Annotated in this window: 54 protein-coding genes and 1 pseudogene (1 of these 55 running past the window's edge); 44 read left to right on the top strand and 11 right to left on the bottom strand. The window is 70.1% G+C overall.

Translation table 11 applies throughout. The annotated features are described in order from the left end of the window. The coding region annotated (locus tag QMK30_RS25480) for a RelA/SpoT family protein (protein WP_283520654.1) crosses the window boundary (this coding region is incomplete at its 5' end): on the top strand, positions 1-1,389 show 1,389 of its 2,202 nt. 813 nt of the annotated region lie to the left of the window's left edge. Positions 1,390-1,618: 229 nt separating this feature from the next. Here the strand turns inward: QMK30_RS25480 and QMK30_RS25475 are convergent. Both QMK30_RS25475 and QMK30_RS25470 read right to left on the bottom strand, forming a co-directional pair. After that, complete coding sequence (locus QMK30_RS25475) at positions 1,619-2,848, bottom strand: DUF349 domain-containing protein (RefSeq protein ID WP_283520653.1); 1,230 nt, start codon at positions 2,846-2,848, stop codon at positions 1,619-1,621. A gap of 144 nt (positions 2,849-2,992) precedes the next feature. Next, positions 2,993-3,811 carry a peptidylprolyl isomerase gene (locus QMK30_RS25470; RefSeq protein ID WP_283520699.1) on the bottom strand — a complete coding sequence of 273 codons (819 nt, stop codon included), beginning with the start codon at positions 3,809-3,811 and terminating at the stop codon, positions 2,993-2,995. 159 nt (positions 3,812-3,970) lie between these two features. Here QMK30_RS25470 and QMK30_RS25465 point away from each other — a divergent pair, with 159 nt between their 5' ends. From QMK30_RS25465 to QMK30_RS25445, 5 genes are all read left to right on the top strand, one after another. Continuing rightward, the gene (locus tag QMK30_RS25465; protein WP_283520652.1) at positions 3,971-4,678 is read left to right on the top strand and encodes an MBL fold metallo-hydrolase; all 708 of its coding nucleotides are present in this window, start codon (positions 3,971-3,973) and stop codon (positions 4,676-4,678) included. Between the two features lie 11 nt (positions 4,679-4,689). Continuing rightward, on the top strand, positions 4,690-5,952 hold the full coding sequence (gene hisS, locus QMK30_RS25460; RefSeq protein WP_283520651.1) for a histidine--tRNA ligase: 1,263 nt from the start codon (positions 4,690-4,692) through the stop codon (positions 5,950-5,952). 285 nt (positions 5,953-6,237) lie between these two features. After that, on the top strand, positions 6,238-6,867 hold the full coding sequence (locus QMK30_RS25455; protein ID WP_283520650.1) for a vitamin K epoxide reductase family protein: 630 nt from the start codon (positions 6,238-6,240) through the stop codon (positions 6,865-6,867). Between the two features lie 63 nt (positions 6,868-6,930). Further along, the gene (locus QMK30_RS25450; RefSeq protein WP_283520649.1) at positions 6,931-8,286 is read left to right on the top strand and encodes a replication-associated recombination protein A; all 1,356 of its coding nucleotides are present in this window, start codon (positions 6,931-6,933) and stop codon (positions 8,284-8,286) included. A gap of 79 nt (positions 8,287-8,365) precedes the next feature. Next, entirely contained in the window at positions 8,366-9,073 is a 708-nt protein-coding gene (locus tag QMK30_RS25445; protein ID WP_283520648.1) for an HNH endonuclease family protein, read from the top strand. 70 nt (positions 9,074-9,143) lie between these two features. On the opposite strand, the gene QMK30_RS25440 is transcribed toward QMK30_RS25445, so the two are convergent. Continuing rightward, the gene (locus tag QMK30_RS25440) at positions 9,144-9,842 is read right to left on the bottom strand and encodes a DUF2470 domain-containing protein (RefSeq protein WP_283520698.1); all 699 of its coding nucleotides are present in this window, start codon (positions 9,840-9,842) and stop codon (positions 9,144-9,146) included. Between the two features lie 185 nt (positions 9,843-10,027). Between QMK30_RS25440 and rpsD the strand changes: the two genes are divergently transcribed. Beyond that, the gene (gene rpsD / locus QMK30_RS25435) at positions 10,028-10,642 is read left to right on the top strand and encodes a 30S ribosomal protein S4 (protein WP_283520647.1); all 615 of its coding nucleotides are present in this window, start codon (positions 10,028-10,030) and stop codon (positions 10,640-10,642) included. A gap of 29 nt (positions 10,643-10,671) precedes the next feature. On the opposite strand, the gene QMK30_RS25430 is transcribed toward rpsD, so the two are convergent. After that, on the bottom strand, positions 10,672-11,685 hold the full coding sequence (locus QMK30_RS25430; protein ID WP_502963223.1) for a hypothetical protein: 1,014 nt from the start codon (positions 11,683-11,685) through the stop codon (positions 10,672-10,674). A 220-nt stretch (positions 11,686-11,905) separates the two neighbouring features. Here QMK30_RS25430 and QMK30_RS25425 point away from each other — a divergent pair, with 220 nt between their 5' ends. From QMK30_RS25425 to nusB, 15 genes are all read left to right on the top strand, one after another. Further along, complete coding sequence (locus QMK30_RS25425) at positions 11,906-12,334, top strand: DUF948 domain-containing protein (protein WP_283520645.1); 429 nt, start codon at positions 11,906-11,908, stop codon at positions 12,332-12,334. A gap of 7 nt (positions 12,335-12,341) precedes the next feature. Next, positions 12,342-12,653, top strand: coding sequence for a DUF6167 family protein (locus QMK30_RS25420; RefSeq protein ID WP_283520644.1), 312 nt, complete (start codon positions 12,342-12,344; stop codon positions 12,651-12,653). Continuing rightward, positions 12,653-15,322, top strand: coding sequence for an alanine--tRNA ligase (alaS, locus tag QMK30_RS25415; RefSeq protein WP_283520642.1), 2,670 nt, complete (start codon positions 12,653-12,655; stop codon positions 15,320-15,322). Before QMK30_RS25420 ends, alaS begins: the two co-directional genes overlap by 1 nt. A 6-nt stretch (positions 15,323-15,328) precedes the next feature. Then, positions 15,329-15,793 (top strand): Holliday junction resolvase RuvX, encoded by a 465-nt coding sequence (gene ruvX, locus QMK30_RS25410; protein ID WP_283520641.1) that lies wholly within the window; start codon positions 15,329-15,331, stop codon positions 15,791-15,793. A gap of 126 nt (positions 15,794-15,919) precedes the next feature. Then, on the top strand, positions 15,920-17,644 hold the full coding sequence (gene mltG / locus QMK30_RS25405) for an endolytic transglycosylase MltG (RefSeq protein WP_283520640.1): 1,725 nt from the start codon (positions 15,920-15,922) through the stop codon (positions 17,642-17,644). Next, on the top strand, positions 17,622-18,488 hold the full coding sequence (locus QMK30_RS25400) for a shikimate dehydrogenase (RefSeq protein ID WP_283520639.1): 867 nt from the start codon (positions 17,622-17,624) through the stop codon (positions 18,486-18,488). Before mltG ends, QMK30_RS25400 begins: the two co-directional genes overlap by 23 nt. Before the next feature lie 14 nt (positions 18,489-18,502). Beyond that, positions 18,503-18,778, top strand: coding sequence for a hypothetical protein (locus QMK30_RS25395; protein WP_283520638.1), 276 nt, complete (start codon positions 18,503-18,505; stop codon positions 18,776-18,778). Positions 18,779-18,903: 125 nt separating this feature from the next. Then, entirely contained in the window at positions 18,904-20,088 is a 1,185-nt protein-coding gene (aroC, locus tag QMK30_RS25390; RefSeq protein ID WP_283520637.1) for a chorismate synthase, read from the top strand. Continuing rightward, entirely contained in the window at positions 20,085-20,600 is a 516-nt protein-coding gene (locus QMK30_RS25385; RefSeq protein ID WP_283520636.1) for a shikimate kinase, read from the top strand. Before aroC ends, QMK30_RS25385 begins: the two co-directional genes overlap by 4 nt. Next, positions 20,597-21,694: a 3-dehydroquinate synthase gene (gene aroB / locus QMK30_RS25380; protein ID WP_283520635.1), complete on the top strand. Its 1,098-nt coding sequence runs from the start codon at positions 20,597-20,599 to the stop codon at positions 21,692-21,694. The genes QMK30_RS25385 and aroB overlap by 4 nt, the downstream gene beginning before the upstream one ends. Then, positions 21,691-22,140, top strand: a complete 450-nt coding sequence (gene aroQ / locus QMK30_RS25375; RefSeq protein WP_283520634.1) for a type II 3-dehydroquinate dehydratase — start codon at positions 21,691-21,693, stop codon at positions 22,138-22,140. The genes aroB and aroQ overlap by 4 nt, the downstream gene beginning before the upstream one ends. A gap of 120 nt (positions 22,141-22,260) precedes the next feature. Further along, positions 22,261-23,091 carry a Pro-rich N-terminal domain-containing protein gene (locus tag QMK30_RS25370; protein ID WP_283520633.1) on the top strand — a complete coding sequence of 277 codons (831 nt, stop codon included), beginning with the start codon at positions 22,261-22,263 and terminating at the stop codon, positions 23,089-23,091. A gap of 109 nt (positions 23,092-23,200) precedes the next feature. After that, positions 23,201-24,313, top strand: a complete 1,113-nt coding sequence (locus tag QMK30_RS25365) for a M24 family metallopeptidase (RefSeq protein ID WP_283520632.1) — start codon at positions 23,201-23,203, stop codon at positions 24,311-24,313. A 61-nt stretch (positions 24,314-24,374) separates the two neighbouring features. Next, complete coding sequence (gene efp / locus QMK30_RS25360) at positions 24,375-24,941, top strand: elongation factor P (RefSeq protein ID WP_283520631.1); 567 nt, start codon at positions 24,375-24,377, stop codon at positions 24,939-24,941. A 2-nt stretch (positions 24,942-24,943) separates the two neighbouring features. Next, positions 24,944-25,381, top strand: coding sequence for a transcription antitermination factor NusB (gene nusB, locus QMK30_RS25355; protein ID WP_283520630.1), 438 nt, complete (start codon positions 24,944-24,946; stop codon positions 25,379-25,381). 201 nt (positions 25,382-25,582) lie between these two features. Here nusB and bldD read toward each other — a convergent pair whose 3' ends face one another. After that, positions 25,583-26,083 (bottom strand): transcriptional regulator BldD, encoded by a 501-nt coding sequence (bldD, locus tag QMK30_RS25350; RefSeq protein WP_283520629.1) that lies wholly within the window; start codon positions 26,081-26,083, stop codon positions 25,583-25,585. 196 nt (positions 26,084-26,279) lie between these two features. On the opposite strand from bldD, the gene pyrR reads away from it, so the two are divergent. From pyrR to QMK30_RS25280, 14 genes are all read left to right on the top strand, one after another. After that, a complete protein-coding gene (gene pyrR, locus QMK30_RS25345; protein WP_283520628.1) occupies positions 26,280-26,855 on the top strand; it encodes a bifunctional pyr operon transcriptional regulator/uracil phosphoribosyltransferase PyrR in 576 nt (191 codons plus the stop codon). 94 nt (positions 26,856-26,949) lie between these two features. Beyond that, a complete protein-coding gene (locus QMK30_RS25340) occupies positions 26,950-27,933 on the top strand; it encodes an aspartate carbamoyltransferase catalytic subunit (protein ID WP_283520627.1) in 984 nt (327 codons plus the stop codon). A gap of 2 nt (positions 27,934-27,935) precedes the next feature. Further along, positions 27,936-29,222, top strand: a complete 1,287-nt coding sequence (locus QMK30_RS25335) for a dihydroorotase (RefSeq protein ID WP_283520626.1) — start codon at positions 27,936-27,938, stop codon at positions 29,220-29,222. Next, positions 29,219-29,809 (top strand): PH-like domain-containing protein, encoded by a 591-nt coding sequence (locus tag QMK30_RS25330; RefSeq protein ID WP_283520625.1) that lies wholly within the window; start codon positions 29,219-29,221, stop codon positions 29,807-29,809. The genes QMK30_RS25335 and QMK30_RS25330 overlap by 4 nt, the downstream gene beginning before the upstream one ends. Beyond that, the gene (gene carA / locus QMK30_RS25325; protein ID WP_283520624.1) at positions 29,806-30,942 is read left to right on the top strand and encodes a glutamine-hydrolyzing carbamoyl-phosphate synthase small subunit; all 1,137 of its coding nucleotides are present in this window, start codon (positions 29,806-29,808) and stop codon (positions 30,940-30,942) included. Before QMK30_RS25330 ends, carA begins: the two co-directional genes overlap by 4 nt. After that, positions 30,935-34,246, top strand: coding sequence for a carbamoyl-phosphate synthase large subunit (gene carB, locus QMK30_RS25320; RefSeq protein ID WP_283520623.1), 3,312 nt, complete (start codon positions 30,935-30,937; stop codon positions 34,244-34,246). The genes carA and carB overlap by 8 nt, the downstream gene beginning before the upstream one ends. 108 nt (positions 34,247-34,354) lie before the next feature. Further along, positions 34,355-35,464: a quinone-dependent dihydroorotate dehydrogenase gene (locus QMK30_RS25315; RefSeq protein ID WP_283520622.1), complete on the top strand. Its 1,110-nt coding sequence runs from the start codon at positions 34,355-34,357 to the stop codon at positions 35,462-35,464. Beyond that, a complete protein-coding gene (pyrF, locus tag QMK30_RS25310; protein WP_283520621.1) occupies positions 35,461-36,336 on the top strand; it encodes an orotidine-5'-phosphate decarboxylase in 876 nt (291 codons plus the stop codon). The genes QMK30_RS25315 and pyrF overlap by 4 nt, the downstream gene beginning before the upstream one ends. Before the next feature lie 291 nt (positions 36,337-36,627). After that, entirely contained in the window at positions 36,628-36,951 is a 324-nt protein-coding gene (locus QMK30_RS25305) for an integration host factor (protein ID WP_015607350.1), read from the top strand. Between the two features lie 39 nt (positions 36,952-36,990). Further along, a complete protein-coding gene (gene gmk, locus QMK30_RS25300; RefSeq protein WP_283520620.1) occupies positions 36,991-37,584 on the top strand; it encodes a guanylate kinase in 594 nt (197 codons plus the stop codon). 29 nt (positions 37,585-37,613) lie between these two features. Further along, on the top strand, positions 37,614-37,886 hold the full coding sequence (gene rpoZ / locus QMK30_RS25295; protein ID WP_028814064.1) for a DNA-directed RNA polymerase subunit omega: 273 nt from the start codon (positions 37,614-37,616) through the stop codon (positions 37,884-37,886). 137 nt (positions 37,887-38,023) lie between these two features. Next, complete coding sequence (coaBC, locus tag QMK30_RS25290) at positions 38,024-39,226, top strand: bifunctional phosphopantothenoylcysteine decarboxylase/phosphopantothenate--cysteine ligase CoaBC (RefSeq protein ID WP_283520619.1); 1,203 nt, start codon at positions 38,024-38,026, stop codon at positions 39,224-39,226. Positions 39,227-39,484: 258 nt separating this feature from the next. After that, a complete protein-coding gene (gene metK, locus QMK30_RS25285; RefSeq protein ID WP_283520618.1) occupies positions 39,485-40,693 on the top strand; it encodes a methionine adenosyltransferase in 1,209 nt (402 codons plus the stop codon). 113 nt (positions 40,694-40,806) lie between these two features. After that, positions 40,807-42,951 carry a primosomal protein N' gene (locus QMK30_RS25280; protein WP_283520617.1) on the top strand — a complete coding sequence of 715 codons (2,145 nt, stop codon included), beginning with the start codon at positions 40,807-40,809 and terminating at the stop codon, positions 42,949-42,951. A 421-nt stretch (positions 42,952-43,372) separates the two neighbouring features. On the opposite strand, the gene QMK30_RS25275 is transcribed toward QMK30_RS25280, so the two are convergent. Further along, positions 43,373-43,918, bottom strand: a complete 546-nt coding sequence (locus tag QMK30_RS25275) for a hypothetical protein (protein ID WP_283520616.1) — start codon at positions 43,916-43,918, stop codon at positions 43,373-43,375. Between the two features lie 283 nt (positions 43,919-44,201). Between QMK30_RS25275 and fmt the strand changes: the two genes are divergently transcribed. Both fmt and QMK30_RS25265 read left to right on the top strand, forming a co-directional pair. Next, the gene (fmt, locus tag QMK30_RS25270) at positions 44,202-45,146 is read left to right on the top strand and encodes a methionyl-tRNA formyltransferase (protein WP_283520615.1); all 945 of its coding nucleotides are present in this window, start codon (positions 44,202-44,204) and stop codon (positions 45,144-45,146) included. A 38-nt stretch (positions 45,147-45,184) separates the two neighbouring features. Beyond that, positions 45,185-46,651, top strand: coding sequence for an RsmB/NOP family class I SAM-dependent RNA methyltransferase (locus tag QMK30_RS25265; protein WP_283520614.1), 1,467 nt, complete (start codon positions 45,185-45,187; stop codon positions 46,649-46,651). Here QMK30_RS25265 and QMK30_RS25260 read toward each other — a convergent pair. Further along, positions 46,645-47,768 (bottom strand): annotated as a pseudogene (locus QMK30_RS25260) (MMPL family transporter); the annotation flags it as partial. The gene QMK30_RS25265 and the pseudogene QMK30_RS25260 overlap by 7 nt on opposite strands. Before the next feature lie 145 nt (positions 47,769-47,913). Here QMK30_RS25260 and rpe point away from each other — a divergent pair. From rpe to QMK30_RS25240, 4 genes are all read left to right on the top strand, one after another. Beyond that, positions 47,914-48,615 (top strand): ribulose-phosphate 3-epimerase, encoded by a 702-nt coding sequence (gene rpe / locus QMK30_RS25255; protein WP_283520613.1) that lies wholly within the window; start codon positions 47,914-47,916, stop codon positions 48,613-48,615. A 64-nt stretch (positions 48,616-48,679) separates the two neighbouring features. Further along, positions 48,680-49,753, top strand: a complete 1,074-nt coding sequence (locus QMK30_RS25250; protein ID WP_283520612.1) for a sugar-binding transcriptional regulator — start codon at positions 48,680-48,682, stop codon at positions 49,751-49,753. 215 nt (positions 49,754-49,968) lie between these two features. Continuing rightward, positions 49,969-51,411 (top strand): GuaB1 family IMP dehydrogenase-related protein, encoded by a 1,443-nt coding sequence (locus tag QMK30_RS25245; protein WP_283520611.1) that lies wholly within the window; start codon positions 49,969-49,971, stop codon positions 51,409-51,411. A 187-nt stretch (positions 51,412-51,598) separates the two neighbouring features. Then, a complete protein-coding gene (locus QMK30_RS25240) occupies positions 51,599-52,471 on the top strand; it encodes a SigB/SigF/SigG family RNA polymerase sigma factor (protein WP_502963222.1) in 873 nt (290 codons plus the stop codon). A 188-nt stretch (positions 52,472-52,659) separates the two neighbouring features. Here QMK30_RS25240 and QMK30_RS25235 read toward each other — a convergent pair whose 3' ends face one another. The 3 genes from QMK30_RS25235 to QMK30_RS25225 all read right to left on the bottom strand — a co-directional run bounded on the left by QMK30_RS25235 (position 52,660) and on the right by QMK30_RS25225 (position 54,392). Continuing rightward, on the bottom strand, positions 52,660-53,040 hold the full coding sequence (locus QMK30_RS25235) for an ATP-binding protein (protein ID WP_283520609.1): 381 nt from the start codon (positions 53,038-53,040) through the stop codon (positions 52,660-52,662). A gap of 78 nt (positions 53,041-53,118) precedes the next feature. Continuing rightward, positions 53,119-54,111 (bottom strand): GDSL-type esterase/lipase family protein, encoded by a 993-nt coding sequence (locus QMK30_RS25230; RefSeq protein ID WP_283520608.1) that lies wholly within the window; start codon positions 54,109-54,111, stop codon positions 53,119-53,121. Then, positions 54,111-54,392 carry an SDR family oxidoreductase gene (locus QMK30_RS25225; protein ID WP_283520607.1) on the bottom strand — a complete coding sequence of 94 codons (282 nt, stop codon included), beginning with the start codon at positions 54,390-54,392 and terminating at the stop codon, positions 54,111-54,113. Before QMK30_RS25225 ends, QMK30_RS25230 begins: the two co-directional genes overlap by 1 nt. A 283-nt stretch (positions 54,393-54,675) precedes the next feature. Here QMK30_RS25225 and QMK30_RS25220 point away from each other — a divergent pair, with 283 nt between their 5' ends. After that, entirely contained in the window at positions 54,676-56,136 is a 1,461-nt protein-coding gene (locus QMK30_RS25220; RefSeq protein ID WP_283520606.1) for an amino acid permease, read from the top strand. Between the two features lie 10 nt (positions 56,137-56,146). Further along, positions 56,147-56,602 (top strand): Lrp/AsnC family transcriptional regulator, encoded by a 456-nt coding sequence (locus QMK30_RS25215; protein ID WP_283520605.1) that lies wholly within the window; start codon positions 56,147-56,149, stop codon positions 56,600-56,602. 171 nt (positions 56,603-56,773) lie between these two features. Here the strand turns inward: QMK30_RS25215 and QMK30_RS25210 are convergent, their stop codons facing one another. Next, a complete protein-coding gene (locus QMK30_RS25210) occupies positions 56,774-57,343 on the bottom strand; it encodes a Repetin (RefSeq protein WP_283520604.1) in 570 nt (189 codons plus the stop codon). Positions 57,344-57,671 lie beyond the last annotated feature (328 nt).

Genomic DNA, 57,671 nt, shown 5'->3' with positions numbered 1-57,671 from the left:
CACGCGCGATGGAACCCGGTACCCGGCCGGTTCAAGGACTACATCGCGATGCCCAAGTTCAACATGTACCAGTCGCTGCACACGACCGTGATCGGCCCCAGCGGCAAGCCCGTCGAGCTGCAGATCCGTACCTTCGACATGCACCGCCGCGCCGAGTACGGCATCGCCGCGCACTGGAAGTACAAGCAGGAGCCCTCCGCCGGTGCCTCCAAGGTGCGTACCGACGTACCGAAGAACACCGGCCGGGGCCAGGACACCGTCAACGACATGGCCTGGCTGCGGCAGCTGCTCGACTGGCAGAAGGAGACCGAGGACCCCAGCGAGTTCCTGGAGTCCCTGCGCTTCGACCTCTCGCGCAACGAGGTCTTCGTCTTCACGCCCAAGGGCGACGTCATAGCGCTCCCGGCCGGCGCCACGTCCGTCGACTTCGCGTACGCCGTGCACACGGAGGTCGGTCACCGGACCGTAGGGGCGCGGGTCAACGGGCGGCTCGTACCGCTCGAATCGACCCTCGACAACGGCGACCTGGTGGAGGTCTTCACCTCCAAGGCGGCAGGGGCGGGCCCGTCCCGCGACTGGCTGGGCTTCGTCAAGTCGCCGCGGGCCAGGAACAAGATCCGCGCGTGGTTCTCCAAGGAGCGCCGCGACGAGGCGATCGAGCAGGGCAAGGACGCCATCGCGCGGGCCATGCGCAAGCAGAACATGCCGATCCAGCGCATCCTCACCGGCGACTCGCTCGTCACCCTCGCGCACGAGATGCGCTACAGCGACATCTCCTCGCTGTACGCGGCGATCGGCGAAGGCCATGTCACCGCGCAGAGCATCGTGCAGAAACTGGTGCAGGCGCTCGGTGGCGAGGACGCGGCCAACGAGGACATCGCGGAGAGCTCGCCGCCCTCGCAGGGCCGCAGCAAGCGCCGGGCGAACGCCGACCCGGGCGTCGTGGTCAAGGGTGTCGACGACGTGTGGGTCAAGCTGGCCCGCTGCTGTACGCCGGTCCCCGGCGACCCCATCATCGGGTTCGTCACCCGGGGCAGTGGCGTATCGGTGCACCGCGCCGACTGCGTCAACGTCGACTCCCTGTCCAAGGAGCCCGAGCGCATGCTCGAGGTCGAATGGGCCCCGACGCAGTCATCGGTCTTCCTGGTCGCCATCCAGGTGGAGGCGCTGGACAGGTCCCGGCTGCTCTCGGACGTCACCCGCGTCCTGTCCGACCAGCACGTCAACATCTTGTCGGCGGCCGTCCAGACGTCCCGCGACCGGGTGGCCACCTCGCGCTTCACCTTCGAGATGGGCGACCCCAAGCACCTGGGGCACGTCCTGAAGGCGGTCCGCGGTGTGGAGGGCGTCTACGACGTCTACCGCGTCACCTCGGCCCGCAGGCCTTAAGGGGTGTCCGGCCGGTCTCCGTGGCGTCGCGGGGTCCGGCACGCACAGCTGCGGCGTTGTCGTCGGTCGCCGACGCTCCGCGTCGACTCCCTCCTCCGCGTTGCAGCTCCACCCGCCAGCCCGCGTCCCCAACCTCACGGGTCAGTACACCTGGGGCGGACAGCACCTGGGGCGGCCCCGATAGGGAAATCCGTATCGGGGCCGCCCCATGTGTGCGGAGGTTCCGGGCTCAGCCGCCGAACTCTTCCAGGCCCTTGAGCGCCTGGTCGAGCAGCGCCTGGCGGCCGTCGAGCTCACGGGCGAGCTTGTCGGCCTTGGCGTTGTTGCCCGAGGCACGGGCCGCGTCGATCTGCGTACGCAGCTTGTCGACGGCGTCCTGGAGCTGGCCGGTCAGACCCGCGGCGCGGGCACGCGCCTCAGGGTTCGTACGGCGCCACTCGGTCTCCTCGGTCTCCACGAGAGCCCGCTCCACCATCTGCATCCGGCCCTCGACCTTTGGGCGGGCGTCACGCGGCACATGACCGATGGCCTCCCAGCGCTCATTGAGGGAACGGAACGCGGCCCTGGCCGCCTTCAGATCCTTCACCGGCACCAGCTTCTCGGCCTCGGTCGCGAGCTCCTCCTTAAGCTTGAGGTTCTCGGACTGCTCCGCGTCGCGCTCCGCGAAGACCTCGCTGCGCGCGGCGAAGAAGACATCCTGGGCGCCGCGGAAGCGGTTCCACAGATCGTCCTCGGCCTCGCGCTGGGCGCGGCCCGCGGCCTTCCACTCGGTCATCAGATCGCGATAGCGGGCGGCAGTCGTCACCCAGTCCGTGGAGCCGGAGAGCGCCTCGGACTCGACGACCAGCTTCTCCTTGGCCTTACGGGCCTCCTCGCGCTGCGCGTCCAGCGAGGCGAAATGGGCCTTGCGCCGCTTGGAGAACGCCGAGCGGGCATGCGAGAAGCGGTGCCACAGCTCGTCGTCGGACTTCCGGTCGAGCCTGGGCAGGCCCTTCCAGATGTCCACCAGCGCCCGCAGCCGCTCACCGGCCGACCGCCACTGCTCGCTCTGCGCCAGCTCCTCGGCCTCGACGACCAGAGCCTCCTTGGCGTGCTTCGCCTCGTCGGTCTGCTGCGCCTTCTGTACCTTGCGCTCCTCGCGGCGCGCCTCGACCGTCTTGACGAGCGCGTCGAGGCGCTTGCTCAGCACGTCGAGGTCACCGACCGCGTGATGCTCGTCGACCTGCCGGCGCAGGTGGTCGATCGCGGTCTGTGCGTCCTTGGCCGACAGGTCGGTGGTCTTCACCCGCCGCTCAAGGAGGCCGATCTCGACAACCAGGCCCTCGTACTTGCGCTCGAAGTAGGCCAGGGCCTCCTCGGGAGAGCCCGCCTGCCAGGATCCGACGACCTTCTCGCCATCGGCCGTACGCACGTACACGGTGCCGGTCTCGTCGACACGGCCCCACGGGTCGCTGCTCACAGCGTCTCCTCCACATGATGCCTGTCAGGGGCGCGAAGGCCTCCGGGCATCGTCCACAGTTTCTTTTCGCGGGCCACAGGCGCCCCGCACTCCGCCAACATAGGCGAACCGCGGGGCGGCTGTCCGCATCCCGCACTGCCGGATTTACTTGGTGACGGTCGCCTTGTCGATGACGACGGTCGCATTCGGCGCCCCGTCACCCTGACCGGTCGCCTCACCAGCACCAGCGATCTTCTTCAGCACGTCCTGACCACCCTTGATGGTGCCGAACGGCGTGTAGTTGGCAGGCAGTTTGCTGTCCTGGTACACCAGGAAGAACTGGCTGCCCCCGGTACCCGGGCCCGCGTTCGCCATCGCGACCGTGCCGGCCGGGTAGACGCCACCCTTGAGCTTCGGGTCCTTCAGGTTCTCGTCGGGCAGCTTGTACCCGGGGGTGCCCGAGCCCTGGGCCGTCGGGTCACCGCACTGCAGGACGAAGATGCCGTTCGTCGTCAGCCGGTGGCACTTCGTGTGGTCGAAGTACCCCTTGGACGCGAGGAAGTTGAAGGAGTTGACCGTGCGGGGCGCCTTCGCCGCGTCCAGGCCGAGAGTGATGTCACCACAGGTGGTCTGCAGCTTCATCGTGTACGCGGCGGACTTGTCGATGGTGAGCGCCGGCTCCTTTTTGTACGACAGCTTCTTGATCGCACCGGCCGCCGGCTTCTCGCAGGGGTCGGGGCCCTTCGAAGGCGACACACTGGGCGTGGAGTCGGCGACGGTGTCCTTGCCGTCGTCCTTCTTGTCGTCGCCACTCAGGCTGCCGGTGGCGAACGCGGCGGCCCCGGCCGCCAGCACCACGGCGAGCGCCGAGGCGATCACGGCATTGCGCCGCCGCGACTTGCGCTTCGCGGCAGCGCGGCGCAGCTGCTGGCGTTCGAACTTTTCACGGGCGAGCTGCCGCCGCCGCTGATCGTTGTTGACCACCGGTGTCTCCTCGTACGTCTCGTCTGTCACTGCAGTCGGCCGACCTGAGCTTGCCCGTACCGTATATGGGTTACCTGTGGGATGAGCGGCGCCGGTAGGCTTTGATCCGCTGCCACTCGACGCGGCGATCTCTTGCCGGACGACACATAGAGGACGATCGTGCTAATTGCCGGGTTCCCCGCCGGGGCCTGGGGGACCAACTGTTACCTGGTCGCCCCCGCCGCAGGCGAGGAGTGCGTGATCATCGACCCGGGCCACCAGGCCACCGCGGGAGTCGAAGAGACGCTCCGGAAGCATCGGCTCAAGCCGGTCGCCGTCATCCTCACCCACGGCCACATCGACCACGTCGCCTCGGTGGTCCCGGTGTGCGGAGCGCACGACGTACCCGCGTGGATCCACCCCGCCGACCGGTACATGATGAGCGACCCGGAGAAGGCGCTCGGCCGCTCCATCGGCATGCCGCTGATGGGCGAGCTGACCGTGGGAGAGCCGGACGACCTCAGGGAGCTGACGGACGGCGCCGAGCTGAAGCTCGCGGGACTCGACCTCACCGTCTCGCACGCGCCCGGCCATACCAAGGGGTCGGTGACCTTCAACATGCCCGAGTCCGGCGATGTCCCGCCGGTGTTCTTCTCGGGCGACCTGTTGTTCGCCGGCTCCGTCGGACGCTCGGACCTGCCCGGCGGCGACCCCGCCGAGCTGCTCGGTTCGCTGGCCAGGGTGTGCCTGCCGCTCAGCGACCCGACCGTGGTGCTGTCCGGCCACGGCGCCCAGACGACCATCGGCCACGAGCGCGCCACCAACCCGTACATGCGGCAGGTGGCGGCCGGCCAGGGAGCGGCTCCCGCTCCACGACGAGGAATGTGACGAGAGATTCCGTGAGCACTTTTCAGGCCCCCAAGGGCACGTACGATCTGCTTCCGCCGGTCTCCGCGACGTACCTCGCGGTACGCGAGGCCATCGCGGCGCCGCTCAGGAACTCCGGCTACGGCTATGTCGAGACGCCGGGCTTCGAGAACGTCGAGTTGTTCTCGCGTGGTGTGGGCGAGTCCACCGACATCGTCTCCAAGGAGATGTACGCCTTCGAGACCAAGGGCGGCGACAAGCTGGCGCTCCGCCCCGAGGGCACCGCCTCCGTGCTGCGGGCGGCGCTGGAGGCCAACCTGCACAAGGCGGGCAGCCTCCCGGTCAAGCTCTGGTACTCCGGCTCGTACTACCGCTACGAGCGCCCGCAGAAGGGGCGCTACCGCCACTTCTCGCAGGTCGGCGCCGAGGCGATCGGTATGGAGGACCCGGCGCTGGACGCCGAGCTGATCATCCTGGCCGACCAGGCGTACCGCGCGCTCGGCCTGCGCGAGTTCCGCATCCTGCTGAACTCGCTGGGCGACAAGGAGTGCCGCCCCGTCTACCGGGACGCGCTCCAGGGCTTCCTGCGCGAGCTCGACCTCGACGAGGAGACCCGCCGTCGCATCGAGATCAACCCGCTGCGGGTCCTCGACGACAAGCGCGCCGACGTCCAGAAGCAGCTGGCGGGCGCGCCGCTGCTGCGTGACTACCTGTGCGAGGCGTGCAAGGCGTACCACGAGGAGGTCCGCGAACTGCTGACCGCGGCGGGCGTCGGGTACGAGGACGACGAGAAGCTGGTGCGCGGCCTCGACTACTACACGCGGACGACCTTCGAGTTCGTGCACGACGGTCTCGGTTCGCAGTCCGCGGTGGGCGGCGGCGGCCGGTACGACGGCCTGTCCGAGATGATCGGCGGCCCCGCGCTGCCGTCCGTCGGCTGGGCACTGGGTGTGGACCGCACGGTCCTGGCACTGGAGGCCGAGGGCATCACCCTCGAACTCCCCGTCACCACCAGTGTGTTCGCGGTGCCGCTGGGCGAGGAGGCCCGCCGGGCCCTGTTCGCGGTGGTGACGCGGCTGCGCCGGGAGGGCGTGGCGACCGACTTCTCGTTCGGTGACCGCGGCCTCAAGGGCGCCATGAAGAGCGCCAACCGGTCCGGGGCACGGTTCGCGATCGTCGCGGGCGAACGCGACCTCGCCGACGGCCTGGTCCAGCTCAAGGACCTCGAGTCGGGGGAGCAGGAGCCGGTCGCGCTCGACGCGGTCGTCGCCGAGATCCGGCGCAGGCTCGCCTGACGCACGCACGGAAAGCGAGGGCCCGGACACGTCGTCCGGGCCCTTCGCGTTTCCGGCGGGCGTCGTTCCACAGGCTTCCGGACGTCAACTTCGTGGCAGGGCCCACCCCTTACGGGCGTCACCGTCGCCGATGGCGCGCCTCCCGGCGGATGCCCAGGTCCAGGCCGTTTCCGCAGGCCGCGCATGCGTCCCTGAGTCCGTCCTTATGTCCATCGAACAGTGGAAACGGGTGGTGGTGCGGCACAATGACCCTGCCCGGCAGGTACTGAGTGATGGAACGGCGATATGACGACTGCAGTGGTAGGCGACGTGTCCTCCGACCGCGAGGGAGCGAGGAATACGGTCGGCAGCGGTCGCGCGCTGGCCCTGCTGTTGATGATCACCGGGGCGGCCGGTCTGCTGGCCTCCTGGGTCATCACCATCGACAAGATCAAGCTCCTCGAGGATCCGACCTTCACGCCGGGCTGCAGCCTCAACCCCGTGGTGGCCTGCGGCAACATCATGAAGAGCGAGCAGGCCTCGGCCTTCGGGTTCCCGAACCCGATGCTCGGCCTGGTCACCTACGCGATGGTCGTGTGCATCGGCGTGGGACTGCTGGCCGGGGCGCGTTACCGGAGCTGGTTCTGGCTCGGGCTGAACGCGGGCACGCTGTTCGGCGTCGGCTTCTGCACCTGGCTCCAATACCAGTCGCTGTACAACATCAACTCGCTCTGCCTGTGGTGCTGCCTGGCCTGGGTCGCCACCATCGTGATGTTCTGTTACGTCACCACGCACAACATCAAGCACCGGATCATCCCGGCCCCCGAGGGCCTGCGGAAGGGCCTGCTGGAGTTCCACTGGGTGCCTCCGGTTCTGTGGATCGGCGTCATCGGAATGCTGATCCTGACGCGCTGGTGGGACTTCTGGACCAGCTGACCAGCTGACCAGCTGACCGGCCGATCCGATGGCGTTGTCAGTGGGCTGGCATAGGCTTCATGCGTGGAGCCCGACCTATTCACCGCAGCCGCGGAAGACCGCCAGTTGAGGGACCCGTCCAGCAGTCCGCTGGCTGTACGGATGCGCCCGCGCACCCTCGACGAGGTGGTCGGCCAGCAGCATCTGCTGAAGCCGGGATCGCCGCTGCGCCGCCTGGTCGACGAGGGCGGCGGCGGCCCCGCGGGCCCCTCGTCCGTGCTCCTCTGGGGCCCGCCCGGCATCGGCAAGACCACGTTGGCGTACGTCGTGAGCCTGGCCACCCAGAAGCGCTTCGTCGAGCTCTCCGCGATCACCGCCGGCGTCAAGGAGGTCCGGACCGTCATCGACAGCGCCCGGCGCGCCTCCGGCGGCTACGGCAAGGAGACCGTCCTCTTCCTCGATGAGATCCACCGCTTCAGCAAGGCCCAGCAGGACTCCCTGCTGCCCGCCGTCGAGAACCGCTGGGTCACGCTCATCGCCGCGACCACCGAGAATCCGTACTTCTCGATCATCTCGCCGCTGCTCTCCCGGTCGCTGCTGCTCACGCTGGAGTCGCTGACCGACGACGACCTGAGCGCACTGATGCACCGGGCGCTCACCGAGGACCGCGGCCTGGGCGGGGCCGTCACACTGGCCGAGAACGCCGAGGCGCATCTGCTGCGGATCTCCGGCGGCGACGCCCGGCGCGCGCTGACCGCGCTGGAAGCCGCCGCGGGGGCGGCCATCTCCAAGAGCGACAAAGAGATCACCCTCGAAACGGTCGAGGAGACCGTCGACCGCGCGGCGGTGAAGTACGACCGGGACGGCGACCAGCACTACGATGTGGCGAGCGCGCTCATCAAGTCCATCCGCGGCTCCGACGTCGACGCCGCGCTGCACTACCTGGCGCGGATGATCGAAGCGGGGGAGGACCCCCGGTTCATCGCCCGGCGGCTGATGATCTCGGCCAGTGAGGACATCGGCCTCGCCGACCCGACCGCGCTGCCGACCGCCGTGGCCGCCGCCCAGGCCGTGGCCATGATCGGCTTCCCGGAGGCCGCTCTCACCCTGAGCCATGCCACCATCGCGCTGGCCCTCGCGCCCAAGTCCAACGCGGCGACGATGGCGATCTCCGCCGCCCAGGAAGACGTACGCAAGGGACTCGCGGGCCCGGTCCCCGCGCATCTGCGCGACGGGCACTACAAGGGCGCGGCCAAGCTCGGCCACGCGCAGGGCTATGTGTACCCGCACGACGTGCCGGGTGCCATCGCCGCCCAGCAGTACGCGCCGGACGCGGTGCACGGCAAGCAGTACTACACCCCCACGCGGTACGGCGCGGAGGCGCGTTACGCCGATGTGGTCGACAAGGTGCGCGAGCGGTTGCGCGGGGACGGCTCGTAGCGGGGGGCCGACCCGGACCGTCAACCCCGGTGCGCTCGTGGGCGCGCCGGAAGCAGTCGAAACCGGCAGGATCAGGGCCATGGTCCGACGATCCGCCTCCCCCCGCCGCGGCGCCGCGACGCTCCTGGCCTGCGCCGTCGTACTGCCCGGCTGCCACTACGACGGGCCGGCCGCCGCGCCGCCGAAGGCCGTCCCGCTGAGCAGCCCCGGCTTCCCGCCCTCGCCCGCCCAGGCACGCACCGGGCTGGCCGGCCTCGGAGTCGGCTGGGGCGAGAACTGGCAGACGTACAAGCGTGAGAGCTTCGGCAAGACCTGGTCGGACGACACCGACGCCCCGGGCGGGCGCAACGGTTGCGACACCCGCGACGACATCCTGGCGCGCGACCTGTCGGAGCTGCGCCGCGGCGACCGCAACCCCTGTGTGGTGCTGTCCGGGGTCCTGAACGACCCCTACACCGGCAGGAAGCTGCCGTACTCCTACCGTCGCGCCTCGCAGATCCAGACCGACCATGTCGTCGCGCTCGGCGCCGCATGGCGGGCGGGCGCCTGGGCGTGGACGCCGGAGCGGCGCCTTGTGTACGCCAATGACCTGGACGTCCTGCTCGCCGTGGACAAACAGGCCAACTACGACAAGAGCAGCAAGACCCCGGACAAGTGGAAGCCGCGCAGGGCGTACTGGTGCGAGTACGCCAGGCGCTGGACCGGGATCAAGGTGAAATACCGGCTGACCGTGACGCCGCCGGAGAAGCTCGTGCTCCGGGACATGCTCGTGGCCTGCCCGAAGTGAGCCGCTCGGACACCGGCCCACTCGGCCGGTGTGCCGGATCCCGGATGCGCGGCTCTCGGTGAGGGGCTCCTCAGTACGCCGCCGCGTCGAAGAGCTGATGCATGGCCCGGCGCAGCCCGATGATGTCGGTGACCGGCTCACGGAAGTCGAACCGCGCGTCGAAGATGCGCCCGCCGGTCGACTGGAAGCGCACCCGCAGCCCGAACCGGTCCAGTGCCACCGGCACCGCGCTCTGCCAGTCCCCTTCCGCCGGGTCCGCCCCTTGGCCCACCAGGCAGCCCAGTTCGCGCACCTGGTCGCTGTGCGCCGTGTGCAGATGCTGGAGGAGGTCGGCCTCGTGCGCCACCAGGGGATCCGCGGTCGCCGAGGCGAAGTCCTCGGGCTCCACGGAGCCGGTGCCCCACAGGTCGTCCACGCAGGCCTCGCCGACTTCGAGCCGCAGCAGCACGCGGCCGGGGGCGGCGATCCCGCGCATCGCGGTGAGCCAGCCGGTGACCCAGGCGCGGCCCCGGATACGGTTGGGGACCGAGACCGGCGCGACATCGGTGATCTCCAGCACAGCGGTCAGCTCGTCGTCCTGGGCGTGGGTGGCGGCGCGTACGGCCGGTGAGTCCGCGGGGAAGAGCAGGAACACCTCTCCGTCGGGCCCCACGCTCCGTTCCGACGGTGTCAGCTGCTCCGGACGGGCTCCGCCCAGCCCCGGGACGAGGAGCACCGCGGAGGAGGTACTCTGTACGAGAGTTCGTGTGCGTTCGGCTGCTGACGGCATCCGTGCGATTTCAAGTCCGCTGGGACGCGGCTGACCACGATCTGATCGGACCTCCGTCGCGTCGATGCCCTGAGCGTCGGCCTTCTTCGTGTTGTCCGTGACGTGACTGGTGTTCCCCGGGCGAGACATGCGATCTCCTTGAGTAAGGTGAGCCTAACCTAACCTACAACGGAGGTCCGGAGAACGTGCCTAACCAGTCGCGTCCCAAGGTCAAGAAGTCACGTGCGCTCGGTATCGCACTGACGCCGAAGGCTGTCAAGTACTTCGAAGCCCGCCCGTACCCGCCGGGCGAGCACGGCCGTGGGCGCAAGCAGAACTCGGACTACAAGGTTCGTCTGCTCGAGAAGCAGCGTCTGCGCGCCCAGTACGACATCAGCGAGAAGCAGATGGCCCGCGCGTACGACCGCGCCAAGAAGGCCGAAGGCAAGACGGGCGAGGCGCTGGTCGTCGAGCTTGAGCGCCGCCTCGACGCGCTGATCCTTCGTTCGGGCATCGCCCGCACGATCTACCAGGCCCGCCAGATGGTCGTTCACGGCCACATCGAGGTCAACGGTGGCAAGGTCGACAAGCCGTCGTTCCGTGTCCGTCCCGACGACGTCGTGATGGTCCGCGAGCGCAGCCGCGAGAAGCACCCCTTCCAGGTTGCCCGCGAGGGTGGTTACGACACCGACGGTGAGACGCCGCGCTACCTCCAGGTGAACCTGAAGGCCCTGGCCTTCCGCCTGGACCGCGACCCGAACCGCAAGGAAATCCCGGTCATCTGCGACGAGCAGCTCGTCGTCGAGTACTACGCCCGCTGATCAGGCGTACGTAGCTCAGTCAGAGCGACTCAGCCCGTCGTCTCCTCGCTCCTCACGGAGCGGGAGGCGGCGGGTTCGCGCGTGTGCGGGGCGTTTTTCCTGGGCGGTGATACCGCACACGGGCGCGGCAACACCGGGTGGGTCGGTCCCGCCAGCGCCCTGGCGACCGCCGTGTCCATGGCGAGCCCGGCGCCCTCGTGCCTGAGCTTCTCGTACGTGCCGTCGCCGAGGCGCTCGCGCGCCTGCTTTTCGCACAGCGTGTGCGGCTCGCTGTAGTACGCCGAGCCGAACAGGGGCAGTCCCACCGACGGCCAGATCCGCTCGGCCGGCCCCTGCAGGACGGCGGCCTCCGCCGGATCGCCCTGGTCCAGGGTCACCAGCGCCAGCAGCTCCAGCGTGAGCACCAGACCGAGCAGGTCGTGGAAGGTGTGGTCGATGGCCAGGCACTCCACGGGCAGCTCCCGGGTCCGTTCCGGTCGGCCGTGGGCCCGCGCCGCGTAGGCCAGGACGTACAGCGCGTACGCGAGAGTCCAGCGTTCCCCGTGGTCCTCGCAGGCCTCGGTGACCTCCTCGCAGATCAGCACGGCCTGCGCCAGATCGCCGCGGAAGGCCACCGCCATGGCCAACTCGACCTGCCCCATCAGCGCATTGCTGTTGAGCTCGCCGATCTCCCGGTAGCGCAGCAGCGCCTCACGCAGCAACTCCCTGACCAGGTCGGCGCAGCTGTCGACGAGGTGCTCGAACCCGTCGAGCACCAGCAGGAGTTCACGCCCGGCGAGATGTTCGAGGAGTACCTCGCGCGGTGGCCTGGTGGTGTGGTCGGTCAGCCCGAGCTCCTCGACGACCGCGTGCTCCAGCAGTTCGGGATCGGGGAGGGCGGACAGCTCGGCGAGCCACACCCCGTCGGCGTACCGTTCCTGCAGGACGCCCGCCGCGTGCAGCGCGAAGCGTGTCTTGCCGACGCCACCGACCCCGGTCATGGTGACCAGCCGGGCGCACATGAGCAGTCGGCCAAGTTCCGCGAGCTCCTCGTGGCGCCCCACGAATCGATTCAGTTCCGTCGGCAGATTGCCGTGAGCGGCGGACGGGGACCCGGGGCGAGAAGAGCGTCGCACAGAACACGGAGCGTACTGATACGTAAGCACTCCGTACAATCGTCCCGGACAACTCCCGCCTCTCGCAGGCGTAATGCGGTACGGGCGGTGAGCCCCGGCGCGATAGGCTCGCAGGACGATTTTTTTCACGTAAAGGGAGCGGTGCAAAGTGTCCGGTGGAGAGGTTGCCGGGATCCTGGTGGCCGTCTTCTGGGCGATTCTGGTCTCCTTCCTCGCCGTGGTGCTGGTGAGGCTGGCCCAGACGCTCAGGGCGACGACCAAGCTGGTGGCGGACGTGACCGAGCAGGCAGTCCCGCTGCTCGCCGACGCCTCCGCGACCGTGCGCTCCGCGCAGACCCAGCTCGACCGGGTCGACGCCATCGCCACGGACGTTCAGGAAGTCACCTCCAACGCGTCCGCGCTCTCGACCACGGTCGCGTCCACCTTCGGCGGCCCGCTGGTGAAGGTCGCGGCCTTCGGGTACGGCGTACGCCGGGCCATCGGCCGCAGCAAGGACATGCCGGCCCAACCGTCCCGGCGTGCCGTCATCGTCGGCCGGGCAGTGCCGTCCGACCGACGCAGGAAGCGGAAGGGCTGAAGCCGCAATGTTCCGCCGTACGTTCTGGTTCACCGCGGGCGCCGCAGCCGGTGTGTGGGCCACCACCAAGGTCAACCGCAAGATCAAGCAGCTGACGCCCGAGAGTCTCGCCGCGCAGGCCGCCGACAAGGCGGTCGAGGCGGGCCACCGGCTCAAGGACTTCGCGCTCGACGTCCGGGCCGGCATGGCGCAGCGCGAGAGCGAGCTGGGCGAGGCGCTCGGCCTGGAACAGCAGAACGATCCCGAACTTCCCGCGCAGCGACGCATCGCTGCCATCGAGCACCCCAAGCATTCGTACAACCGGAATGAGGACCACTAATGGAGTCGGCTGAAATCCGCCGTCGCTGGCTGCGCTTCTTCGAGGAGCGCGGACACACCGTCGTGCCCTCGGCGTCGCTGATCGCGGACGACCCGACCCTGCTGCTGGTCCCCGCGGGCATGGTGCCCTTCAAGCCGTACTTCCTCGGCGAGGTCAAGCCGCCCGCTCCGCGCGTCACCAGCGTGCAGAAGTGCGTGCGTACGCCGGACATCGAAGAGGTCGGCAAGACCACCCGGCACGGCACGTTCTTCCAGATGTGCGGCAACTTCTCCTTCGGGGACTACTTCAAGGAAGGCGCCATCAAGTTCGCCTGGGAGCTGCTGACCAGTTCCATCGCGGACGGTGGCTACGGCCTGGACCCCGAGCGCCTGTGGATCACGGTCTACCTGGACGACGACGAGGCCGAGCGGATCTGGCGCGAGGTCGTCGGCGTGCCCGCCGAGCGCATCCAGCGCCTGGGCAAGAAGGACAACTTCTGGTCCATGGGCGTGCCGGGACCGTGCGGCCCGTGCTCCGAGATCAACTACGACCGGGGCCCCGACTTCGGCGTCGAGGGTGGCCCCGCCGTCAACGACGAGCGTTACGTGGAGATCTGGAACCTGGTCTTCATGCAGTACGAGCGCGGCGCCGGTGAGGGCAAGGACGACTTCCCGATCCTCGGTGACCTGCCGTCACAGAACATCGACACCGGTCTCGGCCTCGAGCGCCTGGCGATGATCCTCCAGGACGTGCGGAACCTGTACGAGATCGACACCTCGCAGGTCGTCATCGACAAGGCCACCGAGCTGACCGGCGTGCGGTACGGCGCCGAACACGCCTCGGACGTCTCGCTGCGCGTCGTCACCGACCACATGCGTACGTCCGTGATGCTCATCGGCGACGGCGTCACCCCCGGCAACGAGGGCCGCGGCTATGTGCTGCGCCGCATCATGCGCCGCGCCATCCGCAACATGCGCCTGCTCGGCGCCAACGGACCAGTCGTCGCGGAACTGGTCGACACGGTCATCAAGACCATGGGCGAGCAGTACCCGGAGCTGCTCACCGAGCGCAAGCGCATCGAAACCGTGGCCCTGGCCGAGGAGGCCGCCTTCGTCAAGACGTTGAAGGCCGGCACCAACATCCTCGACACCGCCGTCACCGAGACCAAGGCCTCGGGTGCGCAGGTCCTCGCCGGTGAGAAGGCCTTCTTGCTCCACGACACCTGGGGCTTCCCGATCGACCTCACCCTGGAGATGGCCGCCGAGCAGGGGCTTTCCGTGGACGAGGACGGTTTCCGCCGCCTGATGAAGGACCAGCGGGAGCGTGCCAAGGCCGACGCCAGGTCCAAGAAGACCGGCCACGCCGACCTCTCCGCCTATCGCCAGGTCGTCGACGCCTCGGGCACCACCGAGTTCACCGGATACACCCAGACCGAGGGCGAGTCCACCGTCGTGGGCCTGCTCGTCGACGGTGTGCCCTCGCCGGCCGCCACCGAGGGCGACGAGGTCGAGATCGTCCTCGACCGCACCCCGTTCTATGCCGAGGGCGGCGGCCAGCAGGCAGACCAGGGCCGCATCAGGCTCGACTCCGGCGCGGTCGTGGTCGTGCGCGACGTACAGCAGCCGGTCCCCGGCATCAGCATCCACAAGGGTTCCGTGCAGGTCGGAGAGGTGACGGTGGGAGCTTCGGCGCACGCCGCCATCGACCTGACGCGCCGCAGGGCCATCGCCCGCGCCCACAGCGCCACGCACCTCACGCACCAGGCGCTGCGCGACGCTCTCGGCCCGACCGCCGCCCAGGCCGGCTCCGAGAACTCTCCCGGCCGGTTCCGCTTCGACTTCGGCTCGCCGGCCGCCGTGCCCGGCGCGGTCCTCACCGACGTCGAGCAGAAGATCAACGAGGTGCTTTCCCGGGAGCTGGACGTCACCGCCGAGGTGATGTCCATGGAGCAGGCCAAGAAGCAGGGCGCCATCGCCGAGTTCGGCGAGAAGTACGGCGACAAGGTGCGCGTGGTCACCATCGGCGACTTCTCCAAGGAGTTGTGCGGCGGTACGCACGTCCACAACACCGCCCAGCTGGGTCTGGTGAAGCTGCTCGGCGAGTCGTCGATCGGCTCGGGCGTACGGCGTGTCGAGGCCCTGGTCGGTGTCGACGCGTACCACTTCCTCGCCAGGGAGCACACCGTCGTCGCCCAGCTCCAGGAGCTGGTCAAGGGCCGTCCCGAGGAGCTCCCTGAGAAGATCTCCGGGATGCTCGCCAAGCTCAAGGACGCCGAGAAGGAAATCGAGAAGTACCGCGGCGAGAAGGTCCTGCAGGCCGCGGCGGGTCTGGTCTCCGGCGCCAAGGACGTGCACGGCGTGGCTCTGGTCACCGGCCAGGTGCCCGACGGCACCTCGGCCGACGACCTGCGCAAGCTGGTCCTGGACGTCCGCGGCCGCATCCAGGGCGACCGGGCCGCCGTGGTCGCCCTGTTCACCACGGTCAACGGGCGCCCGCTGACGGTCATCGCCACCAACGAGGCCGCCCGCGAGCGCGGCCTCAAGGCCGGCGAGCTGGTCCGTACGGCCGCCAAGACCCTCGGTGGCGGCGGCGGCGGCAAGCCGGACGTCGCCCAGGGCGGCGGGCAGAACCCGGACGCCATCGGGGACGCCGTGGCCGCCGTCGAGCGCGCCGTCGCCGAAACGGCCTGACCCGCCGTGCGCAGAGGCCGTCGCCTCGCGATCGATGTCGGGGACGCCCGGATCGGGGTCGCCTCGTGCGACCCCGACGGGGTCCTCGCCACGCCGGTGGAGACCGTGCCGGGACGTGACGTCCCGGCCGCCCACCGGCGGCTGAAGCAGCTCGTCGACGAGTACGAACCCATCGAGGTCGTGGTCGGCCTCCCTCGCTCCCTCAACGGGGGTGAGGGGCCGGCCGCGGCCAAGGTGCGGATCTTCGCCCAGGAGATCGCGCGGGGCATCGCGCCCGTCCCGGTGCGACTGGTCGACGAGAGGATGACCACAGTGACGGCCAGTCAGGGGCTGCGGGCTTCGGGCGTGAAGTCCAAGAAAGGCCGGTCGGTTATCGACCAAGCGGCCGCAATCGTCATCCTTCAGAACGCGCTTGAGGCCGAACGGGGCTCAGGTAAACCCCCGGGCGAGGGCGTCGAAGTGGTTGTCTGATCGCGATACGGTAACGTTCCGCGCGATGCGGCGGCGTTCGAACAACTGCCGCACAAAGAAGAGGCGGAACCGGTTGCCGTGCCCCACGCGCGATGCAGCCGACGCCTCGCGGCTCTATGGGGTTTGATGACTGACTATGGCCGGGGCACAGGTCGTGAACCGTGGCATCCCGAAGACCCGTTGTACGGGGACCCGGGGTGGGACGGACAGCAGGCCGCGCACGGCCAGGGTTCCTACGGCGGCCAGCCGCAACAGCCCCAGCAGCCGTACTACGACGGGCAGCAGCAGCAGCCCCAACAGCCGCAGCAGCCCTATTACGACGGGCAGCAGCAGCCTCAGTACGACGGCCAACGGCAGCCGCGGCAGCAGCCTCAGTGCGACAGCGGGCAGCAACAGCAACACCCCGGGTACCCGGACCAGCAGCAGTACAACAACGCCGGCTGGGACACGGGCCAGCAGCAGGGCGCCGTCCCGTACGACGTGAATCCGGCCGACCCGTACGGCGGACAGCAGCCCGGCTTCGGCGGCGAGAGCCCCGACTACTACGGCACACCCGAGGCGTACCCCCCACCGCAGCCGCCCGGCCGGCGCCACAGCGTGCCGGAGCAGAGCGACGACTGGGACGCCACGCCCGAGGCGGAGGCTCCCGAGGAGCACCCCTTCTTCGCCGGCGGCAGCGACCGTGACGGCGACGACGACGGCGCGTACGACGACGATCCGGGCGAAAAGCGCCGGGGACGCGGCGGCGACCGCCGGGGCAGGACCAAGAAGAAGAGCCGCACCGGCTGCGCCTGTCTGATCCTGTCGCTGGTGATGGCCGGTGGCGTGGGCGGGATCGCCTACTTCGGCTACGAGTTCTGGCAGGACCGTTTCGGCGAGCCCGCCGACTTCGCGGGCGGTGGCACGGGGTCGGTCGAGATCGAGGTCCCCAAGGGCGCGGGCGCGGCCGTGATGGGCTCCATCCTGGAGAAGGAAGGCGTGGTCAAGAGCGCCGGAGCCTTCGTGTCGGCGGCGGCAGGCAATCCCAAGTCCAGGGGAATCCAGCCGGGCATCTACCCGTTGAAGAAGGAGATGTCCGCCAAGGCGGCTCTCGAAGTGATGGTCAACCCGTCGAATCTCAATGCCCTGATCGTCAGCGAAGGTCAGCGGAACGTAAAGATCTACGCGGAGATCGACGAGCGGCTGAAGCTCAAGGACGGGACGACCGGGGACGTCGCGAAGAGCGAGTCCAAGAATCTCGGACTGCCCGCCTGGGCTAATGACAATACGAAGATCAAGGACCCGCTGGAGGGATTTCTCTACCCCTCGCGCTACGACGTGGGCGGCAGGTCGACCCCCAAGTCCGTACTCAAGGAAATGGTCTCGCGGGCGAGCACTCAGTACGCGAGCCAGGACCTCGAAGCGCAGGCCAACCGGCTCGGTCTCGACTCCCCGCTGCAGGTCATCACGGTCGCGAGCCTTGTGCAGGCCGAGGGGAAGACGCACGAGGACTTCCGTAAAATGGCGGAGGTCGTATTCAACCGTCTCAAGCCCGACAATGACCAGACGAATCAAAAGCTCCAGTTCGACTCGGCCTTCAATTACCTCAGAGGTCAGAGCAACATCAAGATCAGCGAGTCCGAGATCAACAGCAACCCGGACCCGTACAACACCTATTTCCATAAGGGCCTTACCCCCGGCCCCATCGGAAATCCGGGCTCCGAGGCGATGGCCGCCGCCCTGAACCCGACGAAGGGCGGCTGGCTGTATTTCGTGGCGACCGACGGTGAGCGCCAGACGGAGTTCGCCAAGACCATCGCCGAATTCAATAAGCTGAAGGACAAGTTCAATGAAAGCCAGGGACTCGACTGAGGCGCGCCGGGCGGCCGTTCTCGGGTCGCCCATCGCCCACTCGCTCTCACCCGTGCTGCACCGCGCCGCCTATCAGGAACTCGGTCTCGCCCACTGGTCGTACGACCGCTTCGAGGTGGACGAGGCCGCGCTCCCCGGCTTCGTGGAGGGGCTCGACGCCTCCTGGGCGGGGCTGTCGCTGACCATGCCGCTCAAGCGGGCGATCATCCCGCTGCTCGACGCGGTCAGTGACACGGCGGCCTCGGTCGAGGCGGTCAACACCGTCGTGCTCACCGAGGACGGCCGCCGCACGGGCGACAACACCGACATTCCCGGGATGATCGCCGCACTGCGTGAGCGGGGTGTGGACCAGGTGGAGTCCGCCGCCGTCCTGGGCGCGGGCGCCACCGCGTCCTCGGCGCTCGCAGCGCTCTCCCGCATCTGTACGGGACCGGTCACCGCGTATGTGCGCAGCGCGGCCCGCGCCGACGAGATGCGGCAGTGGGGGGAGCGGCTCGGGGTGCGGGTGCGCATCGCGGACTGGGCGGAGGCGGACCTGGCGCTGAGCGCACCGCTGGTCGTGGCCACCACCCCGGCCGGCGCCACCGACGACCTCGCGAAGTCCGTCCCCGACCACCCGGGCACGCTCTTCGACGTCCTGTACAACCCGTGGCCGACCGCTCTGGCCGGCGCCTGGTCGGCGCGCGGCGGCGCGGTCGTAGGCGGCCTCGACCTTCTGGTGCACCAGGCGGTCCTCCAAGTGGAGCAAATGACGGGCCGCGCCGTCGCACCGCTCGCGGTCATGCGGAAAGCCGGGGAGCAGGCGCTCGCCGCCCGCTGGAATTCTCCGGGTTCGTACGCATGACGGGGGAGAACATCATGGGCACGATTGATTTTGGGCTGCCACAGGCCTCCGGGGTCGGCAAGGTACTCGACGGGCTGTTCACCTTCGCGCCCGACTGGGTGCGGATGACGGTGCTCGCACTGGTCGTGGCCGGTTTTCTGGCCGTCTGGTCCGTGAAGCTCAAGCGGAAGACCGAATACCGGCGCGCGGTGCGCTCCGGGCAGCCGATTCACGCCGCCGCCCAGTACGGGCAGGGACGCGGCGCCGACCACCTCGGCTCGTACGCGCCCGGGGACGGCGATCGGGCCTGACGGTCGTCCGACTGCTGGACCTGGGGCCGGGCCGGGGGCCGGTCGTGGGAGGATCGGGGATGGCGGGCCAGGGCCGCGCACCCGGTCGCGCCGCAGCAGTTCGGGCGCGAGCATGAGGAGCATCGTTGAGCAGGTTGCGCTGGCTGACCGCGGGGGAGTCCCACGGCCCCGCACTCGTCGCGACGCTGGAGGGCCTTCCCTCCGGCGTACCCATCACCACGGACATGGTGGCGGACGCGCTGGCCCGGCGGCGGCTCGGCTATGGCCGCGGTGCCCGCATGAAGTTCGAGAAGGACGACGTCACCTTCCTCGGCGGCGTACGGCACGGCCTGACCATGGGCGGACCCGTCGCGATCATGGTGGGCAACACCGAGTGGCCCAAGTGGGAGCAGGTCATGTCGGCCGACCCGGTCGACCCCGACGAGCTGGCCAAGCTCGCCCGCAACGCCCCGCTGACCCGCCCGCGCCCCGGCCACGCCGACCTCGCGGGCATGCAGAAGTACGCACTCGACGAGGCCCGTCCGGTCCTGGAGCGCGCCAGCGCCCGGGAGACCGCGGCCCGCGTCGCGCTGGGCACGGTCGCCCGCTCGTACCTCAAGCAGACCACCGGCATCGAGATCGTCTCGCACGTCGTCGAGCTGGCCGCGGCCAAGGCGCCGTACGGCATCGTCCCGGTCCCCGGCGACGAGGCGAAGCTCGACGCCGATCCGGTGCGCTGCCTGGACGCGGCCGCCAGCGAGGCGATGGTCGCCGAGATCGACCAGGCGCACAAGGACGGCGACACCCTCGGGGGCGTCGTCGAGGTCCTCGCGTACAACGTGCCGGTGGGCCTCGGCTCGTTCGTGCACTGGGACCGGCGCCTGGACGCCCGGTTGGCCGCCGCCCTCATGGGCATCCAGGCCATCAAGGGTGTCGAGGTCGGCGACGGCTTCGGCCTCGCCCGGGTGCCCGGCTCCCAGGCGCACGACGAGATCGTCCCCACCGAGGACGGCGTGCGCCGTACGTCCGGCCGGGCCGGCGGCACCGAGGGCGGCATGTCCACCGGTGAACTGCTGCGTGTCCGGGCCGCGATGAAGCCCATCGCGACCGTGCCGCGCGCGCTGGCCACCATCGACACCGTCACCGGTGAGGTCGCCGCGGCCCACCACCAGCGCTCCGACGTGTGCGCAGTGCCCGCCGCCGGGATCGTGGCCGAGGCCATGGTCGCGCTGGTCCTCGCGGACGCGGTCGGCGAGAAGTTCGGCGGCGACAGCGTCGGCGAGACCCGCCGCAACGTGCAGGGCTACCTCGACACGCTGGTCGTACGGTGACCGGCCCTCTGGTCGTCCTGGTCGGCCCCATGGGCGTCGGCAAGTCCACGGTCGGCGAACTGCTGGCCGCGCGGCTCGGCTGTGCGTACCGGGACACCGACGCGGACATCGTCGAGGCCGAGGGCCGGCCGATCTCGGAGATCTTCGTCGAGGCGGGCGAACCGTACTTCCGTGACCTGGAGCGCGAGGCGGTCCGCGCGGCGCTCACCGAGCACACCGGCGTACTCGCCCTGGGCGGCGGCGCGGTCCTCGACGAGGGAACCCGCGCGTCCCTGGCGGGACACCCGGTCGTCTATCTCTCCATGCACGTGGGCGAGGCGCTCAAGCGGGTCGGGCTCAACACCGCGCGCCCACTGCTGGCCGTCAATCCGCGCCAGCAGTGGAAGCTCCTGATGGAGGCGCGACGCCCTCTCTACACCGAGGTCGCCGGCGCCGTCGTCGCCACTGACGACCGCACCCCCGAAGAGGTCGCACAGGCGGTCCTCGACGCACTGGAATTGAAGGAAGCATGACGGAGCAGGCAGCACCCACCCGTATCCAGATCGGCGGCAGCGAGGGCGCGGAGCCGTACGAGGTGCTGGTCGGACGGCAGCTCCTCGGGGAGCTCCCCGGGCTGATCGGCGAGCGTGCCGAGCGCGTGGCCGTCCTGCACCCGGAGGCGCTCGCGGGCACCGGTGAGGCGATCCGTGAGGACCTCGCGAGCCAGGGCTACGAGGTCATCGCGATCCAGCTGCCGAACGCCGAGGAGTCCAAGACCGTCGAGGTCGCGGCGTACTGCTGGAAGGCGCTCGGCCAGACCAACTTCACCCGTACCGACGTCATCGTCGGCGTCGGCGGCGGCGCCACCACCGATGTGGCGGGCTTCGTCGCGGCGACATGGCTGCGCGGGGTGCGCTGGGTCGCCGTACCGACGACCGTGCTGGGCATGGTCGACGCTGCCGTCGGTGGCAAGACCGGCATCAACACCGCCGAGGGCAAGAACCTCGTCGGCGCCTTCCACCCGCCGGCCGGTGTGCTGTGCGACCTGGTGGCGCTGGACTCGTTGCCGGTCAACGACTACATCAGCGGTCTCGCCGAGGTCATCAAGGCGGGCTTCATCGCCGACCCGGTGATCCTCGAACTGATCGAGGAGGACCCGGTTGGGGCCCGCTCGCCCGAGGGGCGGCACGCCGCCGAGCTGATCGAGCGCGCCATCCGGGTCAAGGCCGATGTCGTCTCCAGCGACCTCAAGGAATCGGGTCTGCGCGAGATCCTCAACTACGGGCACACCCTGGGGCACGCGATTGAGAAGAACGAGCGCTACAACTGGCGGCACGGTGCCGCGGTGTCCATCGGCATGGTCTTCGCCGCCGAACTGGGCCGTCTCGCGGGCCGCCTCGACGACGCGACCGCCGACCGGCACAGCGCGGTCCTGGAGTCGGTCGGGCTGCCGCTCACCTACCGCGGCGACCAGTGGCCCAAGCTCCTGGAGACCATGAAGGTCGACAAGAAGTCCCGCGGCAATCTGCTGCGCTTCATCGTCCTCGACGGTCTCGCCAAGCCGACGGTCCTCGAAGGCCCGGACCCGGCGGTGCTGCTGGCCGCCTACGGCGAGGTGTCCAAGTGACAGCGGCGACGCGGCGGGTGCTGGTGCTCAACGGGCCCAACCTCGGCAGGCTCGGCTCGCGCGAGCCCGATGTCTACGGGGCGACGTCCTACAGCGGACTCGTGGAGGAGTGCGGGCGGCTCGGCAAGCAGCTCGGTTTCGACGTCGATGTCCGCGAGACCAATGACGAGGGCGAGCTGATCCGCTGGCTGCACGAGGCCGCCGACGGTTCAATTCCGGTCGTTCTCAACCCGGGTGCCTTCACGCACTACTCGTACGGAATGCGGGACGCGGCCGCCCAGCGCACCGCGCCGCTCATCGAGGTGCACATCTCGAATCCGTACACACGCGAGGAATTCCGGCACACCTCGGTGGTCGCGTCCGTCGCCAGCGGCACCATCGCGGGCTTCGGAATCGGCTCCTACCGCCTGGCCCTGCGCGCCCTCGCCGACGAACTCGACGGCTGACAGGGCACTCTGGGCCTGCCCCGGCCGTTCACAGTGCAGCGGCCGGGGCAGGTACCGTTCAGTAGGCCTTGGCCGCCCCGGCCCAGCACGAGTCGCCTGTACGAGACGGAGTGGCACCGGATGCAGCACGCTATGGGGGCTCCGCTGCCACCGCCCCACGAGGCCGGCGCCGCGTGGGCGCAGGGCGCCCCGCACCCCGCCGGGCCCCCGGCACCCCACGGACCCCCGCAGGCCCCTCCAGGGCCCGCCCCGGCCCTCGGCTGGACGGCGCACGCCCCGCAGCACCCTCAGGGACCGGCGTCCCGGGACACCACGGGACACATACAGCTGCCGCCCGGCGGCCCCGTTCCCGTGCCCGCGCCGCCACCCGCCGCGGCGCCCGCCAACACCGGCAGCACGACGCTGGCCGTGCTCCTCATCGGCCCGGCCGGTGCGGGCAAGACAACCGTCGCCAAGTACTGGGCGCAGCACCGCCGGGTGCCGACCGCGCACATCAGCCTCGACGATGTACGCGAATGGGTCTGCTCGGGGTTCGCCGACCCGCAGTCCGGCTGGAACGACCACTCCGAGGCCCAGTACCGCCTCGCCCGCCGCACCTGCGGCTTCGCCGCCCGCAACTTCCTGGCCAACGGCATCTCGTGCATTGTCGACGACGCCGTCTTCCCGGACCGGCCCGTCGTCGGGCTCGGTGGCTGGAAGCGCCATGTCGGACCCGGGCTGCTGCCCGTCGTGATCCTTCCCGGCCTGGAGATCGTGCTGGAGCGCAACGCCCAGCGCGGTGGCAACCGCCGTCTCTCGGACGAGGAAGTCGCCCGTATCCACGGCCGGATGGCCGGCTGGTACGGCTCGGGGCTGCCGATCATCGACAACTCGCAGTACGACGTGCCGACCACGGCCCGGGTGCTGGACGAGGTGCTGGCGCGCTCCATCGCCAGCCCGCCCAGCTGGTAGCCGCCCGCTCAGATCCGGGGGAGCGCCCCGGACCTTGGTGCGGCGGCCCCGCCGCCCGGTCGGACGCGCTGAACCGGCCGGGTCGCGCGGGCGCTCGTAGGCTCGTGGCATGTCAGAGGTGTATGCGGTTCGCCGCGGACGGCTGCGTGACCGGTGTGCCGCAGCCGGCAGCGCCGCCGCACTCGTCTCCAGTCCCGCCAATGTCCGCTACCTCGCGGGCGGAGCGCCGCCCGGCGCCGTGCTGCTGCTCGGTCCCGGCGAGGTCGATGACGTCCTGCTCTGCCCCCGTACATCGGTGGCCGACCCCGCCGACGGCCGCCCCGACGAGTCGCTGCGGGTCACGGTCCTGCCGATGCCGGGAGGCGATACCGTCGTCGCGGCGGCCGGCCTCGTCGCCGCTTCCGGCGCGCAGTCCCTCGCCGTGGAGGAGCACCACCTCACCGTCACCCGGCACCGGGCGCTCGGCTCGGTCGCGCCGCGGCTGCTCCTGCACGATCTCGCGGGCGCCGTGGAGCAGCTGCGGATCGTCAAGGGCGAGGAGGAGATCGCGAGCCTGCGGACCGCGGCCGAGATCACCGACCAGGCCCTCGGCGAACTGCTCGAATCGATTCTGGTCGGGCGCACCGAGCGTCATCTCGCGCTGGAGCTGGAGCGCCGCCTCGTCGACCACGGCTCCGACGGCCCCGCCTTCGTGACCTCGGTGGCCACCGGTCCGAATTCGGGACAGGGCAGACACCGGCCTTCGGACAGGCGGGTCGAGGAAGGAGATTTCCTCTCCGTCTGCCTCGGCGCCAACTACCGCGGCTACCGCTGCGAGATCGGCCGTACCTTCGTCATCGGCTCCACGCCCGCAGACTGGCAGATCGAGCTGTACGACCTCGTATTCGCCGCTCAGCGGGCGGGCCGGGAGGCTCTGGCACCCGGCGTCGCCTACCGCGAAGTGGACCGTGCGGCCCGCCAGGTACTGGACGCGGCGGGCTACGGAGAGAACCTCCCGGCACGGACCGGACACGGTGTGGGGCTCGAAATCGAGGAGGACCCGGAGCTGGCACCTGCGGCCATGGGTAAACTGGACGCTTGTGTGCCGGTCACCGTCGAACCGGGGGTCCACCTCCCGGGCCGGGGCGGTGTCCGGATCGATGACACGCTCGTCGTTCGCCCCGAGGCGGACGGCGGACCCGAGCTACTCACCATCACGACCAAGGAACTGCTCGCGCTGTAGCCCTGTGCCGCAGCGTGCACCCGAGGTCCCACCAGCCTTCAGTCCAGGAGATTCCGCAACCGTGGCTTCCACGAACGACCTCAAGAACGGCCTGGTGCTCAAGCTCGACGGAGGCCAGCTCTGGTCCGTCGTCGAGTTCCAGCACGTCAAGCCCGGCAAGGGCCCTGCCTTTGTGCGCACCAAGCTCAAGAACGTGCTCTCCGGCAAGGTGGTCGACAAGACCTTCAACGCCGGCGTGAAGGTCGAGACGGCCAGCATCGACAAGCGCGACATGCAGTTCTCGTTCAAGGACGGCGACAACTTCGTCTTCATGGACATGGACACGTACGACCAGATCTACGTCGATCCCAAGGTTGTCGGGGACGCCTCCAACTTCCTGCTGGAGGGCTTCGAGGCCAGCGTCGCGATGTACGAGGGCAGCCCCCTCTACATCGAGCTCCCCGCCGCGGTCGAGCTGGTCATCAAGTACACCGAGCCCGGCGTCCAGGGCGACCGCTCCACCGGCGGCTCCAAGCCGGCCGAGCTGGAGACGGGCCACGAGATCGGTGTTCCGCTCTTCATCACCACCGGTGAGAAGATCAAGGTCGACACCCGTACGGGCGACTACCTCGGCCGGGTGAACAGCTAACCGTGGCTGCCCGGAACAAGGCGCGCAAGCGCGCCTTCCAGATCCTTTTCGAGGCCGACCAGCGCGGTGAGTCCGTGCAGACGGTCCTCGCGGACTGGATTCGGCATGCCAGGACCGACGACCGGCAGCCGCCGGTGACCGAGTACACGATGTCGCTCGTCGAGGGGTACGCGGAACACGCGGACCGAATCGAGGACCTCATCGCCACCTACGCGGTGGACTGGGCGATCGACCGGATGCCCGTCGTCGACCGGAACCTCCTGCGGCTCGGCGCGTTCGAGCTGGTGTGGGTGGACGAGACGCCCGACGCGGTGGTGATCGACGAGGTGGTACAGCTCGCCAAGGAGTTCTCCACCGACGACTCCCCGTCCTTCGTGAACGGCATGCTGAGCCGTTTCAAGGACCTCAAGCCGAACCTGCGCCGCGAGAACCGCGAATAGTTCCCGCCAGGGGGACGGCTGAAAAAGGGCCTGCGACACGCTGAGAGCGTGTCGCAGGCCCTTTTCGTGGCTTCTGCGGGTCCCGGGCTCCCGACGCGCTCACGTCTCGCGTACGGGCCCGTGGGGCGACGCGGGAACGCCGGGTTTGGCAGAGGCGAAAAGCCTCCGCCAAACCCGGCGTTACGTTTCTGCTGGGTCCGCTCAGACGTCGTCGTGAGCGACCGCACGGCGCGCGTCGGAGTCCAGCACGCCCCAGCTGATGAGCTGCTCGGTCAGGACCGAGGGCGACTGGTCGTAGATCACGGCCAGGGTGCGCAGGTCGTCCTGGCGGATCGACAGCACCTTGCCGTTGTAGTCGCCGCGCTGCGACTGGATCGTGGCGGCGTACCGCTGGAGCGGGCCGGCCTTCTCCGCCGGGACGTGCGCGAGACGCTCCAGGTCGAGCCGGAGTTTGGGCGGCGGCTCAGCTGCTCCGCCTGGCGTCGTACCGGGCAGGAGCTCCTGCACGGGGACCCCGTAGAAGTCCGCCAGCTCGGCGAGGCGCTGCACGGTCACGGCGCGGTCGCCGCGCTCGTACGACCCGACTACGACGGCCTTCCAACGGCCCTGGGACTTTTCCTCGACACCGTGGAGGGAAAGGCCCTGCTGGGTGCGGATGGCGCGGAGCTTGGCCCCGAGCTGTTTGGCGTATTCGCTGGACATATGGCTCCCCGGACGAAGACTGGTAACTCACTGTGAGGTTACGCAGCGTTACTTGGATGCGTCAAGCCGAATGGTCCGGACCGGTTCTTTCCGGGGGCCCCGAGAGGGGCGCGGAAACGCCCTGGTAGTGTGGATGACGCAATTTCGACGTCCTTTAAGATCCGTCCTGTGAGGCGGAGAAGGGGGTCCGTTTTCAATGGACGCAATGAATTCCGATGAGGCACGCCCTGTCCTTGAGGGTCCCGACATCGCGCGGGTACTGACCCGCATCGCCCACGAGATCGTCGAGCGCGCCAAGGGTGCCGACGACGTGGTGCTCCTCGGCATTCCCACCCGCGGTGTCTTCCTGGCCCGTCGGCTCGCCGCGAAGCTCGAAGAGATCACCGGCCGGAAAGTGCCGGTCGGCTCCCTCGACATCACCATGTACCGCGACGACCTGCGCAGGGGCCCCGCACGTGCCCTCGCGCGTACGGAAATCCCCGACGAGGGCATCGAGGAGCGGCTCGTCGTCCTCGTCGACGACGTGCTCTTCTCCGGCCGTACGATCCGGGCCGCGCTCGACGCGCTGGGCGACATGGGCCGCCCCCGCGCCGTACAGCTCGCGGTCCTCGTCGACCGCGGTCACCGCGAACTGCCGATCCGCGCCGACTACGTCGGCAAGAACCTCCCCACGTCGTTGCGGGAGACGGTCAAGGTCCAGCTCGCCGAGGAGGACGGCCGCGACGCCGTGCTGCTCGGCCTGAAGCAGACCGCTCCGGCCGGCGAGCAGTAGCGCTTTCCCGTACGGGCCCGAGCACCGGGTCCGTACCCGGCCGCGCCCTGCCCGCCTTCACTTCAGCGCCCCTCCACGACTCACGGAGCACCAGATGAAGCGCCACCTCATCTCGGCCGCCGACCTCACCCGCGACGACGCCGTCCTGATCCTCGACACCGCCGAGGAGATGGCCCGGGTAGCGGACCGGCCGATCAAGAAGCTGCCGACACTGCGCGGACGTACCGTCGTCAACCTCTTCTTCGAGGACTCGACCCGCACCCGTATCTCCTTCGAGGCCGCCGCCAAGCGCCTCTCCGCCGATGTCATCAACTTCTCCGCGAAGGGCTCGTCCGTCTCCAAGGGCGAGTCGCTGAAGGACACCGCGCTGACGCTGGAGGCGATGGGCGCGGACGCCGTCGTCATCCGGCACGGCGCCTCCGGCGCCCCCTACCGCCTCGCGACCTCCGGCTGGATCGACGGCGCGGTCGTCAACGCGGGCGACGGCACCCACGAGCACCCCACGCAGGCGCTGCTCGACGCCTTCACCATGCGCCGACGGCTCGTCGGCGCCGACGCGGGCATAGGGCGTGACCTGGCCGGCCGTCGCATCACGATCGTCGGTGACGTCCTGCACAGCCGCGTCGCCCGCTCCAACGTCCTGCTGCTGCACACCCTCGGTGCCGAGGTGACGCTCGTCGCGCCGCCCACCCTGGTGCCGATCGGCGTTGAGAACTGGCCGTGCGGGGTCAGCTACGACCTCGACGCGGTGCTGCCGAAGTCCGACGCGGTCATGATGCTGCGGGTGCAGCGCGAGCGGATGAACGCCGCCTTCTTCCCCACCGAGCGCGAGTACTCGCGCCGCTACGGCCTGGACGGCGACCGGATGGCGCGGATGCCCGAGCACGCCATCGTGATGCACCCCGGTCCGATGAACCGCGGCATGGAGATCACCGCGCAGGTCGCGGACTCCGACCGCTGCACGGCCGTCGAGCAGGTCGCCAACGGCGTCAGCACCCGGATGGCCGTCCTCTATCTGCTTCTGGGCGGCAATGAGCCCGCCATCTCGACCAACGCCCGCACCGAGGAGAACAAGTAACCATGAACAAGATCCTGATCCGCGGTGCGAAGGTCCTGGGCGGCGAGCCGCAGGACGTCCTGATCGACGGCGAGACCATCGCCCAGGTCGGCGCCCACATCGAAGCGGGCGACGCGACCGTCGTCGAGGCGGCCGGCAAGGTCCTGCTGCCGGGCCTCGTCGATCTGCACACCCACCTGCGCGAGCCGGGCCGCGAGGACTCCGAGACCGTCCTCACCGGCACCAAGGCCGCTGCCGTCGGCGGCTTCACGGCCGTCCACGCCATGGCCAACACCTTCCCCGTCGCCGACACAGCGGGCGTCGTCGAGCAGGTCTGGCGCCTCGGCAAGGAGTCCGGCTACTGCGACGTCCAGCCCATCGGCGCCGTCACCGTCGGCCTGGAGGGCAAGAAGCTCGCCGAGCTCGGCGCCATGCACGACTCCGCCGCCGCCGTGAAGGTCTTCTCCGACGACGGCAAGTGCGTGGACGACGCCGTGATCATGCGCCGCGCGCTGGAGTACGTGAAGGCGTTCGACGGCGTCGTCGCGCAGCACGCCCAGGAGCCCCGCCTCACCGAGGGTGCCCAGATGAACGAGGGCATCGTCTCCTCGGAGCTGGGCCTCGGCGGCTGGCCGTCCGTCGCCGAGGAGTCGATCATCGCTCGCGATGTCCTCCTCGCCGCCCACGTGGACTCGCGCGTGCACATCTGCCACCTCTCGACCGCCGGTTCTGTGGAGATCGTCCGCTGGGCGAAGTCCAAGGGCTGGAACGTCACCGCCGAGGTCACCCCGCACCACCTGCTGCTGACGGACGAGCTGGTCCGTACGTACAACCCGGTCTACAAGGTGAACCCGCCGCTGCGCACCGAGGCTGACGTGATGGCCCTGCGCGAGGCCCTCGCCGACGGCACCATCGACTGCGTCGCCACCGACCACGCCCCGCACCCGCACGAGGACAAGGACTGCGAGTGGGCCGCGGCCGCCATGGGCATGGTCGGTCTGGAGACCGCCCTGTCCGTCGTCCAGCAGACGATGGTGGACAGCGGTCTGATCGACTGGGCTGGCGTCGCGGACCGGATGTCCTTCCGGCCGGCAGCCATCGGCCGCCTGGCGGGTCACGGCCGTCCCGTCTCGGCAGGCGAGCCCGCGAACCTCACCCTCATCGATCCGGCTTACCGTGGAGCCGTGGACCCCTCGGGCTTCGCCTCCCGCAGCCGCAACACCCCCTACGAGGGCCGTGAGCTGCCGGGACGCGTCACCCACACCTGGCTGAGGGGCCGCGCGACGGTCGTTGACGGGATTCTGGCGTGACACCTTTCATTCATCTGGCAGCCGAGGCCGCCGAGCAGAAGTCGGCCGAAGTGACCGACTGGGCCGCCCGCGTCGGCTGGGTCGTCGGACTGCTGCTCTTCATCACGCTCGTGTACTGGCTGATGCGCCAGGGCTGGAAATGGCGCGGCACCCTCCAGTCGGACCTGCCCGAGCTGCCCACCGCGCCCGAATCGCCCGGTGCGGCGAAGCTGAGCATGTGCGGCCGCTACCACGGGTCGACGACCGCCGGGCACTGGCTCGACCGGATCGTGGCACACGGTCTCGGCACCCGCAGCAAGGTCGAGCTGACGCTCACCGACGAAGGGCTCGACGTCGTACGCCCCGGGGCGAGCGACTTCTTCGTCCCCGTGGCGGCGCTGCGCGAGGCCCGTCTCGACAAGGGCATCGCCGGCAAGGTCCTCGCCGAGGGCGGCCTGCTGGTCGTGACCTGGCAGCACGGGGACCGGCAGATCGACTCCGGCTTCCGCTCCGACCGGGCCGCCGAGCACGCCGCCTGGGTCGAGGCGGTCAACACCATGAGCGACACCACCAGCAGGACCATCACAACGGAAGGCACCGCACGATGACGATCTCCACCCGGGGAGCCGGCAAGGCTCCCGCCGTACTCGTCCTGGAGGATGGCCGCAGCTTCCGCGGCCGTGCCTACGGGGCCGTGGGGGAGACCTTCGGCGAGGCGGTGTTCAACACCGGCATGACCGGCTACCAGGAAACCCTCACGGACCCGTCGTACCACCGTCAGGTCGTCGTGATGACGGCCCCGCACATCGGCAACACCGGCGTCAACGACGAGGACGACGAGTCCGGGAGGATCTGGGTCGCCGGTTACGTCGTGCGCGACCCCGCCCGCGTCCCGTCCAGCTGGCGCTCGCGCCGCTCCCTCGACGAGGAGCTGGTCGGACAGGGCGTCGTGGGCATCAGCGGCATCGACACCCGCGCCCTCACCCGTCACCTGCGCGAGCGCGGCGCCATGCGTGTCGGCATCTTCTCCGGGGATGCGCTCGCCGACGAGGCCACGCTGCTCGCCCGTGTCCTGCAGGCCCCCGAGATGGCGGGCGCCGACCTCGCCGCCGAGGTCGCCACCAAGGAGGCGTACATCGTCCCCGCGATCGGTGAGAAGAAGTTCACCGTCGCCGCCATCGACCTCGGCATCAAGGGCATGACCCCGCACCGGATGGCCCAGCGCGGCATCGAGGTGCACGTGCTGCCCGCCACCGCCACGGCCGACGATGTCTACGCGCTCAACCCTGACGGCGTGTTCCTCTCCAACGGCCCCGGCGACCCCGCCACCGTCGACCTCACGGTCGTCAAGGCGGTCCTGGAGCGCAGGACCCCGCTCTTCGGTATCTGCTTCGGCAACCAGATCCTGGGCCGCGCGCTCGGCTTCGGCACGTACAAGCTCAAGTACGGTCACCGCGGCATCAACCAGCCGGTGAAGGACCGCTCCACCGGCAAGGTCGAGATCACCGCGCACAACCACGGATTCGCCGTCGACGCCCCGCTCGACAAGGTCTCCGACACTCCCTTCGGCCGCGCCGAGGTCTCCCACGTCTGCCTCAACGACAACGTGGTGGAGGGCCTCCGGCTGCTCGACCGGCCGGCCTTCAGCGTCCAGTACCACCCCGAGGCGGCAGCGGGTCCGCACGACGCCGCGTACCTGTTCGACCGCTTCGTATCCCTGATGGAGGACCAGCGTGCCTAAGCGCACCGATATCCAGTCCGTCCTGGTCATCGGTTCAGGACCGATCGTCATCGGCCAGGCCGCGGAGTTCGACTACTCCGGCACCCAGGCCTGCCGCATCCTGAAGGCCGAGGGCCTGCGGGTCATCCTGGTCAACTCCAACCCGGCGACGATCATGACCGACCCGGAGATCGCCGACGCGACCTACGTCGAGCCGATCACCCCGGAGTTCGTCGAGAAGATCATCGCCAAGGAGCGCCCCGACGCGCTGCTGCCGACCCTCGGCGGCCAGACCGCGCTCAACACCGCGATCTCCATGCACGAGCAGGGTGTGCTGGAGAAGTACGGCGTCGAGCTCATCGGCGCCAACGTCGAGGCCATCAACAAGGGCGAGGACCGCCAGCTCTTCAAGGGCGTCGTCGAGGCCGTGCGCGCCAAGATCGGCCACGGCGAGTCCGCCCGCTCGGTCATCTGCCACACGATGGACGACATCATCGGCGGCGTCGAGACGCTCGGCGGCTACCCCGTCGTCGTCCGCCCCTCCTTCACCATGGGCGGCGCCGGCTCCGGCTTCGCGCACGACGAGGAGGAACTGCGCCGCATCGCCGGGCAGGGCCTGATGCTCTCGCCGACCACCGAGGTGCTCCTTGAGGAGTCCATCCTCGGCTGGAAGGAGTACGAGCTGGAGCTGATGCGCGACAAGAACGACAACGTCGTGGTCGTCTGCTCCATCGAGAACTTCGACCCGATGGGCGTGCACACCGGCGACTCGATCACCGTCGCCCCGGCGATGACGCTGACCGACCGCGAGTACCAGCGGCTGCGCGACGTGGGCATCGCGATCATCCGCGAGGTCGGCGTCGACACCGGCGGCTGCAACATCCAGTTCGCCGTCAACCCCGAAGACGGCCGGATCATCGTCATCGAGATGAACCCGCGCGTCTCGCGCTCATCGGCGCTCGCGTCGAAGGCCACGGGATTCCCGATCGCGAAGATCGCCGCCCGTCTGGCCGTCGGCTACACGCTGGACGAGATCCCCAACGACATCACCGAGAAGACACCGGCGTCCTTCGAACCCACCCTCGACTACGTCGTCGTCAAGGTGCCGCGCTTCGCGTTCGAGAAGTTCCCGGCCGCCGACGCCACCCTCACCACCACCATGAAGTCGGTGGGCGAGGCCATGGCGATCGGCCGCAACTTCACCGAGGCGCTCAACAAGGCGCTGCGCTCGCTGGAGAAGAAGGGCAGCCAGTTCACCTTCGTCGGTGAGCCCGGCGACAAGGCCGCCCTCCTGGAGACCGCGAAGGTCCCCACCGACGGGCGTATCAACACCGTCATGCAGGCGATGCGGGCCGGCGCCACCGCCGAGGAGATCTTCGGCGCCACGAAGATCGACCCGTGGTTCGTCGACCAGATGTTCCTGATCAAGGAGCACGCCGACGAGCTCGCCGCCGCCGAGAAGCTCGACCCCGAGCTGCTCGCGGACGCGAAGCGGCACGGTTTCTCCGATATCCAGATCGGCGAGATCCGCGGTCTGCGCGAGGACGTCGTCCGCGAGGTCAGGCACGCGCTCGGGGTCCGCCCGGTCTACAAGACGGTCGATACGTGCGCCGCCGAGTTCGCCGCCAACACCCCGTACTTCTACTCCTCGTACGACGAGGAGTCCGAGGTCGCACCGCGCACCAAGCCCGCCGTGATCATCCTGGGCTCGGGCCCGAACCGCATCGGCCAGGGCATCGAGTTCGACTACTCCTGCGTCCACGCCTCCTTCGCGCTCAGCGAGGCGGGCTACGAGACCGTGATGGTCAACTGCAACCCGGAGACCGTCTCCACCGACTACGACACCTCCGACCGGCTCTACTTCGAGCCGCTCACCCTGGAGGACGTGCTGGAGATCGTGCACGCCGAGTCCCTCGCTGGACCGATCGCCGGCGTCATCGTCCAGCTCGGCGGCCAGACCCCGCTGGGCCTCGCCCAGGCGCTCAAGGACAACGGCGTACCGGTCGTCGGCACCCCGCCGGAGGCGATCCACGCCGCAGAGGACCGCGGCGCGTTCGGCCGGGTACTCGACGAGGCCGGTCTGCCCGCGCCCAAGCACGGCACCGCGACGACCTTCGACGACGCCAAGGCCATCGCCGACGAGATCGGCTACCCGGTGCTCGTACGCCCGTCGTACGTGCTGGGCGGGCGCGGCATGGAGATCGTGTACGACGAGACCCGCCTCTCCTCGTACATCTCCGAGTCCACCGAGATCAGCCCCACCCGGCCGGTCCTGGTCGACCGGTTCCTCGACGACGCGATCGAGATCGACGTCGACGCGCTCTACGACGGCACCGAGCTCTACCTCGGCGGCGTCATGGAGCACATCGAGGAAGCCGGCATCCACTCCGGCGACTCCGCCTGCGCGCTGCCCCCGATCACCCTCGGCGGCTTCGACATCAAGCGGCTGCGGATCTCCACGGAGGCCATCGCCAAGGGCGTCGGCGTCCGCGGACTGATCAACATCCAGTTCGCGCTGGCCGGCGACATCCTCTACGTGCTGGAGGCCAACCCGCGCGCCTCGCGCACCGTCCCCTTCACCTCGAAGGCGACCGCGGTGCCCCTCGCGAAGGCCGCCGCCCGCATCTCGCTGGGCGCCACCGTCGCGGAACTGCGCGCCGAGGGCCTGCTGCCGAGGACCGGCGACGGCGGCACCCTGCCGCCGGACGCGCCGATCTCCGTCAAGGAGGCCGTGATGCCGTGGAGCCGCTTCCGTGACATGCACGGACGCGGCGTCGACACCGTGCTCGGCCCGGAGATGCGCTCCACCGGCGAGGTCATGGGCATCGACTCGGTCTTCGGCACGGCGTACGCCAAGTCGCAGGCCGGCGCGTACGGCCCGCTGCCCACCAAGGGCCGCACGTTCATCTCGGTCGCCAACCGCGACAAGCGCACAATGATCTTCCCGGCCCGCGAGCTCGTCGCGCACGGCTTCGAGCTGCTCGCCACCTCGGGCACCGCCGAGGTGCTGCGCCGCAACGGCATCAACGCCAGGGTGGTGCGCAAGCTGAGTGAGGGCGAGGGCCCGAACGGCGAGAAGACCATCGTCCAGCTCATCCACGACGGTGAGGTCGACCTCATCATCAACACGCCGTACGGCACGGGCGGTCGCCTTGACGGCTACGAGATCCGCACGGCGGCCGTGGCGCGCGGCGTCCCGTGCCTGACGACGGTCCAGGCACTCGCCGCCGCCGTCCAGGGCATCGACGCACTCAACCGCGGCGACGTCGGCGTCCGTTCCCTCCAGGAACACGCCGAACACCTGACCGCGGCCCGCGCGGAATAGGGCGAACGAGGGGGACACCGGTCGGTGTCCCCCTCTTCATTAGCCCCCTTCATGAGCGTCTGGCTCATGTACCCCTCCCGCCCCTCGTTCAGAAGGCACACGCAGCCCATGTACAAACTCTTCTTCAACCTCGTCTTCCGGCGCATGGACCCCGAGCAGGCCCACTACCTGGCCTTCCGCTGGATCCGGCTGGCGGCCCGCGTCCCGGTCCTGCGCACCTTCGTCGCGGCGGCCCTCGCGCCCCGCTACGGGGAACTGCGCACCGAGGCGCTCGGCCTGCGCATGCACGGTCCCTTCGGTCTCGCCGCCGGCTTCGACAAGAACGCCGTGGCGATCGACGGGATGTCGATGCTCGGCTTCGACCACATCGAGATCGGTACGGTCACCGCCCAGCCGCAGCCGGGCAACCCCAAGAAGCGCCTCTTCCGGCTCGTGAAGGACCGCGCGCTCATCAACCGCATGGGGTTCAACAACGAGGGCTCCGAGGCCGTCGCGGAGCGCCTGGGCGCCCGCAGGCCCGTTTTCACGACCACCGTCGGCGTCAACATCGGCAAGACCAAGGCCGTCGCGGAGGAGGAGGCCATCGGCGACTACGTCACCTCCACGGAGCGCCTCGCCGCCCACGCCGACTACCTCGTGGTCAATGTCTCCTCCCCGAACACACCCGGCCTGCGCAACCTCCAGGCCACCGAGGCACTGCGCCCGCTGCTCCGCGCCGTACGCGAGGCCGCCGACCGCACGGTCATCGGCCGTCGCGTCCCGCTCCTCGTGAAGATCGCGCCCGACCTGGCCGACGAGGATGTCGACGCCGTCGCCGACCTGGCCCTGGAGCTCGGGCTGGACGGCATCATCGCCACCAACACCACCATCGCCCGCGAAGGCCTCGGCCTGAAGTCGGACCCGGCCCTGGTCAAGGAGACCGGCGGACTGTCCGGAGCGCCCGTCAAGGAGCGCTCCATCGAGGTCCTGAGCCGCCTGTACGCGCGCGTGGGCGACCGGATCACCCTGGTGGGCGTCGGCGGCATCGAGAACGCCGAGGACGCCTGGCAGCGCATCCTCGCGGGTGCCACGCTCGTCCAGGGCTACAGCGCCTTCGTCTACGAGGGCCCGTTCTGGAGCCGCGCCGTCCACAAGGGCCTCGCCGCGCGCCTCGCCAACAGCCCGTACGCCACCCTCGCGGAGGCCGTCGGCGCCGGGACCAGGAAGGCCGCCCGATGACTGTGGAACCCTCCGGGGCCGCCGGATCCCCGGGCGCCGTTGAGACCTTCGGTGCGCGCTTGCGCCACGCCATGGACACCCGCGGCCCGCTCTGCGTCGGCATCGACCCGCACGCCTCGCTGCTCCACGCGTGGGGTCTGGGCGACGACATCGCCGGCCTGACGGCCTTCACCCGCACGGTCGTCGACGCGCTGGCCGACCGGGTCGCCGTGCTCAAGCCGCAGTCGGCCTTCTACGAGCGCTTCGGCTCGCGCGGCGTCGCCGTCCTGGAGAAGGCCGTCGAGGAGGCGCGCGCGGCCGGCGCGCTGGTGCTGATGGACGCCAAGCGCGGCGATATCGGCTCGACCATGGGCGCGTACGCCGCGACCTACCTCGACAAGGACTCTCCGCTCTTCAGCGACGCGGTCACCGTCTCGCCCTACCTGGGCTTCGGATCGCTGCGCCCTGCGCTGGACGCGGCCCGGGTCAGCGGCGCGGGCGTCTTCGTGCTCGCCCTGACCTCCAACCCGGAGGGCGCGGAGGTCCAGCGTGCGACCGTGGCCGACGGGCGCTCGCTCGCGCAGGTGATGCTCGACCACATGGCGGCCGAGAACGCGGGCGCCACGCCGCTGGGCTCGGTCGGCGCGGTGGTCGGCGCGACACTCGGTGACGCGGGCGTAGACCTGGCCATCAACGGACCGCTGCTGGCGCCCGGAATCGGCGCGCAGGGCGCGACCCCGGCGGATCTCCCGGGTGTCTTCGGGGCCTCCGTCGGCAATGTGGTCCCGAGTGTGAGCCGCGGCGTACTCCGCCACGGCCCGGACGTGGCCGGACTGCGGGAGTCCGCTTCCCGCTTCGCCGACGAGGTGCGGACGGCGGTCTCGGGGGCGTAGAGAGCCGCCCTTCGGGTGCCTGCCGCCGGGTTGTCGTGGCCTTGGCGGCGGGCGCACTGGCCGTGTTGACGGAATCCTGACCCAAAACCGGGGTGGTATGACCGAAATATCCCAACCAGTAGAGGCTGACCAGGACTTTTCGTCTGTTCTCGCTGACTGGAGCGGTCCTGGCCGCTAGTCTCCGTCGAGAGCAAACGCGCAACTCCGTTGTTCGTTGCTCGCCCTGGTGTGGGGCGACCAGCTTCCTCACCGGTCCGTATCCGACAGTTCGACATCCGAGGTGACGTAGGCGTGGCTCTTCCGCCCCTTACCCCTGAACAGCGCGCAGCCGCGCTCGAAAAGGCCGCCGCGGCTCGCCGGGAGCGGGCCGAGGTCAAGAATCGACTCAAGCACTCCGGTGCCTCGCTCCATGAGGTCATCAAGCAGGGTCGGGAGAACGATGTCATCGGTAAGATGAAGGTCTCGGCCCTTCTCGAGTCGCTGCCCGGCGTGGGCAAGGTCCGCGCCAAGCAGATCATGGAGCGTCTGGGGATCTCCGAGAGCCGCCGTGTACGCGGTCTCGGGTCCAATCAGATCGCCTCTTTGGAGCGTGAGTTCGGCGGCGGCGCCGCCTGACGTTCTCGGGCACTCCCGAGAAGCTGGATAATCAGCTCCATGGCTGCAACATCCCGGGGGACGCCCCCCGTACCCCCGGACGTACGTCCGCGGCTGACCGTGCTCTCCGGCCCTTCCGGGGTCGGCAAGAGCACGGTCGTCGCCCATATGCGCAAGGTCCACCCCGAGGTCTGGCTCTCGGTGTCGGCCACTACGCGCAAGCCGCGCCCCGGCGAGCGTCACGGCATTCAGTATTTTTTTGTCAGTGACGACGAGTTCGACAAGCTGATCGCCAACGGCGAGCTGCTGGAGTGGGCCGAGTTCGCCGGTAACCGGTACGGCACGCCCCGGCGTGCCGTGAGCGACCGGATCGACGCGGGTGAGGCCGTGCTCCTGGAGATCGACCTCCAGGGCGCACGACTGGTCCGTGAGTCGATGCCGGAGGCCCGGCTGGTCTTCCTGGCCCCGCCCAGCTGGGACGAGCTGGTGCGCAGGCTGACCGGCCGCGGCACCGAGGCACCCGACGTCGTCGAACGCCGGCTGGCCGCCGCCAAGATCGAACTCGCCGCCGAGGCGGAGTTCGATACGACCCTGGTCAACACCTCCGTCGAGGACGTGGCGCGCGAGCTGCTAACGTTGATGGAAGTTGCTTGATCTCTGTCCACTTTTTCGGAAGGTAGAGCGTGTCCTCTTCCATTTCCACGCCCGAGGGCATCATCAACCCGCCGATCGACGAGCTGCTCGAGGCTACGGACTCGAAGTACAGCCTCGTGATCTACGCGGCAAAGCGTGCGCGTCAGATCAATGCGTACTACTCGCAGCTCGGTGAGGGTCTGCTCGAGTACGTCGGTCCTCTGGTGGACACCCACGTCCACGAGAAGCCGCTCTCGATCGCCCTGCGCGAGATCAACGCGGGTCTGCTGACCTCCGAGGCCATTGAGGGCCCCGCTCAGTAGCACCACGCGCAGGAATAATTTTCACCACAGGCCCGGCAGCGCGACTGCCGGGCCTGTGGTGTGTCATATGACATGTCGTGGGACGTCGGTCCTGATTGCTCACGTCAGTTCTGGTTGCCGGCCTTTTGGGAGACGTAGTGGACAAGCCGAGGGTCGTACTGGGGGTCAGCGGGGGAATCGCCGCCTACAAGGCGTGCGAGCTGCTGCGACGGCTGACCGAGTCCGGCCATGACGTACGGGTCGTACCGACCGCGGCGTCCCTGAACTTCGTCGGCGGGGCCACCTGGTCGGCGCTCTCCGGCAACCCGGTCTCGACCGAGGTCTGGGACGCGGTCCATCAGGTCCCACACGTACGCATCGGACAGTCCGCCGACCTGGTCGTGGTGGCCCCCGCCACCGCCGACCTGCTGGCCAAGGCGGCCCACGGCCTCGCCGACGACCTGCTCACCAATACGCTGCTGACCGCCCGCTGTCCGGTGGTCTTCGCCCCCGCGATGCACACCGAGATGTGGGAGCACCCGGCCACCCGGGAGAACGTCGTGACGCTGCGCCGCCGCGGTGCGGTCGTCATCGAGCCGGCGGTCGGCCGGCTCACCGGTGTGGACACCGGCAAGGGCCGGCTGCCCGACCCGGGCGAGATCTTCGAGGTCTGCCGCCGGGTGCTGGCGCGCGGTGTGCGCGAGCCCGACCTGGCCGGCCGGCACGTCGTGATCAGCGCGGGCGGTACGCGCGAGCCGCTCGACCCCGTGCGCTACCTGGGAAACCGCTCCTCCGGGAAGCAGGGGTACGCCCTGGCCCGTACCGCCGTCGCGCGCGGCGCCCGGGTCACGCTCATCGAGGCCAACACCGGGCTGCCCGACCCGGCGGGCGCCGACATCGTCCGGATCGGGACGGCGGTGCAGCTGCGCGAGGCCGTGCTCAAGGCCGCGGCGGACGCCGACGTGGTGGTGATGGCAGCCGCGGTGGCCGATTTCCGCCCTTCGGTCTACGCCGAAGGCAAAATCAAGAAGAAGGACGGCCAGGAGCCCGCGGCCGTCGAGCTGGTCCGCAATCCGGACATTCTCGCCGAGATCTCGGCGGAGCGCGCCAGGCCGGGACAGGTGGTCGTCGGCTTCGCCGCGGAGACCGACAACGTCCTGGCCAACGCCCGCGAAAAGCTTCAGCGCAAGGGTTGTGACCTGCTCGTCGTCAATGAGGTGGGGGAGCGCAAGACCTTCGGCTCGGAGGCGAACGAAGCCGTCGTGCTGGCCGCGGACGGGGGCGAGACACCGGTGCCGTACGGTCCCAAGGAGGCCTTGGCCGACACGGTCTGGGATTTGGTGACAAGTCGGCTCGGTTAATTCTCTGTGCGGCTCGGTGGGCGGAAGGAGTCCCTCCGTGGCCGAAAACCCGGGGAAACACGACTTTTCGGCCTCTGGTGGGAGGCGGTGGTCTTACTGCACAATGCAGTGCCGCAGATCACGGGGCTCCCACGGAGCGAGACGCGTGGTCCGGTTGCCGGAAGGGACCGATAAACTGGTCCAGGACCGACGCCGGGCGCAGCTCCCGGCCGGTCCGCCAATGATGAGCCAGCAGCCGCTGCAACCCCAGGGAGCGTTGTGTCCCGTCGTCTGTTCACTTCGGAGTCTGTGACCGAAGGTCACCCCGACAAGATCGCTGACCAGATCAGCGACACGATTCTTGACGCGCTTCTGCGGGAGGACCCGGCTTCCCGGGTCGCCGTGGAGACCTTGATCACTACCGGCCTGGTGCATGTGGCCGGAGAGGTCACCACCAAGGCCTGGGCCGACATCCCCACGCTCGTCCGTAACAAGATCCTCGAGATCGGTTACGACTCCTCGAAGAAGGGCTTCGACGGCGCCTCCTGCGGCGTTTCGGTGTCCATCGGCTCGCAGTCGGCCGACATCGCGCAGGGCGTCGACACGGCGTACGAGAAGCGGGTCGAAGGCGATGAGGACGAGCTGGACAAGCAGGGTGCCGGCGACCAGGGCCTGATGTTCGGGTACGCCTGCGACGAGACGCCCGAGCTGATGCCGCTGCCGATCCACCTGGCGCACCGGCTCTCGCGCCGGCTGTCCGAGGTCCGCAAGAACGGCACTATCCCGTACCTGCGCCCCGACGGCAAGACCCAGGTCACCATCGAGTACGACGGCGACAAGGCCGTCCGCCTCGACACGGTCGTCGTCTCCTCGCAGCACGCCTCGGACATCGACCTGGACTCACTGCTCTCGCCCGACATCCGCGAGTTCGTCGTCGAGCACGTGCTGGGTCAGCTCATCGAGGACGGCATCAAGCTGGACACCGAGGGCTACCGCCTGCTGGTCAACCCGACCGGCCGCTTCGAGATCGGCGGCCCGATGGGCGACGCCGGCCTCACCGGCCGCAAGATCATTATTGACACGTACGGCGGCATGGCCCGGCACGGCGGCGGCGCGTTCTCGGGCAAGGACCCGTCGAAGGTGGACCGCTCGGCCGCGTACGCGATGCGCTGGGTCGCCAAGAACGTGGTGGCCGCGGGTCTCGCCGCGCGCTGCGAGGTCCAGGTCGCCTACGCGATCGGCAAGGCCGAGCCGGTCGGCCTCTTCGTGGAGACCTTCGGCACGGCCACGGTCGACAGCGAGAAGATCGAGCACGCGATCGGCGCGGTCTTCGACCTCCGCCCGGCCGCGATCATCCGCGACCTCAACCTGCTGCGTCCGATTTACGCGCAGACCGCGGCGTACGGCCACTTCGGCCGCGAGCTCCCGGACTTCACCTGGGAGCGCACGGACCGGGTGGACGCGCTGCGCGAGGCCGCTGGTCTGTAACCCAGCCCCGCTCGTCATCATTTGCCGTCACGGCCCCGGACCGCACTGGTCCGGGGCCGTACGCATGGCAGCGGGTCCCTGGTCTGTCAGTGCGGTCTGGTAGGAATTTGGCTGTGAGCAGCGAAAACGAGCAGCCCGAAGAGGCCGCGGCCGGGGTGCCGGAGCAGCTTGCGCTCATTCGGGAGAGCGTGCGCCAGGCGAAGGTGCCGCGGGCCAAGCCGCGGACGTGGCGGGGGGCCGCGCTGGCCAAGGAGTTGCCGGTCGCGCGTGTCGTGGTGAACAAGGGCGTGCTGCATCTGGATCAGTACTTCGACTACGCCGTGCCCGAGGAGCTGGACGCCGACGCGCAGCCGGGGGTGCGGGTGCGGGTGCGCTTCGGGGCCGGGGCGCATCAGGTGCGGGACGGGCGGCGGGAGGGCGGGGGGCTGATCGACGGCTTCCTCGTCGAGCGGCGCGCCGAATCCGACTATCAGGGGGCTCTCGCGGCGCTCGCCGGTGTGGTGTCGCCGGAGCCCGTGCTGAGTGCGGAGCTGCTGGGGCTGGCCCGTGCGGTGGCCGACCGTTACGCGGGGAGCCTGGCCGACGTGCTGCAGCTGGCCGTGCCGCCGCGCAACGCCAGGGCCGAGGGGAAGGCCTCGCCGGAGCCGTTGCCGGCGCCCGCGGTGCCCGAGCCGGGCACGTGGGGGCGGTATGCGAAGGGCGCCGCGTTCCTGGAGGCGCTGGGGCAGGGCGGCGCGCCGCGGGCCGTGTGGACGGCGCTGCCCGGCGCGCACTGGGCCGAGGAGATCGCCCGGGCCGTCGCCGCGACGCTGGCCTCCGGGCGGGGCGCGCTGATCGTCGTGGGGGACGGGCGCAGCGCGGCGCGGGTGGACGCGGCGCTCACCGAGCTGCTCGGCGAGGGGCGGCACGCGCTGCTCACCGCCGACGCCGGGCCGGAGAAGCGCTACCGGCAGTGGCTCGCTGTGCGGCGCGGTGCGGTGCGGGCCGTGGTCGGGACGCGGGCTGCGATGTTCGCGCCGGTGCGGGATCTGGGGCTCGTCGTCATCTGGGACGACGGGGACTCCAGCCACAGTGAGCTGCACGCACCCCTGCCGCACGCGCGCGAGGTGCTTCAGCTGCGGGCCGCGCACGACAAGTGCGGGTTCCTGCTGGGCGGTACGAGCTGCACCGTGGAGGCGGCCCAGCTCGTCGAGAGCGGCTGGGCGCTGCCGCTCGTCGCCGACCGCGAGCGGGTGCGTGCCACGGCGCCGCTGGTGCGGACGGTGGGCGACGCCGAACTGGCGCGGGACGAGGCGGCGCGGGCCGCGCGGCTGCCCAGCCTCGCCTGGCAGACCGTACGGGAAGGACTCAAGAGCGGCCCGGTCCTGGTGCAGGTGCCGCGGCGCGGGTACGTACCGCGGCTGGCCTGCGAGCGCTGCCGTACGCCCGCGCGGTGTGCGCACTGCGCCGGGCCGCTGGAGGCGCCGGACGAGCGGGACTTGATGTGCGGGTGGTGCGGGCGCGGGTCGACCGGCTGGCACTGCTCCGAGTGCGGGGGCAGGCGGCTGCGCGCGCAGGTCGTCGGCGCTCGCAGGACCGCCGAGGAACTGGGGCGGGCGTTTCCCGCGGTGCCCGTGCGTACGTCCGGGCGTGACCATGTGCTGGACACCGTGCCGGGGCAGCCCGCGCTCGTCGTGAGCACGCCGGGGGCCGAGCCGGTCGCCGACGGAGGGTACGCGGCGGCACTGCTGCTCGACGGGTGGGCGATGCTCGGGCGCCCGGACCTGCGGGCGGGGGAGGAGGCGCTGCGGCGCTGGATCGCCGCCGCGTCGCTGGTCAGGAGCCAGAGCGACGGCGGCACCGTGGTCATCGTCGCCGAGCCGACGCTGCGGCCCGTGCAGGCGCTGGTGCGGTGGGATCCGGTCGGGCACGCGTTGCGGGAGCTGGCGGAGCGGGCCGAGCTGGGCTTTCCGCCGGTGTCGCGGATGGCCGCGGTGAGCGGGCGGGCGGAGGCGCTGGCGGCGTTCGTGGCCGCGGCGGAGCTGCCGGCCGATGTGGAGCTGCTGGGGCCCGTCCCCATCGCGGCCCCCGATCCCGGCAGGCCGCGCAGGCCCGGGGATCCGCCGACGGGGGAGCACTGGGAGCGGGTGCTGTTGCGGGTGCCGCCGGGGAGCGGGGCGGCGCTCGCGGCCGCGCTCAAGTCGGCTCAGGCGGGGCGGATGGCGCGGGGCGGGGGGGAGTCCGTGCGGATCAGGGTTGACCCGCCGGACATTGGGTGAGTGTGTGCGGGCTGGGGTGTGCGGGCTTGGGGCGCGGGTGCCCTGCGGGGCTGTCCCCTACCCGCCTCTTCCCGTAGCTGGGGCTCCGCCCCAGACCCCGGTCCTCGAACGCCGGACGGGCTGAGAGTGGGTGGGGTGTGGCGTGCCAGGTCCCGCGCCCCGGTCCCGGGCCTCGAACGCCGGACGGGTCGAAGCGGGCGGGGTGGGGTGCCGACAGGCGGGGAACGGTGAGGGAACGCCGGGAACTCACCGGAATCGGTGCGGGAGCTCCGGACGGGCTGCGAGTGGCGGGGCTCGATGGGCCCAGGGCCCCTGGTGTGGCGGCCTCTGCCGTCCCATGGGCCCAGAGGCCCCGTTCGTGGTGGCCTTGGCCGTCCCGTTGTACGTGGGGTGCGTACGGCGGGACGGCCGGGGGAGTCGGTCAGCCGTTGCGGGGGCCCGGGAAGGCGCTGGGGCGTGCCTCCTCGCGCATCGACAGGCTGCTCGCCGTCGGCTGCGGCGGCATGGAGCGGGCGGCGGGTACGCCGGGCAGGCTCGGCGGGACCGGCAGTGTGCGGGTCGCGGCGGGCAGCGTCGGCTCCGTGTTGAGCTCGGTGTCGACGGGGATACCGGGCTGCGCCGTGCGGCGTGCGCCGTAACGTCGGTGCACCGCCTGCTTGGTGACCCCGAGCGCGGAGCCGACCGCGTCCCACGAGAAGCCGAGCGAGCGGTCGAAGTCCACGGCGGCTGTCACCAGGGTCTCGACACTGTCCCGCAGCTCCTGTGCAAGGCGGACGGTCGGGGCGGGTGCCCTGCCGTAGACGACGAAGCCCGCGGAAGGGCCGGAGCGGCGCGGGCGGTAGACGTTGCCGAGCTGTGCGGTGAGGGTGCGCAGCGCGTCCACCTGCCTGCGGACCCGCTCGATGTCCCGTACCAACAGATGCAGGCTGGCCCGCGCTTGGGCGTCGTGGGTGGCGTGGTCGGCCATGAACAAGCCTCTCGAACCGGCGTGGAATAAGGATCGGGCCGCATGTGCGGCCCGTTCTGGTCAATCTCTCTTGACCAACGCGTCACTGGGTGTCCGGGTCACGCTGCGGGGGCGTGTCCGTATTCGGGTGGGGCGCGCGAAGGCGCGTACGCCCCCCGGTGCCGAGGCCCGCGCAGGCCCCTAGACTGGTGCGTCTCTTGAATTCGTGCCTGGATTCCAAGCCCGATCGCGCACTTGGCTCCCCAGCATCCCCACCCTCCCGACCGAGAGGCTCGCGCCACCGATGAAGCTCGTCTTCGCAGGCACCCCCGAGGTCGCCGTCCCCGCCCTGGACGCCCTGATCGCTTCCGACCGGCACGAGGTGGCCGCCGTCCTCACCCGGCCCGACGCCCCCGCGGGACGCGGCCGCAAGCTGGTCGCGAGCCCCGTCGCCGAGCGCGCCGAGGAGGCAGGCATCGAGGTGCTCAAGCCCGCCAAGCCGCGCGACGAGGACTTCCTGGCGAGGCTGCGCGAGATCGCCCCCGACTGCTGCCCCGTCGTCGCGTACGGTGCGCTGCTCCCCAAGACCGCCCTCGACGTCCCCGCCCGGGGCTGGGTCAACCTGCACTTCTCGCTGCTGCCCGCCTGGCGCGGCGCCGCCCCCGTGCAGCACGCGATCCTCGCGGGCGACGAGGTCACGGGCGCGTCGACGTTCCTCATCGAGGAGGGCCTGGACTCCGGCCCCGTGTACGGCGTGCTCACCGAGCAGGTGCGGCCCACGGACACCAGCGGCGACCTCCTCACCCGCCTCGCTTTCGCCGGTTCCGGGCTGCTGCTCGCCACCATGGACGGCATTGAGGACGGCACCCTGCACGCCGTGCCGCAGAGCGCCGACGGCCTGTCCCTCGCGCCGAAGATCACCGTCGAGGACGCACAGGTGGACTGGACGGCGCCCGCGCTGCGCGTCGACCGCGTGGTGCGCGGCTGCACGCCGGCGCCCGGCGCGTGGACGGTCTTCCGTGGTGAGCGGCTCAAGCTGGTCGCCGCGAAGCCGGTGCCCGACCACCCGGGTCTGGCCCCCGGCGAGCTCGCCGCAGCCAAGAGGAATGTGTACGTCGGCACCGGATCGCACGCCGTTGAGCTCCTCTGGGTCCAGCCGCAGGGCAAGAAGCCGATGCTCGCCGCCGACTGGGCGCGTGGCGTACGGATCGCCCCGGGCGAGCGCCTCGGCGTGGCGGACGTACGCTGAGGGGGATCGTCCCCCATATCAAGCGGAGCACCTTTTACGTGAACGCCCAGCCTCCCAGCAGTCCCAGTAGCCCCGGCGGTTCCGCCAAGCGCCCGCACAAGCCGCACCGGCGTCCGAAGAAGGACCCGGTCCGGTTTCTCGCCTTCGAGGCGATGCGCGCCGTCGACGAGCGCGACGCGTACGCGAACCTCGCCCTGCCGCCGCTGCTCAAGAAGGCCCGTGCCAAGGGCGACTTCGACGACCGCGACGCGGCGCTCGCGACCGAGCTGGTCTACGGGACGCTGCGTCGCCAGGGCACGTACGACGCGGTCATCGCGGCCTGCATCGACCGGCCGCTGCGCGAGGTGGACCCGCCGGTCCTCGATGTGCTGGCGCTCGGCGCTCACCAGCTGCTCGGCACCCGCATCCCCACCCACGCCGCCGTTTCCGCGAGCGTGGAGCTGGCGCGCGTGGTGCTCGGCGAGGGGCGGGCGAAGTTCGTCAACGCGGTGCTGCGCAAGATCGCCGCGCAGGACCTCGAAGCCTGGGTGGCCCAGGTCGCGCCCCCTTACGACGACGACGCCGAGGCACACCTCGCCGTGGTCCACTCCCACCCGCGCTGGATCGTCGCCGCGCTCTGGGACGCGCTGGGCGGCGGCCGGGCCGGCCTGGAGGACCTTCTGGAGGCGGACAACGAGCGGCCCGAGGTGACGCTCGTCGCCCGCCCCGGCCGCTCCACCCCCAAGGAGCTCCTCGAAGCACTGGGGGAGGACTCCGGGCTGCCGGGCCGCTGGTCGCCGTACGCCGTGCGGCTGGCCGAGGGCGGCGAGCCCGGTGCCATCACGGCCGTGCAAGAGGGCCGCGCCGGCGTCCAGGACGAGGGCAGTCAGCTCGTCGCGCTCGCGCTGGCCGAGGCGCCGCTTGAGGGCCCCGACACCCACTGGCTCGACATCTGCGCCGGCCCCGGCGGCAAGGCCGCCCTGCTGGCCGCACTGGCCGCCGAGCGGGGCGCCGCGCTGCTGGCGTCCGAGAAGCTGCCGCACCGCGCCCGGCTCGTGGAGCGGTCGCTGGCGGGCAACCCCGGCCCGTACCAGGTCATCGCCGCCGACGGCACCCGCCCGCCGTGGCTCCCCGGCATCTTCGACCGCGTCCTTGTGGACGTCCCCTGCTCGGGGCTCGGCGCCCTGCGGCGCAGGCCCGAGTCGCGCTGGCGCCGCCGCGCCGAGGACCTGGAGGGCTTCGCGCCGCTTCAGCGCGCCCTGCTGCGCGAGGCGTTCACGGCGGTGCGCATCGGCGGGGTCGTCGCGTACGCCACCTGTTCCCCGCACCTCGCCGAGACCCGGGTCGTCGTCGACGACGTGCTCAAGGGGCACGGCGGCCAGCGGACGATCGAGGCGGAGTGGATCGACGCCAGGCCGCTGATGCAGAGCGTGCCGGGTCTGGGCGACGGCCCCGACGTACAGCTGTGGCCGCATCTGCACGGGACCGACGCCATGTATGTGGCGCTGCTGAGGCGTACCGCCTGACGGCGGCCCTCAGTCCGGGCCCACACCCCGCGCTCGGCCGGCTCGTCCGGGCCGAAGTGCGGCTTCGCGGGCCAAAGATCCACCGCCCGCAGATCACCAGGAGCGCCGGGAAGAGCGTCAGCATGGCCAGCAGGGCGACGGCGACCCCGATCGCGGCGACCGGGCCGAGCCCGCTGGTCGAGTTCATCTCGGCGGTCAGCAGCACGAGCATGCCGAGCACCACGGTCGCGCCGCTCGCCAGCACGGCGGGGCCCGCCCGGTACAGGGCCATCGCCATCGCCTCGTGCCGGTCCTCGTGTTTGCGCAGATCCTCGCGGTAGCGGGCGACCAGCAGCGGCACGTAGTCCGTACCCGCGCCGAACACGAGCACCGTGAGGATGCCCGCGCCCTGCCCGTTGGCCGTCAGCCCCGCGTCCCTGGCCAGCAGACAGATCAGTGCCTGGGCGCTGAACAGTGCCGCGATCACCGAAATCAGCGGCACGAACAGCAGCGTCGGACTGCGGTAGGTGATCAGCGACATCACGATCACCACGCCCATCGCGGCGATCAGGAGCGTCGAGTCGATGCCCTCGAACGCCTCCGAGAAGTCGGCCCAGATGCCGCCTGGACCGGTGGCGTACACCGCGAGACCACCGTCGTCGCCGCTGCTCGTCACCTCCCTGATGGAGTCCACGGCGGGCGCGATCCGCTCCCAGCCCTTCTCGTCCATCGTGATCGGTACGAACAGCTGCGCCGCGGCGCCCTTCGGGTCGAACTCGGGGCCCCGCACCTCGGCGCCCCGCACACCGTGTGCCCGCAGTTTCCGCACGGCCGCGGTGTCCTCGGTGATCCGCTGCCGGTCCGCGGCCGCGAGGCCGCCCGCACGCTCGTACACGACGACGGTGGGCAGCACCTCGGGCCTGAACTCCTCGGAGAGGTGCAGGACTTGGGTGGACTCGGCGCTGCCGGGCAGCCAGGATGCCGCGTCGTTGTCCTGTACGTCCGAGAGCTTCTGGCCGAGCGGCAGGGCCAGTACGATCAGCGCGAGCCACACCACCACCACCACGAGCCACTTGGTACGGCGCCCGCAGATCAGCCGGGCCACTCCCTGCCGCCGACGCCCCTTTACGTCCGCCACGCCGCCCCCATGTGCACTCGTCGCGCGTGGTGGTCGCCCCCGAGGTGCTGTGAAATCGCCAGGATGGCACGGGTCGCCTTGATCCCGGGGCGCTTTGGTCCGTACCGAGGGTGGGAACTGCCCCGGGGCATGGCAGGCTTGGGGCATGGCCGCGCAGATCAATCCGAGCATCCTGTCCGCAGACTTCTCCCGGCTCGCCGAAGAGGCGAAGGCCGTCGAGGGCGCCGACTGGCTGCATGTCGACGTGATGGACAACCACTTCGTGCCCAACCTGACGCTGGGCGTTCCGATCGTGGAATCTCTCAGCAGGGCGACGGACATCCCGCTGGACTGCCACCTGATGATCGAGGACGCCGATCGCTGGGCCCCGCAGTACGTCGAGGCGGGGGCGGGCTCGGTCACCTTCCACGCCGAGGCGGCAGCCGCGCCCGTGCGCACGGCTCGTGAGATCCGGGCCAAGGGCGCCCGCGCCTCCATGGCGCTCAAGCCGGCCACGCCCATCGAGCCGTACGAGGACCTGCTCCCCGAGCTCGACATGCTGCTGATCATGACCGTGGAGCCGGGGTTCGGGGGCCAGTCCTTCCTCGACATCATGCTGCCGAAGATCCGCCGGACCCGTCAGCTGATCTCCAAGCACGGCCTTGAGCTGTGGCTCCAGGTCGACGGCGGCGTCTCGGCCTCGACCATCGAACGCTGCGCCGAGGCGGGAGCCGACGTCTTCGTCGCCGGCTCCGCCGTGTACGGGACCGACGACCCCGCCGCGGCTGTCCGCATGCTGCGCAACCAGGCGACCGAAGCCACCGCCGCGGCGTCCTGGGCATGCAGCCACCGAGCCACGGCTCGGTGAACGGCGTCCTTCGGGGCAGATCAAGGGCGCGGGGATCTGACAGGATGAACCGCGAGTCCAGAGTGTGAACAGCAGTGAGGAGATCGCGGTGTCTGCAATGTCGGCGGGTCGGTCAGTCCCGCGGATGGGACCCGCTGAGCTGGTGCAGGCGGCGGCCATGGCCCGCCGCTTCTACCTCGAGGGCAAATCCAAGATCCAGATCGCCGAGGAATTCGGCGTCAGCCGCTTCAAGGTGGCCCGTGTCCTGGAGACGGCACTCGAACGCGATCTCGTACGGATCGAGATCCGGGTGCCCGCCGAGCTGGACGCGGAGCGCTCCGACGCCCTGCGCGCCCGCTACGGCCTGCGGCACGCGGTCGTCGTCGAATCCCCCGCGGACGCCGCACCGGACGCCCCCGCCGCGTTCCCCGGCAGTACCCTCACCGACCCGGAGAACCTGGGCCAGGTCGCGGCCGACCTGCTCGGCGAGCTGGTGACCGAGGGTGATGTGCTGGGCCTGGCCTGGGGCCGGTCCACCATCCACATGGCCGCGGCCCTGCACCAGCTGCCGCCGTGCACCGTCGTCCAGCTCACCGGCGTGTACGACGCGGGCACCGCGGAGCGCGGCTCGGTCGAGGCGGTACGGCGTGCCGCCCAGGTCTCCGGCGGTGAGGCGCACCCGATTTACGCGCCGATGCTGCTGCCCGACCCGGCCACCGCCGCCGCACTGCGCAACCAGACCGGCATCGCCCGCGCCTTCGAGTACTTCGACAAGGTGACCGTCGCCGCCGTCTCCATCGGCTCCTGGGAGCCGGGTATCTCCACCGTCCACGACATGCTCAGCGACGAGGAGCGCGCGCACTACGCCTCGCTGGGCGTCGCCGCCGAAATGTCCGCGCACCTCTTCGACGCGCAGGGCCGCCGGGTCGGGCGCGACCTGGGGGAGCGGTGCATCACTGTCGAGGCGGACCGGCTGCGGCGGGTCCCCGAGGTGGTGGCGATCGCGGGCGGACTGCGCAAGGCGGCCGCCATCGACGCCGTACTGCGGTCGGGGCTGGTCACCAGCCTGGTCACCGACACCGCCGCGGCGGACTTCCTGCTGAACGAGACGGCCCCCGGGCCGCGGCCCGCACTGAACCGGGCCGACCCGGACGACTGACAGCGGCAGGCTTTTCGGTGAGCTGGCGGAACAGACAAGCCGAGCTGCGGCGGCTTGGATGAACATTCACAAAAGGGCTCGCCGGTTCGCCACTTGCCGTTGGTGTCGGTGATGATGGTCTAGGAACCGCAGGCGGATCCGACGCCGATCGAGTGTCGGGCCGTGCTGGCTTCCCACCCGCCCATTTCCGAAAAACCGCAGGTGAGAGAGCTAGAATGCGTTTCCTCAACGACCTGAAGCCGCCGTATGACCTGACGTACGACGACGTATTCATGGTGCCGAGCCGCTCGGCCGTCGGCTCCCGCCAAGGTGTCGACCTCGCGGCCCCGGACGGCACCGGCACCACCATCCCCCTCGTCGTCGCGAACATGACCGCGATCGCGGGCCGCAGGATGGCCGAGACGGTGGCCCGCCGCGGCGGGCTCGTCGTCATCCCCCAGGACATCCCGATCGAGGTCGTCACCGAGGTCATCTCCTGGGTGAAGACGCGCCATCTGGTGCTCGACACCCCGATCATGCTGTCGCCCTCGCAGACCGTCGCCGACGCCCTGTCCCTGCTGCCCAAGCGGGCACACGGCGCGGGCGTCGTCGTGGACGCCGAGAACCGTCCCGTCGGTGTTGTCACCGACCACGACCTGACCGGTGTGGACCGCTTCACCCAGCTGTCCGAGGTCATGTCCAGGGACCTCGTCCTCCTCGACGCCGACATCGACCCGCGCGAGGCCTTCAACCGGCTCGACGGCGCCAACCGCAAGTACGCGCCCGCGGTCACCAAGGACGGCCGGCTCGCCGGCGTCCTGACCCGCAAGGGCGCGCTGCGCGCGACCCTCTACACGCCCGCCACCGACGCGGAAGGCAAGCTGCGCGTCGCCGCGGCCGTCGGTATCAACGGCGACGTCTCGGGCAAGGCCAAGCAGCTTCTCGCGGCAGGCGTGGACACGCTCGTCGTCGACACGGCGCACGGCCACCAGGAGTCGATGCTCGCCGCGGTCAAGGCCGTGCGGGCGCTCGACCCGCAGGTCCCGATCGTCGCGGGCAACATCGTCGCCGCCGAGGGTGTGCGCGACCTCATCGAGGCCGGCGCCGACATCATCAAGGTGGGTGTGGGCCCCGGCGCCATGTGCACCACGCGCATGATGACCGGCGTGGGCCGCCCGCAGTTCTCCGCGGTGATGGAGTGCGCCGCCGAGGCGAAGAAGTTCGGCAAGAACGTCTGGGCCGACGGCGGTGTCCGCCACCCGCGCGACGTCGCGATGGCGCTCGCCGCCGGCGCGTCCAACGTGATGGTCGGCTCCTGGTTCGCCGGCACGTACGAGTCGCCCGGAGACCTCCAGCAGTCCGCCGACGGCCGCTACTACAAGGAGTCGTTCGGCATGGCGTCCGCCCGCGCCGTACGCAACCGTACGAGCGAGGAGTCGGCGTACGACCGCGCCCGCAAGGCGCTGTTCGAGGAGGGCATCTCCACCTCCCGGATGTTCCTCGACCCGACCCGTCCTGGCGTCGAGGACCTGATCGACTCGATCATCGCGGGCGTCCGCTCCTCCTGCACGTACGCCGGCGCGAACTCGCTGGAGGAGTTCGCCGAGAAGGCGATCGTCGGCGTGCAGAGCGCCGCCGGTTACGCCGAGGGCAAGCCGCTGCACGCCAGCTGGAGTTGAGGCAGCACCACTTGTTGAACCGGCCGGTTTCCGTGCACTCTGCGGGGACCGGCCGCGGTGCGTCCCGGGTCCAATGCCGTGGCGAGGGAAGCTCGTTGTCGACAATTCGCGGACAGCGATGAATGACTTCCCTGCTTCCGGGTACCAGGCCACTTGCGCTTGCACCGGAGAACCAAGGGAGGAAATCGTGTCCATGGCGACCGCAGTCCCGAGCGGACTGACCCACGGAACAACGACATCCGATGTGGCGGAGCCGGAACTTCCATATGTGGAGAATCCGGCGGAGGTGGCTCCCAAGGACGCGCGCGAACTCTCGAAGATATTCTTCGAGCGGCTCGCGGTCCTGGAAGAGGGCACCCACGAGTACCAGTACGCGCGCAACACGCTGATCGAGCTCAACCTGGCGCTGGTGAAGTTCGCAGCGACGCGCTTCCGCAACCGGTCCGACCAGATGGAGGACATCGTCCAGGTCGGCACGATTGGTCTGATCAAGGCCATCGACCGGTTCGAGCTGACCCGCGAGGTCGGATTCGCCACCTTCGCGATGCCGTGCATCATCGGCGAGATCAAGCGCTTCTTCCGGGACACCAGCTGGTCCGTCCATGTGCCGCGCAGGCTGCAGGAGCTGCGGATCGACCTGGCCAGGGCGAACGACCTGCTGTTCCAGGAGCTCGACCGGGCACCGACCACCCCCGAACTGGCCGCGCACCTCGGCCTGGAAGAGAACGAGATCGTCGAGGGGCTGGTCGCCTCCAACGGCTACACGGCCGGTTCGATCGACATGCCGCTCGACGAATCCGGCAACCCGGGCTCCGCGACCCTCGCCGATCGGCTGGGCGAGACGGACGCCGAGCTGGAGATCGTCGAGAACGTCCAGGCCCTCAAGCCGCTGCTCGAAGAGCTCGGTGAGCGCGACCGCTGGATCCTGAGCATGCGCTACGGCGCGGAGATGACGCAGTCGCAGATCGGCGCCGAACTGGGTGTGTCCCAGATGCAGGTGTCGAGGTTGCTGACGCGCATCACGTCGCGGCTGCGGACGGGGCTTCTCGCCCAGGAGTGACGTATGCAGGGATGCCGTATGCAGGAATGACGTACGGCGCCCAGCGAGTGATGTGCGCGAGTGATTGATGTACGACGGTGTCTCGTCCGGTGACGGAGGGGGCACCGCCGTACGTCGCACCCGCGTACGCCGCACGCCTGATGATGTGTCCTGCCTTCGGCAGACCGGGCCTTCGGTGGACCGGGCCCTCAGTAGGCCGGGAAGGCCTGGGTCGGCCTCGGCCAGGTCGCCCGTACCTGCTTGCCCTCGGGCAGGGGCCGGACCTCGACCCGCCCCGCGAGCTTGAGCATCATGTGCCAGCCGAACCCGCCGCCCCCGGAGAAGTCGGGCTCGCGGGGTACCGGCAGCTGCGCGCTGGAGTCGTCCATCTCGACCACCAGCTCTTCCCGGCCCGAGTGCATCCGCAGCCGCCACCAGCCGGAGGTGTGCCGGGCCGCGTTGGCGACCAGTTCAGCGATCACGAGCAGCACCGCGTCGAAGTCGGCCCAGGGGCAGTTCTTGGCCAGATACTCGGCGGCGGCTTCTCTGGCCGTCGCACTGTTCGCCTGCGGCGAATCCAGGACAACCATGTGCGGGTCCTCAGTCATCAACGGCTCGCTTACCCGCCCTTCGCGAATTCATGACTCCCTGTCCCGTCGGGGCCGTCGCTACGGCAGGAAGTCCGCCTTCCGCAGCGCGCCGGCGACCGCCTCGGCCAGGACTCCATGGCCTGCGTCGTTGGGGTGGAGGCCGTCCGCCAGGTGCTCCGGTCTCAGCACCCCCAGGCCCGGCAGCAGGGCCAGCCGCGTGTCACCCGCCGCGACGAGGCCCTGGACCGTGCCCTCCAGAGCGGTGCGGAGATCGGCCAAGGTGGCGCCCAGGGCGTTCGCGCTCCGCTCGGCTCCGGGGCGCAGCACGGGGGAGACGACCAGCAGGGGAGTGCGTGGATGCCCCTTGCGTACGAGGCCGATGAAGGCCCGTACCGTCTCGTGCAGCAGGGGTGCCGAGAACGGGGGGCGGGACCAGCAGTTGGTGCCGAATGCCAAGGTCAGCAGATCGGCGGGGAGCGAAGCGAGCTGCTCCGCGGTGGCGAGCTCGCCGCGCGCGGCGCCCGCGTAGCCGAGGTTGACGGCGTCCAGGCCCAGCGCACGGCCGGTCGTTGCGGGCCAGGCATGCGCGGGGCGGGTGGACCACCAGCCCTCCGTGATGGAGTCGCCGTGCACCAGCCAGCGCGGCCGGTCCGGCGCGGGGGCGACGGAGCCGCCGATGGCGCGGACACCGAGGATCACCGGGGACCGGCCCTCCGGCGGATGGACGATGAAGGGGCCGCCCGACGCGGGAAGGCCGACATGTACGACCGCCTCCTCCGCCGGGTCGGTGAAGGACTCCGACAGGAGTTCGCCGCTGTCCCAGAGCGCGAAGACATGGGCGAGGTCGTGCAGTGCCTCGTTGGGGGCCGGGACCGTGGCGCGGTAGCGGATCTCGATCGCCGTGGCGCCGTGGGCGGTGAACTCCAGCCGCACGCCTATGGGCAGGCCCGCCCGCTGCACGGTGTCCCACGGCAGCCGGTCCAGATCGGCCGGGTCCGCGCGCATCGCGCGTCCCCCCTCGCCGCGCCAGGCCACTCCGCGCAGGAAGGGCTGCGGGTCGAGCCATGTCATCATTCGCCTCCGATGGCCGATGGCCGGTGTACGGGAACTTCACGCCGCTCGCCGTCCGCGACGAGTGTCTGCCCAGTGATGCACGCCGCCAGGGGGAAGGGGAGGAAAATTGACGCGGACGCGATGTCGGACATCTGCGGGGTCCGCACTGCACCGTCCGCGACCGCGTTGACACGTACCCCGTGCGGCCCGTGTTCAACGGCTGCCGACCACAGCAGAGGCACCGCACCGCACCGCACCGCACCGACCGCGCGGCGCGGCCAGGGCTGACGAAGCGTCAATGCGTACCCCCGTCCGCGCCCACCGCAAGGGGACAAAAGGGATTTCGAAAGGTGATGCGCAACAAAAACGCATCCGTCGCGGTTGCGCGCAATGATCGGTCGCGGATGCGCAAGGTTGCTGCATTACGGTCGGTAACTCGCAGCTCGTAGGGTTCAACGCTGTACGTGGAGTGGCGGGGACCGCCTGCTCGGCGGTTCCCGAGCTCTGGGCTGTTCTTGACGCCCCGAGGTGGACCGCTGTGGTCGCCGCCTTCCCGATCGGCAGCGACAAGGAGCCACCCCAGTGTTGGACGCAGCGCCATCCGTTTCCCCCCAACCGGAATTCGAGAGCCCGACTCTCGGCAGCCGGCTGATGCGGCGCAAGCCCGTCGACCAAATGGTCGCCGAGGGCGGCCAGGGCGAGGGTGGCACCCTCCGCCGCTCGCTCAGCATGTGGCAGCTGACGGCGATCAGCATCGGTGCGACGCTCGGCACCGGCATCTTCGTCATCCTCGGTGAGGCCACGCCGAAGGCCGGTCCGGCCATTGTGATCTCTTTCGTGCTCGCGGGCCTCACCGCGCTGTTCTCGGCGCTCTCCTACGCGGAGCTCGCCGGCACCGTGCCGGTCTCCGGGTCCTCGTATTCGTACTCGTACGCCACCATGGGCGAGATCGTCGCCTGGCTCTGCGGCTGGTGCCTGGTCCTCGAATACGGCGTGTCCGTCTCGGCCGTCGCGGTCGGCTGGGGGCAGTACCTCAACGAGCTGCTCGAAGGCACGATCGGCCTCACCATCCCCGAAGCCGTGTCCGCCCCGCTCGGCGAAGGCGGCTTCATCAACCTGCCCGCGCTCGTCGTCGTGCTGCTCGCCATGGTCTTTCTGATGCGCGGTGCCAAGGAGAGCGCCCGGCTCAACACGATCATGGTCATAGTCAAGATCGTCACGCTGGTGATCTTCTGCGTGATCGGTTTCATGGGTATCAAGGCGGGCAACTACGCCCCGCTCGCCCCGCTGGGCATCACCGGCATCATGGCCGGTTCCGCCGTCTTGTTCTTCTCGTACATCGGCTTCGACGCCGCCTCCACTGCAGGTGAGGAAGCCAAGAACCCGAAGCGGGACCTGCCGCGGGCGATCATGCTGTCGCTGCTCATCGTCACCGTGCTCTACTGCCTCGTCGCCCTGGTCGCCGTCGGCGCCATGCCTTGGCAGGACTTCGCGGGCACCGAGGCCGCCCTCTCCCAGATCATGAAGGACGTCTCGGGGCACACCTTCTGGGGTGTCGTCCTGGCGGCCGGTGCGGTCGTGTCCATCGCGAGCGTCGTCTTCGCCGTGCTGTACGGCCAGACCCGCATCCTGTTCGCCATGTCGCGCGACGGTCTGATACCCAAGGTCTTCGCCAAGGTTGACGCCCGCACTGGAACGCCCAAGGTCAACGTGATGATCGTGTCGCTCTTCTGCGGCACCCTCGCGGCCTTCATCCCGCTGGGCGAGCTCGCCAATGCCACCAGTATCGGTACCCTCTTCGCCTTCGCGCTGGTCAACGTCTCCGTGATCATCCTGCGCTACAAGCGGCCGGACATGCCGCGCAGCTTCCGCGTCGCGTTGTTCCCGGTGACACCGATCCTCGGCGTCATCGCTTGCGTCGGCAACATGTTCCAGCTGGATGGCATCACCTGGCTGTATTTCGGTGGCTGGATGGCCGTCGGGCTCGTGTTCTACTTCTGTTACGGCTTGCGCCGCTCCCGTCTGGCCACCGCAGAGAAGTGATCCACCCGCAGTGCGACTGAACGACCTCGACGAACGCATCGTCCACGCCCTCGCTGAGGACGCGCGCCGCTCCTACGCCGACATCGGCTCGATCGTCGGCCTGTCCGCGCCCGCGGTGAAACGCCGGGTGGACCGGCTGCGGTCCGTCGGAGCGATCACCGGGTTCACCGTACGGGTGGACCCGGTGGCCCTCGGCTGGGAAACCGAGGGCTTCATTGAGATCTACTGCAGTCGCAACACATCGCCCGCGGCGATCGAGCACGCGCTCAAGCGGTACCCGGAGATCGCGTCCGCCTCCACCGTCACCGGTGACGCGGACGCGATCGTCCAGGTCTTCGCCTCCGACATGCGCCACTTCGAGCGCGTCCTCGAGCGGATCGCGGGCGAGCACTTCGTGGAGCGCACCAAGTCCGTGCTGGTGCTGTCCCCGCTGCTCAGGCGCTACTCCTCGGGCGCGCCCACTTAGGGGGTGTCCGGCCGATCTCCGTGGCGTCGCGGGGTCCGGCACGCACATCCGCGGCGTTGTCGTCGGTCGCCGACGCTCCGCGTCGACTCCCTCCTCCGCCGTGCGGCTCCACGCACCAGACCCCGCTCCTTCACCCACAGGGATCGGCCGGACACCCCCTAGCCGCTCTGCTCAGCCCCGCGCCGACTCGTACACCGGCTGCCACGGCAGCACCTTGAAGTCGCCCGTGCCCGCCTTGACCTTCTCGAACGGGGCGGAGCTCATGCACTTGGGCAGGTTCTGTTTCTCCGCGTCCCGGCCGATCCAGCTGTACCCCAGACGGTCGTTGCTGCCCTGGTCGTGGACCGAGATACCGACCCGCTTGCCCTTGTTGGGCTGGTCGGTCTCGGTGATGATGCCCGTGACCACCGCCACGTTGCCGCCCGTCAGCAGGCAGTCGACCTTCCCCTTGGCCCATCCCGACGTACCGTCCGGGAAAACATGGCGGAAGCTGAACGTGCCGGACGCCTGCTCCGGGTCCATGTTGTCCTTCGCGGCGAGATGGGCGTCGAAGGCGAAGGTGATGTCGTCACCGGCCGGCCGGTACAGCTTGGCGGTGCCGGTCAGCGCGGCCGCCTCGCGCGCCTGGCCGGCGGGGACGGCGTCTCCGGAGGCAAGGGAGGTGCCGGCGGCCCCGGCGGTGATCAGCAGGGCGGCGCCGAGCGCGGCGATCTTCGTACGGCGGCGGGTGAGACGGTTCATGACGGCCCCTTCGGCGGGTGATGGCGGGTGGCCCGGCGCTCCTGTCCGGACGCCCTCCACTCTTCCGGCGGGGGGCGCCGCGCGCATCGCGCCGAGGTCTCCGTCGCCGCTCCGCCGCGCGGCGGGAACCGGGCCCGCGTCGTACACCTCAAGGCGTACGTTCCGTACGACCTCCATCGCCCTCGGTGATCACGCAATGAATCACCGCCACGGTGCCCTATTGCGCAACGGATCGACGGTCGCTCCGCAACGGTCGTGCCTTGTCCGTGCATGAGTACGGCCCGTACCGTCATAACGTGGCCCGCCCCCCCCCCCCCCCCCCCCCCGG

It is taken from the genome of Streptomyces sp. H27-C3, assembly GCF_030063415.1.
Classification (GTDB): domain Bacteria; phylum Actinomycetota; class Actinomycetes; order Streptomycetales; family Streptomycetaceae; genus Streptomyces.
This window is presented reverse-complemented; position numbering and strand designations above follow the sequence as displayed.

Excerpts from the sequence above, each read along its gene's own strand:
- QMK30_RS25455 (WP_283520650.1), top strand. The coding sequence starts at position 6,238 with ATGACGACTGCAGTGGTAGGCGACGTGTCCTCCGACCGCGAGGGAGCG.
- QMK30_RS25445 (WP_283520648.1), top strand. The coding sequence starts at position 8,366 with ATGGTCCGACGATCCGCCTCCCCCCGCCGCGGCGCCGCGACGCTCCTG.
- QMK30_RS25440 (WP_283520698.1), bottom strand. The coding sequence starts at position 9,842 with ATGCCGTCAGCAGCCGAACGCACACGAACTCTCGTACAGAGTACCTCC.
- QMK30_RS25420 (WP_283520644.1), top strand. The coding sequence starts at position 12,342 with ATGTTCCGCCGTACGTTCTGGTTCACCGCGGGCGCCGCAGCCGGTGTG.
- alaS (WP_283520642.1), top strand. The coding sequence starts at position 12,653 with ATGGAGTCGGCTGAAATCCGCCGTCGCTGGCTGCGCTTCTTCGAGGAG.
- mltG (WP_283520640.1), top strand. The coding sequence starts at position 15,920 with ATGACTGACTATGGCCGGGGCACAGGTCGTGAACCGTGGCATCCCGAA.
- QMK30_RS25400 (WP_283520639.1), top strand. The coding sequence starts at position 17,622 with ATGAAAGCCAGGGACTCGACTGAGGCGCGCCGGGCGGCCGTTCTCGGG.
- QMK30_RS25395 (WP_283520638.1), top strand. The coding sequence starts at position 18,503 with ATGGGCACGATTGATTTTGGGCTGCCACAGGCCTCCGGGGTCGGCAAG.
- aroB (WP_283520635.1), top strand. The coding sequence starts at position 20,597 with ATGACGGAGCAGGCAGCACCCACCCGTATCCAGATCGGCGGCAGCGAG.
- QMK30_RS25370 (WP_283520633.1), top strand. The coding sequence starts at position 22,261 with ATGCAGCACGCTATGGGGGCTCCGCTGCCACCGCCCCACGAGGCCGGC.
- QMK30_RS25365 (WP_283520632.1), top strand. The coding sequence starts at position 23,201 with ATGTCAGAGGTGTATGCGGTTCGCCGCGGACGGCTGCGTGACCGGTGT.
- bldD (WP_283520629.1), bottom strand. The coding sequence starts at position 26,083 with ATGTCCAGCGAATACGCCAAACAGCTCGGGGCCAAGCTCCGCGCCATC.
- pyrR (WP_283520628.1), top strand. The coding sequence starts at position 26,280 with ATGGACGCAATGAATTCCGATGAGGCACGCCCTGTCCTTGAGGGTCCC.
- QMK30_RS25340 (WP_283520627.1), top strand. The coding sequence starts at position 26,950 with ATGAAGCGCCACCTCATCTCGGCCGCCGACCTCACCCGCGACGACGCC.
- QMK30_RS25335 (WP_283520626.1), top strand. The coding sequence starts at position 27,936 with ATGAACAAGATCCTGATCCGCGGTGCGAAGGTCCTGGGCGGCGAGCCG.
- carA (WP_283520624.1), top strand. The coding sequence starts at position 29,806 with ATGACGATCTCCACCCGGGGAGCCGGCAAGGCTCCCGCCGTACTCGTC.
- QMK30_RS25315 (WP_283520622.1), top strand. The coding sequence starts at position 34,355 with ATGTACAAACTCTTCTTCAACCTCGTCTTCCGGCGCATGGACCCCGAG.
- pyrF (WP_283520621.1), top strand. The coding sequence starts at position 35,461 with ATGACTGTGGAACCCTCCGGGGCCGCCGGATCCCCGGGCGCCGTTGAG.
- gmk (WP_283520620.1), top strand. The coding sequence starts at position 36,991 with ATGGCTGCAACATCCCGGGGGACGCCCCCCGTACCCCCGGACGTACGT.
- QMK30_RS25275 (WP_283520616.1), bottom strand. The coding sequence starts at position 43,918 with ATGGCCGACCACGCCACCCACGACGCCCAAGCGCGGGCCAGCCTGCAT.
- fmt (WP_283520615.1), top strand. The coding sequence starts at position 44,202 with ATGAAGCTCGTCTTCGCAGGCACCCCCGAGGTCGCCGTCCCCGCCCTG.
- rpe (WP_283520613.1), top strand. The coding sequence starts at position 47,914 with ATGGCCGCGCAGATCAATCCGAGCATCCTGTCCGCAGACTTCTCCCGG.
- QMK30_RS25245 (WP_283520611.1), top strand. The coding sequence starts at position 49,969 with ATGCGTTTCCTCAACGACCTGAAGCCGCCGTATGACCTGACGTACGAC.
- QMK30_RS25235 (WP_283520609.1), bottom strand. The coding sequence starts at position 53,040 with ATGGTTGTCCTGGATTCGCCGCAGGCGAACAGTGCGACGGCCAGAGAA.
- QMK30_RS25230 (WP_283520608.1), bottom strand. The coding sequence starts at position 54,111 with ATGACATGGCTCGACCCGCAGCCCTTCCTGCGCGGAGTGGCCTGGCGC.
- QMK30_RS25210 (WP_283520604.1), bottom strand. The coding sequence starts at position 57,343 with ATGAACCGTCTCACCCGCCGCCGTACGAAGATCGCCGCGCTCGGCGCC.